Consider the following 57671-nt stretch of genomic DNA (forward strand, 5'->3'; position numbering starts at 1 on the left):
AGCTATTCTGATTGCAAAGATTTAATAAACTTATAAAGTACATACTATTGTAGAAATGCGTAAAAAAACACCCTTATTTTCAATTAAGAAAATAAGGGTGCAAATTACTCAGAAAGACGATTCGAAATCATCTTCCCAGCGGTAATTATAGAATCGCTCTTTTGTGAGCCAATTTTCAGTTTCGGTATCACCTTGCGCCAGTTTGTGTTCCATCTCTTCCAACATCCAGGCAGTTTGTGAAATGTGCGCTTTCATGGACGCCATCTTCTGGTCTCTGACAGGTGTAATATCGTAAACGATGTCCGGATTGCCAAGAACTTCAAGTGTGTTATTGGCAAATGCCACGCAATGGAGTTTCGGACGGTCTTTCATCCGGCGAACAGCCCTTACTACCGCACGTGCAGTCGCTTCATGATCCGGATGGACGGCGAATTTCGGATAGAAGGTGATGATCAGGGAAGGATTCAATTCTTCAATCAGCTCCGTCATCATGCCAACCATTTTTTCGTCGTCTTCGAATTCAATCGTTTTATCACGCAGCCCCATCATCCGCAAATCGGTCAGACCGATGGCTTCAGCAGAAGCTTTCAATTCTTTTTTGCGTATTTCAGGAAGTGACTCCCGAGTCGCAAACGGCGGGTTTCCTAAGTTCCGGCCCATTTCACCAAGTGTGAGGCAGGCATATGTAACCGGCGTACCCTGTTTGATATGTGTAGTCATTGTTCCGGACACACCGAACGCTTCATCATCCGGGTGAGGGAACACCACCAATACGTGTCGCTCTTTTGGTATTGTCATTTCGAGTCCCCCTTAATAACTGAACGGTGTTTCGCTGATCTGCAGCGCAACCGCCAATTTCCCTGTTCCGTCATGCCCTGCAAGCAGCAGCCGTCCCTGATCATCCATTTCATAATGGGTGATGCCTTGCGCGTAAACCCAGCCATGCGGCAGTTTCAAGCCGACACGGTGCGGGCTGTCCCCGACTACTTTGCCTAACTCATAATTAATGACAACATTGCGGATGAAAGCTCCGGCATTGAAAAATGCTTCATTAAAATGGCTGGCGTAAGATCCGTTCGTGGTCTCCAGGTGAAGATATACATCTTTCCCGGCGAACGCGTCCAATTGGACCTGCAATTTCTTCACTTCGACTAATTCCACGATAAAATCCTCCTCAAACAATCCGTATCTTTTAAGTATATGGAAAAAATACTGAGATTGCGATTAGTTAGCTCTACGGATTCCGAAATAATGGTAGAATAATGAAAGAGAGAATTTTCCAACAAAAGAGGATGGGGCATATGAAATTATTGCTGAAGTTTTTTATTGCTGTCGGAGGAATTATCCTTGCCAGCAGTTTGCCGGTTCTGATAGCCGGCTGGCTACAAAAGGAATGGAGATGGAAGATATATTTCGAATCCATTCAGACTACTTTGCAGGAACTGTGGCCGATCAATGAAATCGCTTTTTTCAATTACCGTGCACAAAGGCCGATGTCATTATTTCCAAATGTTTTTGAATACATAACTTACTCGCTGCAGATTCTGTTTTTGGCTTTGCTGGTGGCAGTGATAGTTTCTTTAGGGTTAACGATCATTACGATGCTGCTTTCAGAAAAAGCTCGGGAAAGAGTGAAGATGGCTCTCTATTTTCTGGAGTCGGTTCCAGACCTTTTGATCATCATGCTGGCTCAACTGGCGGTTGTCCTGTTTTTCAAGCAGACAGGAATTCTGATTTCCAAAATAGCCGCAGTAGGGGACGACCGGATTTACTGGCTTCCGGTACTGTGCCTGGCAATTCTGCCGACCATCCAATTGTACCGGTTGGCGATGCTGACGTTTCAGGAAGAAGAACGCCAGATGTATGTGGACCTTGCCCGTGCACTTGGCTTTTCAAAAGTCTACATCGTCCTGGTCCACATGTTCCGCAATGCCATCATCAGCATCTTTTTCCAATCCAAGAAAACGATGTGGTTCATGCTGTCGAATCTCTTCATCCTGGAACTGATGTTCAATTTGCCTGGCATCATGCTGTTTCTTCGCGATAATATGTATCCAGCCGGTTTCCTGGTTACTGTATTCAGTTTTTTCCTGCCGATGTTCTTTTTGTATAGCTTCGGCGAATGGTATTTTGTGCGCCGGATGCGCGGAAAGGGGGAGGTATAAATGTGGAAACAGCCTTATTTCGTCATTGGGTTCAGCATTATCGCCTTCTTCCTTGCAGGCAGTTTCGTCTATGAATGGATTTGGGGGAATGTTCCACGCCAGATTTATTACATCATGGAAGGCGGGCGTGCGGTGGAAGGCGCGCCAATCTCGCCGAATTGGCAATTCCCGCTTGGCTCCGATGAATTCGGATATGACCTTGTCGGCAAGCTGATGCTTGGGGCAAAATATACGATCCTTGCCGCTTTGGCGGTAGCAGCATTGCGTATGCTGATCGCTGTTCCGCTTGGTTATATTTTGGGTACCTATCTGGATAAGCACCGTAAATGGATTTCAAGCCTTGCCGACTCGATGCACTATATTCCGCTGACGCTGTTCGCAGCATTTGTTTTGACGCCAGTCCTATGGATGCCGCAGGAAGGTTTTACAAATACCATCTGGGAACGGATCGGTATTCAAGTTGTTATTATGGCGTTGTTGACGGTCCCGATTGTTGCTATATTGATTGCCAATGAAGCCGCGTTGCTGCGTGATAAGGAATTCATCCTGGCGGCGAAAACGCTCGGAGCCGGACGGTTGCGTATCATCCGTAAGCATCTCTATCCGCAGATGCGGGAAAAAATCGCCGTATTGTATGGACAGCAGGTCATGGAGACATTCATCGTTTTTGCCCATCTGGGTCTTCTGAAACTATTCCTGGGAGGCACAAAGGTCAGCTATGATCCGCTGTTCGGCGATCCGCCAATGTCCATTTCCTATGAGTGGGCAGGGTTGTTCGGATCAACTTTCCGCTATCTCCAGAGTGCACCGTGGCTGCCGCTTGCGCCTGTGCTGTTTATCGGCCTGACGATTTTCGCCGTGTCGATGATGATGGAAGGCTATCTGCGTTCCAAAAATCCGAAAGTTAAAAAATTGCGCAAAGCGAAAGTCGAAGAACCGGCAGTCGAATGGAACCGGGAGCAGCTACGCAATAATATGGTGAGGATCAAAGAGCAGGAAATGATAAAAGCTGAAAAATAAGATGAAAATTAGGCAGAACAAAACCCTCACGAATAGCGAGGGTTTTGTTTTTTATTTTGGATCAGCAAGTACAGCATAAAGAGGACGAAACCGCCAACGAAAGTTCCCATACTTACATACAAAGCAGTCATTTCATCAATGTCCATAAAACTCATGACAAAATCAGGGCCGAACAAGAACAGGGGAAGAATGACTGTAATCCAAGTTTTGGACCAGATGGCTCCGATAATGAAAATAAGGACTCCCAGGGCAGCAATGATCCACATCATTTCTCTGGATGGGATATAGAACGGCTCGAAATAGAAGATATCAAGAAACAGTACAGCAGACATCAATCCGACCGTAATCAATTGAATGCTGATGAAGATGATAAATTCCTTTTTCTTGGACCATTTTTTCACTGCCATCTTTCGGAAAGTGACGATATATGCTGCGATGCTTGCCACTCCGATCAGAGGAAAAGCGGCCAGTTTCAATAACGAGAAGCTCAGTTCCCCTCTGATGGCTGAACCGGTGATGAAATAGGCGATTAACAGAAGGATGAACATCGGCATGAATTTGATGAGCCCGTAAAAATCTGTGATCATCTCGCTGCTGACATTTTTCATATATGCTTCTGGGGACCCGCCTGTAACACTGTCCAAATTTTTGCCGCGGCTTTCAGCTTCTTCAAGATGTGCACGCAATTCCTCTGCAATTTCTTTGATCTCTGAATCTTTTTTTCCTGAAGTCATTAAATACAACCTCAAGTTGGCGATGAATTCTTCACTTTCTTTTGATAACCTCATTTAAATTTCCTCCTTTACCAGTCGGTTGACAGATTCAGATAGACTTTCCCAGCGCTCTTTAAATTCATGAAATTCATTTTCACCGCTTGGAGTGAGTGTGTAATATTTCCGCTTTGGCCCGCTGGGGGATTCTTTCATGACCGATTTCACGAACCCTTCTTTTTGCAGCCTCAGGAGTACGGGATAAATACTGCCTTCACTGACCATCCTGAAGCCGTAAAGCTCCAGTTTCTCAATCATCTCATAACCATATGTTTCGCCTTTGCTGATAATGGCCAGCAGGCAGCCATCGAGAATTCCTTTAAGCATCTGGCTTGATGACATTCCTTCACCTCTTTCACTATGTTGTTTAGCAAGATACTCAGCTGTGATGTTACTACTTTGTAATACAATATAGCATAACGTTGAATTTAGAGTCAACTACTTTGTAAAACAAGATAGTGTTTTGGAAGAAGGAACTTTTAAAGATCACAGCGAATTTATTTAAAATGAAAAGAATCGAAACAAGGGGATATGAACGTGGTAGAAATCAGAAGGTTGTCAGAATGCACGATTGAACAAGGGGTGGAAGCATGGAATAAAGGGTTTGAAGGCTATCATTTTGATATGACGACAACACCCGAAGCTTTTAAAAAGAGAATCGATCAGGAGGGCCTTTCAGGAGACTTGTCCGTCGTGGCGTTCGACGGCGAGGAACCTGTGGGCCTTGTGCTTAACGGAACACGGGAATCGGCAGGCAGAAAAATTGGCTGGAACGGCGGCACGGGGGTCGCAATGTCCTGGCGCAAAAAAGGCGTTGGCAAGCTGTTAATGGAAAAGACGCTTCAAATCCTGAACGAACAGGATGTTGAAGTGGCGACTCTTGAAGCGATCTCAGGCAATGAAAAAGCAATCGAATTATATAAAAAACTGGGTTATGAAATTGTGGATGAACTTCATTTCATGAAGCTGGACGGCGCGGTTGAAAGGAAAGTACCAAGTGACACAAGAGAATATAATATCCGAAAAGCGGATCCGGAAGAAATCGGGCGGCTGCCATTTTACCGTGGTGATTTTCCGTGGCAGACCCAGTGGCAAAGCGTTCGGGACGGTGAAGGGATGATCGCCTTCAATGATGAAGGGAGAGCCGCCGGTTATGCGTTTTTCAGGAAACTGACCGATGAGCAGGGGAATCATACCCGAACAATTCTGTATCAATGCGAAACGGCGCCTGATAAGAAGGAGCGGGAAGAAATTACAAATGCACTTTTAAACAGCGTCTTTGAAAATTTCGCAGATCCAATCAGCCGGACAGCGGTCAATGTTCCGGTAACCGCAAATGCTGCAACTTATAAGGTCCTTCGGGACAGAGGGTTTGAAAAGAATTTTTCACAGGTGTTTATGAAAAAAGAGTTGCAGGAATAAAAAAAGGAGGACGCATTTTTCAGCGTCCTCCTTTTTCATGTGTGAAATCAGGAAATTACAATTCCACTACTTCCACTTCTGTTTTCGGGAATTTATTGGCAGCGCCGTGCATGACGGGGCCAACGTATTCGTTCAGCTTCCAGCCGTGTTCGATAGCAGCCGAGACGAAAATTTTAGCGTTCAATACGGCATCCTTCACAGATTGCCCGTTAGCGATATTGGCTGTGATGGCAGCGGCGAATGTACAGCCTGCGCCGTGGTTGTAGTTCGTATCTGTCTTCGGTGCAGTCAGCAAATAATGCTTCTCACCGTCGTACAGCAAATCTGCCGCTTTTTCATGCTTCAATTGTTTGCCGCCTTTGACGACAACGAATTTAGCGCCGTTTTCATGGATTTTTTCAGCGGCCGCCTGCATTTCTTCGACCGTACTTATACGGCCAAGGCGTGATAATTCGCCAGCTTCGACAAGGTTTGGTGTAACGACTTTAGCGTATGGCAATAAATACTTGATCATGGCATCGACATTTTCCGGGAACATGACTTCGGCTTCGCCTTTGCATGCCATAACCGGGTCGATGACAACATCTTTTATGCCGGAAGCGGCAATCGCTTCTCCCGCTGCCTGGATGATTTCGGCAGTCGGCAGCATGCCGGTTTTCAACGCGTCAATGCCTGTGGAAAAAGCGGTAGTCATTTGCGTTTTTAAAGTATCAACCGGTATCGGGTGGACACCGTGGCTCCAATTATTATTCGGGTCCATGGTGACGATGACCGTCAAAGCGTTCATACCGTATGTTCCATGCTCCTGGAAAGTTTTGAGGTCAGCCTGGATGCCGGCACCGCCGGATGTATCGGATCCTGCAATTGTTAAAGTCTTTTTGAGTGACATGTATATAACCCCTTTAATAGATAGAATGTTTGCTATGTTCATTTTAACAAAAAGCTCTGCTTTTACAATCTATTGGGCTTTTGAGGCCATAGCAGCAGCACTGAAGTGAGAGCGCCGATTGCCGCAAACAATAAAGCGAAGCTTCCCATGATCCAGTGGCCGCTTTTGAAAAGACCAAATGCTATCAGGAATGTTAAAATGGTAGCAATTGCAATAACGGCAGCAAGACAGCCGACACCCGCGCTTTTTGCGCTTTCAGGCGCAGATTCGCCTTTGGTTGAGGAAACGGTTTTGATTTTATTTAGCCAGTCAGCCATGGGCAACGCTCCTTTTATAGAAATATCGTAACACGACAATCAGCTGAAAAAAATAGAAAGAGGGATGTCAATTGGCTAAGGATCCGAAAATCACGGAAATGGAACGCTTGCTCGAAGAGATGAAAGGCAAAAAAGGGACAGAGGAATCGGGATTCTGGAAATCGATGAAAGTGATGATGGGCGTTTTCCGTAATTCGTTTCTCGTATTACTTCTGATAGCTCTGCTTTTATTGGTCGCATTGCCGCTCGGCACCTGGTGGATGATCTCACAGGGCAGCACAGCAACTGAAAGCAAAAGCGCTTTTCTTGAAAGAATGCAGGATCTCAACGAACTATCGACCGCCGAAGCCTACTCAAAAGTCATCATCAAACGGGAAGACAACCAGATATTCGGGCAGGATATCGGATTGGATATTCCAGGGACGAAACGCGAGCTGCTTGTCGTAATCCCTGGCTCCGTCCGCGCGGGAATCGATTTCTCGCAAATTACGGAAGATGATATCGAAGTGGATGAAGAAGCGAAAATCGCGACGCTGACATTGCCGAACGCAGATTTCCTGGGCGGTCCTGAATTGTTCATGGATAAAGTGGAGATTTATACGAATGAAGGTCTGTTAAGCGGAGGGAGAGATTTCCCCGAAGCCTACGAACTCGCTGAAGAGGCAAAACAGATGATGCTCGAAGAAACCCGCGGCCAGGGCGTGCTGGAGCTGGCGGAAACGAATGCAGCGCGGTCGGTTGAAGAAATGTTCCAATTGGTGGGCTATGATGTAACGGTAGAGTTTGAAAACTAAGGAGTGATGGTCATGGCAAAAAAAATCTTATCCAACGATTGGCAGGATGTAGTCGGGGAGGAATTTGATAAACCTTATTACAAAGAACTCCGTGAGTTTCTGAAAGAACAGTATGCCAATGAAACCGTTTATCCACCGCAAGATGAAATCTGGTCGGCATTTGAACATACGGCTTTCAAGGATGTCAAAGTCGTCATTCTCGGGCAGGATCCCTACCACGGGGCGGGACAGGCGCATGGCCTGAGCTTTTCGGTCAAGCCCGGCGTCAGAATTCCGCCAAGCCTCCGAAATATATTCAAGGAATTGAATGAGGATATCGGCTGTGAACAGCCTGCCGATGGCACTTTGACCAAATGGGCGGACCAAGGTGTCATGATGTTGAACACCGTTTTAACGGTTCGGAAAGGTGATGCCAATTCGCACCGGGGCAAAGGCTGGGAAGAATTCACGGATGAAGTGATCCGGAAATTATCAGCTCGCAAGGAACCGGTGATTTTCGTTTTATGGGGCAAGCCGGCACAGACGAAAAAAGGGCTGATCGACTTGGATCGCCATGATGTCATCGAAGCACCGCATCCGAGTCCGTTCAGTGCTAGCCGAGGCTTTTTCGGCAGCAAGCCTTTTTCAAAAGTGAACAGCCTGTTACAAAAGCGCGGCGAAGAGGCGATAGATTTCTGTTTGGACTGACTTGCTCGAGGCGAGCATGTTAAAATAAGGGACGATATGAAAAAAGGAAGGGGGATTTAAAATGGCGATTGGACAAGAACGTGTCATCACTGAAATTGAAAAGCATGCGCGGCTGGCCCGCTCGGGTGATTCTGCAAAGATGCGCGAGTCGGTTGCCGCGATCCGCGCACTGTGCGACTTATTGCTTGAAAGTGATGAGCAGCAGCCCGCTTCACCGGCGCCACGAGCGGTTCCGTTGGCTGCATCCCCCTCGCCGCAGCCTGTACTGTCTGAAAAGAAACTGGAAGAAGACGGGGCGAACGGCGACTCGCTTTTTGAATTTTAAGGGAATGAGGAATAAGGTATGAAATTTTTCTTGATTGCCGGAGCTGTCAACGCTTTACTGAGCGTAGCTTTCGGTGCGTTCGGCGCGCATATGCTGGAAGGCCGCGTCGCTGATAAATATTTGGATACGTGGCAAACCGCGGTCCAATATCAGATGTTCCATTCGATCGGTTTGATCGTCGTAGCCGTTTTGATGAGCACAACTCTAATCGGTCCACTGGGATCGCTGAACTGGGCAGGATATTTGATGCTTGCCGGCATCATCATCTTCTCGGGCAGCCTGTACATTTTAAGCTTGACCGGCATCAGCATTCTGGGTGCCATCACGCCAATCGGCGGCGTAGCATTCATCGCCGGCTGGGTCATGCTCATCATTGCTGCAATGAAAGCACTATAAGAATTGGAAAAGCTGTCCGCGGGTTAGATGCGGACAGCTTTTTTGATGGAGGATTGGAATGGTGACTAGATGAAAGTGAGCGGCACAGCGCTCACGGACCCAGCAGTTTGCTGCGGCAAACTGTAGGTAATTAAGGGGTTGGAAGTAGTGCGGATAGTAAATGTGACGTTCCGGATAGTATTTCATCGGTTGCGGATGGTATATCCAGAAAACTGGAAATAGAGAAGGTGGAATTTGGTGTTTGAGTGGAAACAGTCTTGAAAAGTCCGAGATTCAAGCGCTAATTTAACCAATAAAATCCATAATTTTTAGCCACACAAATTGAGGTGCGGAAATTTGCTTCTGAGGTGCGGAAAAAGACATTTGAGGTGCGGAAAATCGGCTAGAAGGTGCGGAAATCTCATTATGAGGTGCGGTCAGAAAATTTCTGTTTAATTTTCACAAAAAAATCTCCGCCGCCCTCTCCAAAATAAATCCCCACGAAAAAAGCCGCCAAAAAAGGCGGCTTGCTTCATCGAACAATTTAAACTTCCAAAAACTTAACGATTCTTTCTTTATCAAGGCGCGTGCCGACGTAGAACGAACCGAATTCAGCGTAACGCGCGCTGACTTCGTCAAAACGCATTTCGTAGATCAGTTTCTTGAACTGGAGAACGTCATCGGCGAACAAAGTTACTCCCCATTCGTAATCATCGAAGCCGACAGAGCCGGAGATGATCTGTTTTACTTTGCCTGCGTAGCTGCGGCCGATTTTGCCGTGTGACAGCATCAAATCTTTGCGCTCGTCCATCGGCAGCATGTACCAATTGTCATCGCCATCGCGGCGTTTGTCCATCGGGTAGAAGCAGATGTACTGCGAACGCTGAAGCTCCGGATACAAACGCGCACGGACATGCGGGTTCTGGTATGGATCTTCATCTGATTTGCCAGCAAGGTAATTCGAAAGTTCCACAACAGATACGTAAGAGTATGTCGGGACCGTGTAAGCGACCAATGTCAGCTTGTTGTATTCCGTTTCAAGCTCACGCAATTCGTCCATCGTTTCGCGCAGAAGCATCAGCATCAGGTCAGCCTTTTGGCCAACAATTGAATACAATGCGTGTGCGCCGGTTTTATTGTCATCGGCCTGGTTTACTTTGTCCATGAACGCCTGGTATTCGTCGATCGCGAATTGGCGTTCGCCTTCCTCAAGCATTTTCCATGATACCCAATCCATCGAACGGAAATCGTGGAGGACGTACCAGCCGTCTAAAGTGATTGCTGCTTCATTCATCTGTAAACACTCCTTCTAATCTAAAATCTCTCAAAACCAGTTTATCATACCCATCCTGCAAGTTCCTTCAAAAGAAATGGCTGTCACCAATTTGACATGACCATCGTTCCTTTTCACAGGACAGGCTGTAATGTAAAATGAAACCAAGCAACAGCTTTGAAGAGGAGAAAAATCATGCGGTCATTTACAGATCAAAAAGAATGGCGTTTCTGGGACCAGTCCTTGAGCGCAAAAAACAGATCCGCGCTCGAATCATTTGCGGCGGACGATTTATTATGTGAATTGGTCGGCTCCGGTGCAAGCGTCCCGGCGATCCGTACATGGGTCCATGACAATACCGTCGTACTCGGTATCCAGGACCACCGGCTGCCGCATATCAATGAAGGACTCGAATTGCTGAAAGAGCGGGGCTACAACCCGATTGTCCGAAATTCTGGCGGACTCGCGGTGGTTCTCGACGAAGGTGTATTGAATATTTCTGTCGTGTTGTCTGAAAAGGAAAGCGCCATCGACATTCCGGAAGGCTATGAAATGATGCTCGATCTTGTCCGGCTGCTGTTCCCGGAAGCGGAAATCGATGCCTATGAAATCGTGGGCTCCTATTGCCCGGGCTCATATGACCTCAGCATCGGCGGCCGGAAATTTGCAGGAATCTCCCAGCGCCGCATCCGCAAAGGCATCGCCGTTCAAGTCTATCTTTGTGTCGAAGGCAGCGGTTCCGAACGTGCGGAACTGATTCGCGATTTCTATGAAAACGGATTAAAAGGAGAAGAAACGAAATTCGCTTATCCTTCCATACAGCCTGAAACCATGGCTTCACTCAGTGAGTTGCTCGGACGCAATATCACCGTAGCAGAAGTGGTAGTCGATCTGTATAACTTGCTCGAAAAACCGGAGATGAAACCGCTCCAGCCGGAAGAAACCGAGCGCTACGGCTATTACCTTGAGCGTGTAGTTGAGCGCAATGCGAAAATGCTGAGCACGAGTTGAATGGTTGAAGCAGAGTGATGTAAACTGAAGAATAAACAGAAAAATCTGGAGGTGCGTGTGTGGATTATGCAAATCAGAAATTAGCGGAAGAGAAAGTGTTTAAAGATCCGGTTCACCGGTATATCCACGTACGCGACCAAGTCATCTGGGATTTGATCAACGCCAGGGAATTCCAGCGCATGCGCCGCATCAAACAGCTTGGCACATCCTACCTCGTATTTCACGGGGCGGAGCACAGCCGTTTCAGCCATTCGCTCGGCGTCTATGAAATTGTGCGCCGGATCCTCGACGACATATTCCACGGCCGTCCGGAATGGGATGAAAGTGAACGCCTCGTCGTCCTTTGTGCAGCTTTATTGCACGACCTGGGCCACGGCCCGTTTTCGCATTCATTCGAGAAAGTATTCAATGTCGACCACGAGGATTTCACCCGTGAAATCCTGCAGGGCGATACGGAAGTCAACAGCATCCTGAAAAAAGTCGCGCCGGACTTTCCGAAGAAAGTGGCGGAAGTAATCGGCAAAACCTATGCCAATAAACAAGTGGTTTCCCTGATATCCAGCCAGATCGATGCAGACCGGATGGATTATTTGCAACGCGATGCCTATTACACCGGTGTTTCTTACGGCCATTTTGATATGGAACGGATTCTCCGCGTCATGCGCCCGTTCGAAGATCAGGTCGTCATCAAATCGAGCGGCATGCATGCGGTTGAAGATTACATCATGAGCCGCTACCAGATGTACTGGCAGGTTTATTTCCATCCGGTCGCGCGCAGTGCCGAAGTGATTCTTCGGAAAATCCTGCAGCGCGCGAAGTATCTGAGTGGCCACGGCTATAAATTCGAACAGCCGCCGACGCATTTTCTCGCCTTTTTCGATAGATCTTTCACGCTGAAAGATTATCTGGCGCTTGATGAAGGTGTGCTGATGACGTATTTCCAGCTGTGGATTACAGAACGCGACCCGATTCTTTCAGATCTTTGCGACCGTTTCGTCAACCGCCGTCTGTTCCAGTACGTCGATTTCGATCCTGGCAAGGATTATAAGAAACTGGGCGAACTGGCGCAATTATTCCAAAAAGCCGGCATCGATCCGGAATACTATTTAATAGATGATTCGACGTCGGATCTGCCCTATGATTTCTACCGGCCGGGCGAGGAAGAGGAACGCCTGCCGATCCATCTTTTGATGCCGAATGGCGATATCAAGGAATTGTCGCGGTTGTCCCAAATCGTTGACGGCATTTCAGGCAAACGCCGCACAGACTATAAATTATATTTCCCAGCGGAATTATTGATTGATGGCAAGAAGAAGGAAATAAAACAGCAAATACTTGAGTTATTAAGAGAAGGAGGGGTTTGATTGCTCCAGGAACACGCAAAAATAGTGGATTTCATCTCCACGGCGGAAGGTGTAACCGGACGCAAGAAATTGCAGAAGATGATATACATATTGAAGAAAATCGGCGTGCCGTTTCAGGAAAAATACGAATTCCATATCTATGGACCGTATTCAGAGGAATTGACTGCGCGCATCGAAGAATTGTGTGATATGGGTTTTATTCTCGAACAAAAAGAAGATAAAAGTTCATATGTCCAATATCGCTACGAAGTAACGGCGGAAGGGCTTGAATTCCGCAATGCCCTCGGCAAGCCGGTGCTTGAAAACAGTGAACACGCTGTGCAGCTGAACGGCAAAAGCGCCAGATTCCTTGAGCTGACGGCGACCTTATTGTTTTTTGATGATTTGGGGCAGGAGGAGCAGATTGCCAAACTCCACAGCGTCAAAGGGAAGCTCAATTTTACAGCGGAAGAAATTGCGGAAGCATTTGCTTTTATAGAAGAATTGAAGAATTAATTCCAGAAAATAAAAAAGCTTCCGTGAAGGAAGCTGGGGTGGAGTCGCTTTTCTTAGTGTCCAGACTCCGGCGACCCAGCTCTTCGGGTCATAAGCCGGTCTAGCTATGCGGCCAAGAGCGCCGCGCCGCTATTCCGTCTTATGCCTTTCAGAGCTAGGCGGGTGCCGTCGCTTTTCGTTTATTGATCTGAAAAAAGTTTGCCTTTTGTGCCGTAGTCGGTTTTCTTCATGTCTTCGATGAAAACGACAACGTTCTCGACTGGTGCACCGGTTGTTTCGGAAACAGCTTCCGTGACTTTCTCAACAAGCGCGCGTTTCTGGTCTTCCGTTCTTCCTTCGAGCATTTTAACAGTTACGTATGGCATAATGGACACAGCTCCTTTTCTTTGGGTTAGCCTTATCATAGCAGAATGGAGGGAATGTACACATGTCGAACAATGAAAAACCAAAACAAAAAGTAGGATTCACCATTATAAAAGACGATCCAACCGACGGCCATAAAGGCTACGGTATCGGATCACTGTCGCTGGAAAACGTCTCGCCGCTGTTTATCGATGTTGCCGAGCAGGAAGCGTTCATCGATATTGGTGCGATGCATGCGCGCAGTGAAGTGGAACGCGGGATAAAATTCACCACTAACCGTGAAGATTCAGCAGGCGGCAAGGATTACTGGCTGATCTGGATCACCATCGATTTCAATCCGGAAGGTCCTTATTATGCGGGTGTCACTGCTTGTGAAATGGTAGTGAACAGGGAAAAACGCCGCGGCTATAAAATCCTGGCCGACCATGTCAACCGCATGGACAAATCGATGAAACGCAGAATTTTAGTCGATAACATGGATGCACCGTCTAAACGAGTGCTCGCGGAATACTTGCGCAGCCACAACGCTGAAATGTGGCAGCGGAGTTCTGAACAGCTGCACACCGAACTGGACGTATAAATAGAGTGGGAAAGAGCTTTGGCCGTTCCGGGCTGGAGCTCTTTTTTTCATAAAGCTCTTTAAAGAATCCGCATGGACAAATGCAACATATCATTTGACTGATATAATATCCGGGCGCGCATCCAAGTCACAGATTTGCTGAAATGAAAAGTCATTTATTTGCTGTCGACCATATTTTTTTATTATTTTTGAACAAAATATGACTTTTCAAAATGGGTATAACAGGCAGTTGAAGTTGCAGGAAAAAGGAAGTACACTAGGGATACAGCTTTTAAATAGAAAGCTAGGACACCTGTCGGCAAGCAAGTGCCGTGAGCGATTGGATCAAACCCAAGCCCAATGCCTCATGTCACTTTCTTCGCCAATCAGGATTAAAAAGGTTTTCTGTGCAGGGAAAAATTCTCTGTGCAGAAAGCCTTTTTAACTGGATAATGAGTATAACTTTACTAATGTGAAGGTTCTTATAAACCAGTGTTTAGCTGTCCAGACTTCAGCGCCCAGATTCTCGGGATCATAAGCCGCTCTGGCTATACGGCTGAAAACACGCCGCTTCGCCAGAGCGGCTTATGCCTGTCGAATCTACATGGGCGCTTTCGCTTTTCTTATTTTCCTGAATAATATTGTGACAGTCGGGTAAAGGAGATTGTGTGAAAAATTGTATTGCACTTTTGACCAAAACACTTATACTTTTTTAAGTGATTACTATATAAGATAAAGGAGTTTGATTATAGATGGCAGGATTCTGGTATACAGAAAAGCAGACGGAGAATTTCGGTATTACAATGAAGATCAACAAAACGCTTCACACGGAGCAGACGGATTTTCAATATTTGGAGATGGCTGAAACCGCGGAATGGGGCAATATGCTGTTCCTTGACGGCATGGTCATGACTTCTGAGAAAGACGAATTCGTTTACCATGAAATGGTGGCGCACGTGCCATTGTTCACGCACCCGAACCCGGAAAATGTTTTGGTTGTCGGCGGCGGCGACGGCGGTGTCATCCGTGAAATCCTGAAGCATCCTTCTGTTAAGAAAGCGACGCTGGTCGATATCGACGGCAAAGTGATCGAGTACTCGAAGAAATTCCTGCCATCGATTGCATCCGGCCTTGAAGATGCACGCGTGGAAGTGATTGTAGGAGACGGCTTTATGCACATCGCGGAATCGGAAAACGAATACGACGTGATCATGGTCGATTCGACTGAACCGGTCGGCCCGGCTGTGAATTTATTCTCTAAAGGCTTTTATGCCGGTATTTCGAAAGCGCTCAAAGAAGACGGCATTTTTGTCGCGCAATCGGACAACCCTTGGTTCAAAGGTGATTTGATCCAGCAGGTGCAGAGTGACGTTCGGGAAATTTTCCCGATTACGAAATTGTATTTGGCAAACATTCCAACTTACCCAAGCGGCCTTTGGGCATTCACGATCGGTTCGAAAAAATACGACCCGCTTGCTGTTCCGGCTGAGCGTTTCCATGAAATCGATACAAAATACTACACGAAGGAGCTGCACAACGCGGCATTTGCGCTCCCTAAATTCGTGAAAGATTTGGCAGGCGAATAAAATATGAGATTCGACGAAACTTATTCAGGCAAAGTGTTTATTGGCAGCCATCCGAATTACGACGAGTCGAAAGCGGTGCTGTACGGCATGCCGATGGACTGGACCGTCAGCTACCGTCCGGGATCCCGTTTCGGCCCGAATAAAATCCGTGAAGTGTCGATCGGTCTGGAAGAATACAGCCCGTATCTTGACCGCGAACTGCACGAAGTGAAGTTCTTCGATGCAGGCGATATTCCGTTGCCGTTCGGCAATCCGGAAAAATCATTGCTCGAAATCGAGACGTATGTCCGCACGCTTTTAGCCGATGACAAAATTCCTGTTGGCATGGGCGGCGAGCATCTGGTGTCATTGCCGGTGATGAAAGCTGTTGCCAGCAAATACGACGACCTGGCCATCATCCATTTCGACGCGCACACCGACCTTCGTGAAAACTACGAAGGCGAAGAATATTCCCATTCGACGCCGATCCGTAAAATCGCAGACCATATCGGACCGACGAATGTTTATTCATTCGGCATCCGTTCCGGAATGAAAGAAGAATTTGAATGGGCGAAAGAGCAGGGCATGCACATTTCAAAATTCGAAGTTCTCGAGCCGCTGAAAAGAGTATTGCCGACGCTTGAAGGACGCAATGTCTACGTGACGATCGATATGGACGTATTGGATCCGGCGCACGCGCCAGGCACAGGAACTGTAGACGCTGGCGGCATCACATCGCGCGAGTTGTTGGCATCCATCCACGCCATCGCTGCGTCCGGCGTCAATGTTGTCGGCTTCGACCTGGTCGAGCTGGCACCCGTCTACGACCATTCCGACCAGACAGCGAACACAGCGAGCAAGCTGATTCGTGAAATGATCTTGGGTTGGGTGAAATAAAGAAAAGCGAAACTATAAAAAGTCGGTCCGGGAAATTTTCCCGGACCGGCTTTTTTGCACGCAATTTCAGGCTGCCGCGGATAAAAGCCAGCTAGGCGCGGATAAACAGTCATTTGCCGCGGATAAAACCATTCCAGCCGCGGATAAACTGCCTCCAGCCGCGGATAAACCCAAAAACCCTCCCCATTCATCCGTAAAAGAGGACATATTTATGTTTACTCCCGTCTGTTTAGAGAAATGGTTACCTAACGAGTTAAAAGGGGGGAGCCGAATGCATGATTTCAACGAAGTTTTTATTCAAATCCTCATATTATTGGCGATTGCCATCGCAGTCGTCGGTATAGCCAAAAAAATCAATCAGCCTGATACAATTGCGCTGGTGCTGGTGGGCCTATTGCTGGGTGTGGTCAATCTGCCATTCCCGCTCATTGACCATGCGGAAGAATTCATCACACAATCGGAAGTGTTTCAGGTCATAATCATTTCTTTGTTCCTGCCGATTCTGTTGGGGGATGCGACGCTCAAGTTGCCATTCCATCACCTCTATCAGCAGAAAAACACAGTGATCGGCATGGCGCTCGGGGGAACTTTCCTGTCATTCATCATCATCGGCTTTTCAGCGCATTACCTGATTGGCATGCCGATTGGCGTAGCCTTCACGTTTGCGGCATTGATGAGCGCGACGGATCCGATCAGTGTCCTTTCCATTTTTAAGTCTGCCGGTGTTTCGCAGAAACTCTCGACGATCATGGAAGGCGAGTCGCTCTTTAATGATGGAATTGCCATTGTCCTGTTCCAGATTTCATCCATTTATCTTCTGACTTATATTGAAATGGGTTGGGCAGGCGTCGGAAGCGGCGTGTGGCTGTTTCTGCGGTTTGCCGTAGGCGGTGTCCTGGTCGGTGTCATTCTCGGCTTCATCTTTTCGCAGGTCATCCGCTTCTACGATGATTATCCATTTGAGATAGCTGTTTCGGCTCTGCTGTTCTTCGGCAGTTATTTTATTGCAGAGCATCTTCATGTCTCCGGTGTCATCGCGGTTGTGGCGGGTGGATTCGTATTCGGCGACTACGGCGGGAAAATCGGGATGTCTGCGACGACTGAAAGGAATATCAATTCATTCTGGGACGTCATTACATTGATTGCCAATTCACTGATTTTCCTGATTGTCGGACTGGAGATCCGCAATATCGACTTTATGGGGCAATGGAATATCATCGTATTCGCCATTCTGATTGTCATCGGTGCACGGATCATTGCTCTGTTCATCTCGACGATGCCGGCGAAAAGCCTGAACCGGAAAGAACGGATCCTGCTGAACTGGGGCGGTCTGAAAGGGAGCTTATCAATTGCGCTGGCGCTCAGTCTGCCGCTTAGTTTCGAAGGCAGGGAGACGATTTTGCTGCTGACATTCTCGGTCGTCCTGTTTTCCTTGATCGTTCAGGGGCTGACAATAAAACCGCTGATCGCGAAACTCGGACTTAACCAAAAAGAGCAGGAAAACGACGTACATTAACTTACTGATCACTTCTGCCGGACAGCTGGCTGAACCGTACTTCATGCAGCGGTCAGCGGTCCGGCTTTTTTTCTGTTTATTTCGGAATAGAAACTTAATTGAAAAATCCAGTGGACTCGGGCTATAATATAAAGGTTATTATTGAACGGGGAGGCGGCAATTGTGGAAAAATCAGTGGATATCAGACTGACGACGACCATCCGCCAGCCGGATATGGAAGAACAAGTGATGAAACTGCAATCCCACGGGACATTGACGGTAAAGAACAACCGCCAGTATCTCCAGTACCGGGAGCAGCAGGACGAGCTTGAGATTCGGACCATTGTGAAATTCAATGAAGAAGAAGCGGTAATTATGAGAAGCGGCGGCCTTCAGATGAGGCTACCGTTTTTATTGCATAAAGAGCAGACGGGGAACCTGACGAATGCGCAAGGTTCTTTTATGCTGACGACGACCGCGCATGAATTATCGGTGAGCGGGACTCACTTTAAAGTCCGCTATGATTTGGCGCTCGGCGCTGAACATGTCGGCGAGTATGAGATGGAAATTCAATTTATGGAGGCTACAGAATGAATGCAGTTGAAAAAGTTCAGCACGCCATTAAACAGGCGATAGCGGAAGCAGTGGAGAAAGCGGAATTGACGACAGAAGTGGTGGATGTCCACCTGGAAGCGCCAAAAGATAAAGCTAACGGCGATTACGCGACGAATATCGCGATGCAATTGACGCGTATCGCACGTAAAGCGCCGAAAGTGATTGCGGAAGCGATTGTTTCGAACGTCGACAAAGATTCTGCGAACATCGAGAAAATCGAAATTGCAGGACCAGGATTCATCAACATCACGATCAAAAAAGATTATCTTCTGGACGTTGTGAAAACGGTGCTGGACCAGCAGGAAAATTATGGCCGTACCAATTCCGGCGCAGGCGAAAAAATCCAGGTCGAATTCGTATCAGCGAATCCGACGGGAGATCTTCACCTCGGCCACGCGCGTGGTTCGTCTGTCGGTGATTCACTGTGCAACGTGCTGGACTTTGCAGGCTATGATGTATCCCGTGAATACTATATCAATGACGCCGGCAATCAGATCAATAACCTGGCGCTGTCCATTGAAGGACGTTATTTCGAAGAGCTGGGCAAAGGCGACAGTATGCCTGAAGACGGCTACCACGGCCAGGACATCATCGACATCGCCAAAGGCCTCGTTGCTGAACACGGCGATAAATTCCTGAACATGACACACGAAGAGCGCTATGCTGAATTCCGCAAGCACGGACTTGAAGTGGAACTGGCGAAGCTTCAGAAAGATTTGGCTGATTTCCGCGTCGAGTTCGACGTCTGGTTCTCGGAAACTTCACTATATGAAAATGGCAAGATTGACTTGGCATTGCAAAAACTGCGCGACAATGGCCATATCTATGAAGAAGGCGGCGCAACCTGGTTCCGTTCGACGACTTTCGGCGACGACAAAGACCGTGTGCTCATCAAGAACGATGGATCATACACATATCTGATGCCGGATATCGCTTACCACGAAGATAAGATTTCCCGTGGCTTCGGCAAATTGATCAACATTTGGGGAGCGGACCACCACGGATATATTCCGCGGATGAAAGCAGCAATCGAAGCGCTTGGCTACGACCGTGACACGCTTGAAGTAAGCATCATCCAAATGGTTCAATTGTATAAAGACGGCGAGAAGATGAAGATGAGCAAGCGTACCGGTAAAGCAGTAACGATGCGCGAATTGGTCGAACTTGTCGGACTGGATGCTGTGCGTTATTTCTTCGCAATGCGTTCAGGCGATTCGCATATGGACTTCGATTTGGATCTGGCAGTTTCGCAGTCCAATGAAAACCCGGTCTACTATGCGCAATATGGCCATGCCCGCATTTCGTCGATTTTGCGCCAGGCTGAAGAGCAAGGGTATACACCTTCGACCGACAATCTGGATTTATTGGCAGATGAAAAGGAAATTGATGTACTGAAGAAAATCGGTGATTTCCCGCAAGTGATCGCGGACGCTGCAAAACAGCGCGCGCCACACCGTGTAACGACTTACATCCAGGAATTGGCGTCACAATTCCACAGTTTCTATAACGCCAATAAAGTTCTGGATACGTCGAACGAAGACATGACCCGTGCGCGTCTTGCGTTGATTACAGCGGTTAAAACGACGCTTGCAAACGCATTGAAAACAGTCGGTGTATCTGCACCGGAAAAAATGTAAGCGACATTTCTGAATTTTTCTGTATAATGAAATGGAAAAGTAAATTTCATATCAATCATAAAGGTGCTTATGTCTAAGAACATGAGTTAAAAGGGAAGCCGGTTCGATTCCGGCGCGGTCCCGCCACTGTAAGTGTGAGCTATCTGTAATATGCCACTGGAACATGATTCCGGGAAGGTGCAGAATGCGATGATCATGAGCCAGGAGACCTGCCTTTATGGAACACCCATAAGCTTGCGAGGACAGGCTGGATGCGCATGTCTTTTTATGGCGTCCTTTCAATCCCTCGCATAGCTGCGGGGGATTTTTTTTCGAAAAGCGGAAACGGCCGCTCAGCTCCGACAAGCGTAAGACGCACTGGCGTAGCGGCATGTTTTCAGCCGCTTAGGCAGTGAGGCTTACGACTCGAGGAGTTGGCCGTTGGAGTCTGGACACTCGAAAAGCGGAAGCGCCCGCTTAGCTCTGAAAGGCATAAGACGATCTGGCGAAGTGGCGTCTTTCCAGCCGCACAGCCAGAGTGGCTTATGACCCGAAGAGCTGGGCCGTTGGAGTCTGGACACCGGACGCTTGGAGAAAGTGCAATACTTGAATGAAATATTCATGGTTCAACTTCGAATCAGCGGTACCCCCTCCGCTGATTCGGAGTTGAACCGCAAACAAACACATTGGAGGAAAACAACATGAAGAAATTTTGGAAATTCGGTATGAGTGCAGGATTCGCAGCAATGCTGCTCGCAGGTTGCGGCGGAGAAGACGCGGCGAATGAAGAACAGGAAATCGAAACACCGGCCGAACCGCCTGAGGAAGTTGCGGAAGCGGAATTTCCGGTGACCCTCGTGGATGCCATGGGTGAAGAAGTCGTCATTGAAGAAGAGCCGCAGGCAATCGTTTCTATGATTCCTTCCAACACTGAAATTGCCTATGAACTGGGATTGGGCGAAAAAATTGTGGGTGTATCCGATTTTGATAACTACCCGGAAGAAACGGCGGACGTGGAAAAAATAGGCGGTCAGGAATTTAACGTTGAAAAAATCATCAGCCTTGAACCGGATCTTGTACTGGCTCACGAGTCTGGTCTGGGTATGGGAACAGAAGGTCTTCAGCAATTGACTGATGCAGGCCTCACTGTATTTGTTGTTGATAACGCTGAAAGCTTTGAAGAAGTTTATGATACGATCACAGTTATTGGCCAGGCTACCGGATCTACAGAAGAAGCCAATGCACTTGTAGAAGAAATGGAAGTGCAGGTTGAAGAAATTTCAGAGCAGGCAAGCAATGTAGAAGAAAGCAAATCTGTGTTTGTGGAAGTGGGCAGTGATCCGGAAATCTATACAACCGGTTCCGGTACATTCATGCACGAAATGCTTGAACTTATCAATGCCGAGAATGTAGCCGGCGATCAAGAAGGCTGGGTCAGCATGGATCCGGAAGCTATAGTAGCAGCCGATCCGGATGTCATCGTGACGACAGAAGGCGGTTATATTGAAAATGCAGAAGAAGCCATCAAATCGCGGAGCGGTTTTGCTGAAGTGACAGCAGTTGAGGAAGATGCGGTTTACAGTATCGATTCAGATGCAGTGACACGTTCAGGTCCACGCTTGACTGAAGGTCTGCTGGAGCTCGCACGCTCAGTTTATCCGGAGGTTTTCAGTGAGTAAAAATTTACTGGCATATATCGTTTCCCTGCTGCTGTTGGGCGGAGCGATCGTGCTGGGTGTAACGATCGGCACTGTGACGATTTCACCTGTCGTATTATGGAATCCGGCATCGGATGCGGCGGCAGCCAATATCCTTTGGAATATCCGTATGCCACGTGTGGTTCTGGCAGGACTTGTAGGAGCAGCACTTGCCATTGCCGGTGCGGCATTCCAGGGTCTCCTGAAAAATCCGTTGGCTGATCCTTACACTTTGGGAGTGTCTTCCGGTGCCTCTGTTGGCGCCGTGATGACACTTTTTTTCGGCATTTCGCTCCCTTTTCTCGGGTCGTTCACTTTGCCGGTCATGAGCATGGCTGGTGCATTAATGACAATGTTTCTGGTGATGGGTTTTGCAAAATTGGTCGATCGGTCGATGAAAATGGAAACTGTGATCTTAACAGGCATCATCTTCAGTTCTTTTCTTGGATCGCTCATTTCTCTCATGATCGCTTTGACAGGAGAGGAACTTCGGCAAATTATCGGTTGGCTTCTCGGCAGTGTATCGATGCGCGGCTGGCCGTATGTCCAGATGGCGCTGCCTTTCATTATCATCGGTTCTTTTGTGCTCTGGTTGAACCGGCGGGAATTGAACGCAATGCTTTTTGGTGAAGAAAGAGCCCAACACTTGGGTGTGGATGTGAAAAAAAGGAAACTGGCTATATTGATTGGTGGGTCGGTCTTAACGGGTGCAGCTGTTGCAGTGTCCGGCACCATCGGGTTCGTGGGACTGGTGGTTCCGCATATGACCCGGCTGGTATGGGGTTCGGACTATCGTCATCTTCTGCCATTGTCGTTCATGAATGGTGCAGCTTTATTGATCGTTTGTGATCTTGCAGCAAGAACGATCATTTCGCCGACAGAGTTGCCGATCGGCGTTATAACAGCTTTTATCGGGGCTCCAGTATTTGCTTTCATTTTTTTCCGCCAGCGTAAAGGAGGAACTTCAAATGCTTGAAATTACTAACCTGTCAGGTGGCTACGGAGAAAAAAATATTATTTCTGATGTCAGCTTTAGAGTTGAGAAGGGGGCTATGCTCGGAATTCTCGGTCCTAATGGAAGCGGTAAATCGACGTTGATGAAGCTAATCAGCGGAGTATTGCCAGCTAACGTTGGATCAGTGAAGATAAGCGGCAGAAAAATAGGTGATTATCCTGCCAAAGAACTGGCAAGGGAGATGGCCGTGCTCCCCCAGCTCCACGTGCATGCATTTTCACATACAGTCCGTGAAACCGTATCGCTTGGCAGATATCCACATCAACAAGGCTGGTTCTCGTCATGGTCAACTGAAGATGAAGATGCAGTGGTCGAAGCTATGCGCCTGATGGATATCTTGCATTACGAAAAAACACAGATTGATCAATTATCAGGTGGGGAACAGCAACGGGTCTTCGTTGCGCAGGCATTAGCCCAAAATGCTTCGATCCTCTTGCTGGATGAACCGACCAACCATCTGGATATCAATCATCAGAAGGAATTGCTCGATACAATAAAAAAACAGGCAATCGAGAAAGATCTGACCGTCGTGTCGATTTTTCACGACATCAATTTAGCGGCTATGTATTGCGACCAACTCCTGCTTTTGGACAAAGGGGAAGTTTTCCAGATCGGTGAGCCTCACGAGGTGATCCGGGAACAGGACATAGAAGCAGTTTATCAGACAAGGGTCATTAATCATCCGCATCCTGAGTTGCCGAAACCGCAAATCACTTTATTGCCGAATGTAAAAAGAAAGACAGAAATTAATAATATAAAGGCTGAAGATTTTTCCATTACTGCTGAAAGAGTCTTATATAGAAGCAAAGTTCCATTGAAAACAGTGTCTTCTGCGGTTGTCAATCCAGGTTCCGGCTGGTATCGGAATTTCATGAATCGCCATGTTGACGCCAATTATAATGTTGATGACAGTGTGGAAGAGATGAAATCATATATTGAACAGAAGGGCATCAAGTCGACGGATACTATCGGGATGATGACGGCTGTGCAGACCGAGCATGCGATCGTAAAAGAATATGAAGGGCCGTTCGGGACCATAATCATTGCGGTTACAGCAGGTGTCGGCAATGGTGTCGACGTTTCAAAAGCAGTGGAGCGGACAATGCAAGTCGGCACGATCAATACGTGGATCATGGTCAATGGCATATTATCCGAAGAAGCCTTTATCCAGGCTATGATCACTGCGACTGAAGCAAAGACGAAGGCGCTGCAGCATGAACAAGTATTAGATCCGCTGACAGGCACGATTGCAACCGGAACTTCAACGGACAGCTGCTTAGTGGCCGCAACGCAGCAAGGGGAACAGCTGCCTTATGCCGGTCCTGTCACAGAAGTCGGAAAATTGATCGGACTGGGTGTTTTCGAATGCACTGTTGAAGGCATCAAACTATATCGGGAGGCTAAAAGGAGATGACTTTCCATATTTTAGCGATCGGCATCGGTTTGTTGCTGGATCGGCTGATAGGTGATCCGCCTGGATGGCCACATCCTGTGAGGTGGATCGGCCGATACATTATGCTGATGGAAAAGAAATTGAACAAAGGGCGGCAGGCTTTCCGGAATGGCTTCATTTTGACCGGTTCTTTGATGTCCCTTGTTTTTTTGGTAGTTTTCGGCATTGTGGCATGTGCGTATTCTGTCCACCCATTCAGTGGGATAGCGGTGGAAGCGTTGCTGATTGCTTCCGGTTTGGCGCAAAAAAGCTTGAAAGTCGCTGCTGAAGAAGTTTATCAACCGCTGATCAACAAGGATTTAGAAATAGCACGTGAGAAATTGTCCTGGATTGTTGGCCGGGATACTGACCATCTCGAGGAAAGCGAAATTACCCGTGGAGTGGTGGAAACTGTTTCTGAAAATACCAGTGACGGTATTACTGCTCCTCTTTTCTGGGCTTTTTTGCTCGGGGCGCCCGGCTTGTGGCTATATAAAGCAGTCAATACATGTGATTCCATGGTGGGATACAAAAATGAAAAATTTGAGCACTTCGGTTTTGCTTCTGCAAAGCTGGATGATCTGCTGAACTTTATTCCCAGCAGGATAACGGGATTGTTAATCTTGTTGGTGACGAAGAACAGGCAAACTATGACATTAGGAGAGCGTTTGAAGCTCTGGTTCACCGACGCCCCCAAACATCCCAGTCCGAACAGCGGGTGGCTTGAAGCAGCGACAGCCGTTCAAATGGGTATCCAGCTTGGCGGCGTGAATTCCTATAATGGAGTTTCATCATATAGGGCAGTAATGGGTGAACCGATACATAAACTGGAAGCATTGCATATCAAAGAAGCGGTCACCCATATGCAAATTGCAACATGGGCCTTTTTCATATTATTTTCTCTGGGAGGAATCTTGCTTGGCCTTACCTAATCATGGAGCGAATCCAATCCGTCTTTATCAGCAGGCTGGTGTAGAACCACCCGCAGCATTTATCGATTTCAGTGAGAATATTCATCCCTTGGGACCGCCAGCCTTCATCCAAAATAATTGGCAGAATTATTTTTCGCTGATAGATCAGTATCCGGATCCAGAAGCTGAACCGTTCCGGACAGCAGCTGCAGCATTTCATCAGGTGGAAAAGAGCCAAGTCGCTGTTGCCAATGGTGCAGCGGAAATTTTCACATGGCTTGCCAGACGCTATCGAGGAAAGCAGGTGGCATTAGTGGAACCGGCGTTCTCCGAATATCGGCAAACACTGGAAGCAGAAAATGCCAGCATAAAAGAGATTCAATTGACTGAGGCGAATAATTGGCAGCTGGATGTCGAATTCCTTAATGGCAAATTGACTGACTGCGCCGCATTGTACATATGCAATCCGCATAACCCGACTGGAAATTTATTGTCAGCGGAGAAAATGAAGGAGATAGCCAGGCTTAGTTCCGAAGCCGGCTGCGAATTGGTTGTGGATGAAGCTTTTATCGACTTCATCGGGGAAGAGGCATCTTTCGTTGACCATCTTTCCGCCTATCCACATGTCATCATTGTTCGTTCGATGACTAAGATGTATGCCATTGCAGGCTTAAGGCTTGGGTACGTTTTAGCAATGCCTGAATTGATCAAACAGCTTGCCGCGGGGGCAGCCCATTGGAACGTGAATGCGCTGTCTGCCACAATCGGTTCTTCCTGTTTGCAGGAAGAGAAGTACCGTAAGGAAGTAATTCGGTCAGTAAACAAAGAGCGGCAGAAAATGACGTCATTCCTAAAAGAGCAAGGCTGCCATTTTACGGATGCAGCGGTGAATTTTCTCACATTCAAGTTGCCGAGCGGCAAAAATCCTGATCATTTTTTTCGGGATATGCTGAAAAAAGGCATGGTTTTACGCCACACCTATTCGTTTAAAGGGATGGATGGGCAATGGTTCAGGGTTGGCATGAAATCAGAAAAAGCTATGGAAAATCTTCGAAAGGAGATGGTTTTATGGCTAAGGGAAAACTGATCTTCATCAGCGGCGGCGTGCGCAGCGGAAAAAGTTCCTATGCAGAAATGCTGGTCCGAAATTCCGCCTGTGGCCGCAAAGTATATCTTGCAAGCGGACGGGCAAATGACAGTGAGATGGCAGAACGCATAGAACGCCACCGTGAAGACCGGAAGCTGGATGGCTGGCACACAATCGAGCAGCCGATTCGTTTTGAGGAGGCACTTTTGAATATAGGCGAAGGTGATGCGGTCCTATGGGACTGTGTGACAACCTGGCTGGCGAATGAGCTGTATAATGGTTGGGAACAGAACGATATGTGCGCGGATCAGCCGGGATGTATGGAGGCGAAGTGGACGCATCTTCAGCGGACTTTAACTGAGTTGAATGATAAAGCAGAGTTGCTGGTTGTTGTTTCAAACGAAGTATTGGATGATTTTATCCGGGATGAGCTTTATATGAAGTGGCTGGGAACGATTCACTTATGGCTGGTGCAACACTCTGATCATGCTTTTGAGATGGAGAATGGTCTGGCATTCAAGCGGAAATGAGGAGGGAGAGACAATGGCAAAGCATATTGGGATAGGGTTATTGCTGACTTTGCAGTTTTTCTCGACTTTTCCAGTGAAAAAGAATTTACCGATGAAAAAAGCGCAGCTCAACGCCATGTATATCCTTTTGCCGATGCTCGGACTTTTGTTTGGCGGCATTTTGGCGATGACAGCTCTTTTGATCAGGGAAACGACTTCAAGCGGATCTTTGCTGCTGGCTTTAATACTGGTGGTTTTAAGTCTGGCATTGAGTGGTGGACTTCATATGGATGGGCTGGCTGATGTGGCAGATGCCTTTTTCTCCTATAAGGAAAAAGAGAAGCGCCTGGAAATCATGGGCGATCCCCGCATTGGCGCTTTCGGTGCTATGGCACTCATCGTAATGATTGCCGGGAAACTGATCATCGTTTCAGAAACTGCACTGACAGTCTCACTATGGATGATTTTGTTCATCCCCGCAATTTCCCGGATCGGTCTCCTGTTGATTTTCAGTTCGACACAATCGGCCAAAAGTTCTGGACTCGCCGCTTTTTTCCAAAGTAAAACCGACTACCGGAAGATTGCACGCTGGGGCTTCTTGTGGTTCGTTCTGATTATGGCAGCCGCAGCAATGCTGGTGGGCTGGCAATTGACACTTGTGATAATACTGTCATTTACAGTTGCTTCTTTATGGTATCGGAATTGGTGCATGAAACATTTTGGAGGCGTCACAGGTGATTTGTTCGGCACCTATATCGAAGGGATGGAACTGCTCCTATGGATACTCCTTTTGTTCTTCATTTAATTCGGCATGCGCCGACGGCTGGAAATTTGGAAAAAAAGTATATCGGCTGGACAGACGAAGCGGTTTTACCGTTTGAAACTGAGGCACAGCTGAAAAACGGAGAAATATGGGGAAGTGATTTGCTGCGTTGCCGCCAAACCGCTTCCATCCTTTTTCCGAACGCTGCCTACCGGCCAGACCCGGGCTTTCGCGAATGCAATTTCGGGGAATGGGAAATGAAAACCTATGAAGAATTAAAAAGTGAACCGCTTTACCGGAAGTGGATTGATGATCCTTATTCAGTGACACCTCCGGACGGCGAAAGCCTTCACCAGGTTGAGCTGCGGATTTCTCAGGCTTTGAGCAAACTTCCGGCAGGCAATGAATTTACAATCATCATGCATGGCGGCCCGATCCGTTATTTATTGGCGCGTGCCAAAAAAGAAACTTTTCGTGAGCAACAAGCATTCCACGGAGACTGTCATTCAATTTCCTGGCAAAGCAGGCAAGCATTCGAGGAGGAAAGAATATGCAAATCATATTCGGTGGTGCCTTTAACGGCAAAAGGCAATATGTAAAAGAAAATCTGACAGTAGGCGATTACTGCTGGTGTGAAGGAACGCTGCCGGATACTTCAGCAGAGTCTGCAGTCATTGCAGGCTTGGAAAAATGGGTGGAGCAGCAATTGCTTTTAAAGAAATCGGAAGTGCAGATCATGCAGCAAATCAATGAAATCTGTCTTCGGAGCACAAGTTCAAACTATATATGGATTCTCACGGATATGAATAGGGGAATTGTACCGATGGATGCATTGGAGCGCCAAATGCGCGATGTAATTGGCAGGATCTATCAATTCCTTTTCAAAGAAGCAAAAGGTGTCATCCGCATTTGGTATGGCATTCCACAAACAATCAAAGGGGCGGATCAAGATGAAAATTTATACGAAAACAGGGGATAAGGGACAAACCAGTCTGATCGGGGCAAGAGCAGATAAAGATGCTCCGCGCATCGAAGCGTATGGAACCATCGATGAAGTGAATTCGTTTATCGGGAAAGCCATGACTGAATTGGACAAATCATTATTCGAAGACCTGCTGACAGATCTCGAAGCCATCCAGAATGAACTTTTTGACTGTGGCGGTGATTTGGCCGACGTTCGACCGAATCCTCAATTTAAAATGACAGAAGCACCGGTTGAAGTTCTGGAACAAAGAATCGATGATTTGATGGATGAGCCACCCTTACTGGAACGATTTATCCTGCCAGGAGGTTCTCCGGCAGCTGCCACTCTTCATATAGCACGTACCATCACGCGTCGTGCAGAGAGGCAGACGGTTACGTTGATGAAATCCGGCGAAGAATTCCCGACAGTGGTGCAGCGCTATTTGAACCGCTTATCGGATTATCTGTTTGCGGCAGCGCGTGTAGTCAATTCACGCAACGGTGTACCGGATAATGAATATGTCAGAAGTGCAAAAGTTTTCAAAGGCGGCGGTCGCGCCAAAAAGCAGGGGGAATAAAAATGGGTGTTAGAAAATTGGCATTGGCAGCTTTATTCATCAGTCTATCTGCAGTAGGCGGCATGATTAAGATACCGCTCGGCATTGCATCGATTGCGCTGGATTCGTTGCCTGCATTGCTGGCGGTGCTGTTTTTTTCAGCACCGCTTGCAGCGTTGATTGCGATTTTCGGACATATGATGTCAGCATTTCTGGGAGGCATGCCACTCGGCCCATTCCATCTCATGATAGCTGCTGAAATGGGCATGATCGTCTGGCTGTTTGCAAAATTGCATGCAGCAGAAATGGATCGGATAAAATGGTTAGCCTTCATCTTTTTCAATGGCGTCATAGCAGCTGTGCCATTCTATTTTTTGATGTCGCCCGCTTTCTTCTACGCGACGGTACCGGCACTTCTTTTGGCAGCAACAGTGAATGCTGCTGCCGCAGCGGCTGCTATGCCCTATTTATTGCGCATAAAAGCCGGGAGAACGAACCATGCGTCATGAAATCATTTTGAACGGAATGGTCATTACCACAGATAATTCAGCAGCAATTGGTCAAAAACGTCTGGATGCAGTTAAAGCACCCGATCCTATTACAGCGAAATTCGCAGCGCGGGTGGCTCTTTTGGAACAATGGGCAGCCGGCAGCGAACCACAGGCCGTTTTACTGCATAATTTCAGTGGAGCGGAACACTGGGAACCATACGTTGCCGGCATTGAAGAACTGTTTTATGAAGCCGGTTTGCCCAAGCCATCAATTTCCGGCAGTTCTGAAACGAATATGCAAACCTTGCAATCGGCTCTTGCTGTGACCATGATTGGCAGGCAGGAAGGTGAAAGAGAGGAATCGAATCTTGAATGGGTCGTCTATGGTGAGCCGCTAACCGGAAAAGATGTGCTGGAAAATCCCGCTAAAATAGCAGATCTGAAAAAGCTGAATGATTTGATGAAGCGGAAACTCATCCATCGGATTTGGCCGGTGGGTTCAAAAGGTATTGCTGCTGAAGTGGATCTGATGCTCAACAGGACAATTAAAGTGCTTGAAAAGGGGCCCGATTTACTCGCATCTGGTGGACCGGCCACATCGGTGCTGTTGGGCACTATGCCTCAAAACACTAAAACGGTGATGGATTTTCTGGAGTCACCGGTCTACCCGGTATATTTCGATAAGATATGAAACGAGACATGAACATATAAACTGTACCCGTGGTGTAAGGTGGAATTCTTGCCTTGCTCCACGGGTTTTATTTTATTAGATTAAGAAGAAAATAGTGAAATTAAATATGTATAGAATGAAAACCCTTTCAATAGAACTATTGACTGAATGCTCATTCATATTTTAATATAGAACTAAGCATCGACATTCGATGGGAGTTCACGTAAACTTTGAATAAGGATTTTTTGGAATATATTTTTTAAGGGGGAGTACCAATGGAGCCATTGCTCATTGCAAACTGGATTTTGTTCCTGGCTGTGACGATATACGCGGTTTACCTATTCGTTTATTTGCTGAAGTCACGCTATGACTATATCCAATTGGGGAAAAAAGTGGAGTTTGAGGACAATTTCAACGAACGTGTCCGCAAAGTCATGGTCAATGTATTTGGTCAAAAGAAATTATTGAAGGATAAGAAAAGTGGAGCAATTCACGTCATGTTCTTCTACGGATTCCTATTAGTTCAGGCAAGTGCTATCGATTTTATTATCAAAGGCTTATCGCCAGGATCACATTTACCGTTGGGCCCGCTATACCCAGCATTTACGTTTTTCCAGGAGATTGTGACTTTGACAATTCTGGTTGCCGTCGTGTGGGCGTTCTACAGACGTTATATTGAAAAATTGGTTCGCTTGAAACGCGGCTGGAAATCCGGTCTTGTGCTGATTTTCATCGGCGGTTTGATGGTTACAGTCCTAGTCGGCAATGGCGCCGGAATGGTTTGGCAAGATCACCCGACAGCTTGGACCGAGCCTGTAGCATCTGTATTCGCTATGGTTTTCGCAGGCCTTCCTGAAACAGCTGCTGCAACAATCTTCTATATTATGTGGTGGGCACATCTATTGTTCCTGCTAACATTCCTTGTTTATGTACCACAATCAAAACACGCTCACTTGATCTTCGGACCGGTCAACACCTGGTTCCACCGCGTTGATCACGTCGGCCGCTTGAAGCCGATCAACTTTGAAGAGATGGAAGAAGCGGATGAAGATGATCCTGACGCCATGCCTTCATTCGGTGTCGGAAAGATCACAGACTTCAACCAGGGGCAGATGATCGACTTCTACGCATGTGTGGAATGTGGTCGATGCACGAATATGTGTCCAGCAACAGGTACAGGGAAAATGCTGTCGCCGATGGACCTGATTACAAAACTTCGTGATAATTTGACGAACACGGGTGCAGTGATGACCCAGAAAAAACCTTGGGTGCCGGCAATGGCATTCAGCAACACGCAAGGAAACCAGCTGGCAATGGCTGCTGGTGCTGAAGGCGTAAGCATCGATGATCTTTACAGCCCAAGCCTTATCGGAGACGTTATCACAGAAGAAGAAATCTGGGCATGTACAACTTGCCGTAACTGTGAAGACCAATGTCCGGTTATGAACGAGCACGTCGACAAAATCATCGACCTTCGCCGTTACCTTGTCATGACTGAAGGGAAAATGGATAAAGACGCTCAGCGCGCGATGACAAACATCGAGAAGCAGGGTAATCCATGGGGCCTTAACCGTAAAGATAAAGAAAACTGGAGAGATGCGCGTGAAGACGTTCATATCCCGACTGTAAAAGAAATGAACAAAGCCGGCGAAGAATTCGAATTCCTGTTCTGGGTTGGTTCAATGGGTTCATTCGACAGCCGTTCTCAAAAAATTGCGTTGTCATTCGCCCGTCTGATGAATCAAGCAGGAGTGAAATTCGCGATTCTTGGCAATAAAGAAAAGAACTCCGGAGATACACCGCGTCGTCTCGGCAACGAATTCCTGTTCCAGGAACTTGCGACAGCGAACATCAAAGAGTTCGAGAAAGCGGACATCAAGAAAATCGTTACAATCGATCCGCACGCATACAACATCTTCAAAAACGAATATCCTGATTTCGGCTTCCAGGCTGAAGTCTACCACCATACCGAAATGCTGTTTGAACTATTGCAGCAAGGCAAGCTGAAACCGCAATACCCGGTACATGAAAAAATCACGTTCCATGATTCCTGCTATCTTGGCCGCTACAACGATGTCTACGACGCACCGCGTGAGATCTTGAAATCGATCGAAGGCGTCGAACTGGTTGAAATGGTCCGTAACCGCCAGGACGGAATGTGCTGTGGCGCCGGCGGCGGATTGATGTGGATGGAAGAAGACGCTGGACACCGCGTCAACGTTGCCCGCACCGAACAGGCACTCGAAGTGAATCCAACAATGATTTCTTCCGGCTGTCCGTACTGCCTGACAATGCTGTCAGATGGAACGAAAGCGAAAGAAGTTGAAGAAACAGTAGGCACTTATGACGTGTCCGAACTGCTTGAAATGTCCATCTTCGGCAAAGAAACTGAAATGCCGGAAGAACAGCTTGTTCAATAAAGATTGCTAAAAGCGGAAAAATTCTATAATATGAAAGACAAGAGGAGGGAGTGTAAAAGCTCCCTTTTTTCACGAGAACTTGTCGAGCGAGCGTTCAGTCAACCAAACGGCCGAACATCATTCGGCGATTTGATTTGCGACAAAGCAACGGAGCGTAGCACAGTGATGCAGGAGCAAGTATTAGCGGTCTCTAGTTCTAGAAACGGTAATAAACTGATAATGGGCGAACTGCATTCGCCCGAAATGTTTGCGACGAAGCAACGGAGCGTAGCGCAGTGATGCAGGAGCAAGTATTATGGGTCTCAAATTCTAGAAACGGTAACTCTCTGAAGCTAGTGAAGCGAAGCTGAACGATGCAGGAGCAAGTATTATCGGTCACTAGTTCTAGAAACGGTAACCCTCTGAAGCTAGTGAGGCATTTAAAAATTTATCAGCGATTTTTTTGGGTTTATCAGCGGTTTTTAACCGTTTATCAGCGATTCGGATATTTATCGTCGATTTTCAGAGGTTTATCGTCGATTTTTCACCATTTATCGTCGCTTTTCAAAGGTTTATCGTCGATTCCAGGAAATAAGCTACATCCATTATTTTTTTATTTCAATTGAAAACGTTTACAACATGGGAGGAGAATTTATCATGGCAAAAACAGTTATCATTGATGGTGCAAGAACAGCATTCGGGAAATTCGGAGGCGGGCTGAGCTCGTTGACAGCAAGTGACCTCGGAGCTGCAGCAATCAAGGAAGCGATGAACCGTGCAAATATCCAGCCGGAAGATGTCCAGGAAGTGATCATGGGCAATGTGCTACAGGCTGGCCAGGGCCAGATTCCTTCAAGACAAGCCGCTTATAAAGCAGGCATTCCATATAACGTTAAATCAGAAACTATCAATAAAGTGTGTGCATCAGGTCTTCGTTCAGTAACGATGGCTGATCAGATCATCCGCCTTGGTGACGAAGAAGTGATCGTTGCGGGCGGAATGGAATCCATGTCGAACGCGCCTTATTATTTGCCGAAAGCGCGTTGGGGCTTACGCATGGGCGATGCGCAAATGATCGACGGAATGGTTCATGACGGGTTGTCGTGTTCATTCCATCCGGATAAAGTCCACATGGGCACATACGGAAACTCGACTGCTGAAGAACACGGCTTGACGCGTGAGAAACAGGATGAATGGTCTGTCCGTTCTCATGAACGCGCCATCAAAGCGAAAGATATGTTCGCTGAAGAAATTACACCGATCGAAGTGAAGCAGCGTAAAGGCGATCCGATTAAAGTGGAAGTCGATGAAGCGCCGCGTGAAGGCACGACAGCAGAATCTTTATCCAAATTAAAACCGGCATTCGGCAAAGACGGCACGATCACTGCGGGAAATGCTCCAGGAATCAATGATGGTGCGGCTGCACTTATCCTAATGAGTGAAGAACGCGCGCAGAAAGATGGCAAAAAGCCACTTGCTTATGTGCTTTCCCACACGGAAGTAGCTGTTGAACCGCATCGTTTCCCGGAAACACCGGGTCTTGTCATCAACGAATTATTGAAGAAAACTGGCAAATCTTTGGATGACATCGATATATTCGAAATCAACGAAGCATTCGCAGCTGTAGCACTGGCGAGTTCGAAAATCGCTGGATTGGACGCTGAAAAAGTGAACGTCAACGGTGGCTCTGTAGCACTTGGACACCCGATCGGCGCAAGCGGTACACGCATCATCCTGACACTAGCGTATGAGCTGAAACGCCGCGGCGGCGGAATCGGTATTGCAGCAATCTGTTCAGGCGGCGGGCAAGGCGATGCAATCATGATCGAAGTACCTAAGGAGGCAAAATAAGAATGGCAATTCAAAACGTAATGGTGATCGGAGCCGGCCAAATGGGCTCAGGCATCGCGCAAGTCTGCGCACAGGCAGGATTTAATGTGAAACTGAATGATATGAAGCAGGAAGCGTATGATCGCGGAATCGCGAATATCACGAAGAACCTTTCCCGCAATGTGGAAAAGGGCCGTATGACAGAAGATGAAAAATCAGCAACTCTTGGCCGCATCAAGTCTTCGCTTGATTTGAAAGATGCACATGACGTCGATATCGTCATCGAAGCGGCTGTTGAAAATATGGAAATCAAACACAGCATATTCAAGACACTTGATGAAGTGGCGCCGAAACATGCGATTCTGGCGACAAACACTTCTTCACTTCCGATTACGGAAATTGCTGCCGTGACGAACCGTCCGGAGCAGGTGATCGGTATGCATTTCATGAACCCAGTGCCTGTCATGAAGCTGGTTGAAATCATCCGTGGCCTCGCAACAACTGACGAAGTTTATAAAACAATCGAAGAAATGACATTGAAACTATCGAAAACACCGGTGGAATGCAATGATTTCCCAGGCTTCGTGTCCAACCGCATCCTGATGCCGATGATCAATGAAGCCGTGTTTACGCTTCAAGAAGGTGTGGCAACGAAAGAAGCGATCGACAGCATCATGAAAATGGGCATGAACCATCCGATGGGGCCGCTTGAGCTGGCTGATTTCATCGGACTCGATACTTGCCTCTACATTATGGAAGTTCTTCATGAAGGCTTTGGCGACAGCAAGTACCGCCCGAGCCCATTACTGCGCCAGTACGTGAAAGCCGGTTGGCTTGGCAAGAAAACAGGACGCGGATTCTACGAATACAATTAACCGGGGGGGGAACCCGCAATGGATTTACACTTCACAGACGAACAAATTATGATGCGCAATATGGTGCGTGATTTTGCAAAAGAAGAAATTACACCTTTTATCGAAAAGATGGAAGAAGGCGAATTTCCTCGTGAAATTATAAAAAAAATGGCCGAACTTGGCCTGATGGGCATTACAGCTCCCGAAAAATACGGCGGCTCGGAAATGGACTTCACTTCCTATATCACGGCTATCCATGAATTATCGAAAGCAAGCGGCGTCATCGGCGTCATTCTTTCCGTCCATACTTCGGTCGGAACAAATCCGATTCTGCATTTCGGGACGGAAGAGCAGATTGCTAAATATGTGCCGAAACTTGCCAGCGGCGAGTATCTCGGCGCATTCTGCCTGACGGAGCCGGCTGCCGGTTCCGACGCAGGAAGCTTGAAGACAAGAGCTGTCCGTGACGGCGACGATTATGTATTGAACGGTTCAAAAGTGTTCATTACGAATGGCGGCGAGGCGGATACCTATATCGTCTTCGCGTCAACAAAACCCGAAGCCGGTTCACGCGGCATCTCCGCGTTGATTGTAGAAAAAGATTATCCTGGCCTCATCATCGGCAAGGACGAAAAGAAAATGGGCATGCACGGTTCGCGGACTGTACAGCTTACGTTCGACAATATGCGTGTCCCGGCTGAAAACTTGTTGGGCCAGGAAAATAAAGGCTTCAGCATCGCCATGGCCAACTTGAATGTCGGCCGCATCGGCATCGCCGCTCAGGCGCTGGGCATTGCGGAAGCAGCTTATGAATATTCAGTTGCCTATGCCAAAGAGCGTGAGCAATTCGGCAAGCCGATTGCCCAGCAGCAAGGCATTGCGTTCAAGCTCGCGGATATGGCGACACAAGTTGAAGCGGCGAAACTGCTCGTTTACAATGCTGCCAGCCTTTATTCCGAAGGCAAGGATTGCAATAAAGAGGCGTCGATGGCGAAGTTGTTCGCATCGAAAGCTGCCATGGATGTTGCGATCGAAGCAATCCAGGTTTACGGCGGCTACGGCTACACAGAAGATTATCCGGTAGAGCGTTTGTTCCGCGACGCCAAAGTGACGGAAATCTATGAAGGCACAAGTGAAATTCAACGAATCGTTATCAGCAAGCAACTATTAAAATAGCAGGGGGAAAATGAAAATGAATTTTAAATTAAGCGAAGAACATGAAATGATCCGTAAAATGGTACGCGATTTTGCAAACAAAGAAGTGGCGCCGACAGCTGAAGAGCGCGACGAAGAAGAACGCTTTGACCGCGAAATATTCGACAAGATGGCTGAACTTGGTTTGACAGGGATTCCTTGGCCGGAAGAATACGGCGGAATCGGATCCGACTATTTGGCGTATTGCATCGCCGTTGAAGAATTGTCGCGCGTTTGCGCATCTACAGGCGTAACGCTTTCTGCACATACTTCACTGGCAGGGTGGCCGGTATACACATTCGGAACGGAAGAACAGAAGCAGAAATATCTTCGTCCGATGGCGGAAGGGTCGAAAATCGGCGCTTACGGCTTGACTGAACCAGCTTCAGGATCTGACGCAGGCGGCATGAAAACAAACGCCAAAGAAGACGGCGACCACTGGATCCTTAACGGTTCTAAAATCTTCATTACAAACGGCGGCATCGCGGATATCTATATCGTATTCGCAGTGACGGACCCGACTTCTAAACATAAAGGGACGACTGCGTTCATCGTAGAAAAAGACTTCGAAGGATTCTCTGTCGGCAAGAAAGAGAAGAAGCTCGGCATCCGTTCAAGCCCTACAACTGAAATCATTTTCGATAACTGCCGTGTGCCAAAAGAAAACGTACTCGGTGAACTTGGTCAAGGATTCAAAATCGCAATGCAGACGCTTGACGGCGGACGCAACGGCATCGCTGCTCAGGCAGTCGGAATCGCGCAAGGCGCTATGGACGCTGCAATCGATTATGCGAAAGAGCGCGAGCAATTCGGCAAGCCGATCGCTGCAAACCAGGGAATTTCATTCAAGTTGGCGGATATGGCGACTTCAATCGAGGCTTCACGCTTATTGACTTACCAGGCTGCTTGGCTTGAGTCGAATAAATACTCTTACAGCAAAGAATCAGCTATGGCTAAATTGATGGCCGGCGATACAGCGATGAAAGTCACTGTTGAAGCGGTGCAAGTATTCGGCGGCTACGGCTATACGAAAGATTATCCGGTTGAACGCTTCATGCGCGACGCTAAAATCACTCAAATCTATGAAGGCACACAGGAAATCCAGCGTCTGGTCATTTCCCGTATGGTCACTAAATAATCGGAGGCAGGCCTATGAATGAAAAGCGTGCAATACAGTCTTCCGTGAAAGATGAAACCCTGATCGAAAAGCGCCGAGCGCAGATGATCCGCGGCGCTGTCACGCTTTTTAAAGAAAAGGGCTTTCACCGCACGACTACCAGAGAAATCGCCAAAGCAGCGGGCTTCAGCATCGGCACTTTATATGAATACATCCGGACAAAAGAAGATGTGCTCTATTTGGTCTGTGACTCGATTTATGATGAAGTGCATTCACGCCTGGCGACAATCGACATGGAAAACGGTTCATTGGAAGTGCTGATTACGGCACTTGAACATTATTATGGGCTGATCGACGATATGCAGGATGAATTCGTCGTCATGTACCAGGAGTCGAAGTCATTGCCAATGGACGCGCTTCAATACGTGCTGAAAAAGGAAACGGAAATGGTTTCCCTTTTCGAGCGCTTATTGACCGAGTGCGCAGAACGCGGGCAAGTAGATCTGACACCGAAGGAAATCGTTTTGGCGTCCCATCATTTATTCGTCCAAGGCCAGATGTGGGCATTCCGCCGCTGGGCCTTGCGCGATTTCACCATCCAGGAATTCATCGCAATGCAAACGAAGTTCCTTCTGCAGGGGATGGCAGGAGAAAAAATCTCGATATCAGGGGGCTAAACATACATGGCTACAATCCAGGAAACAAAAACGTACCAGCCGAAAAACCATATCCGTTTTGTTACGGCTTCAGCGTTGTTCGACGGACACGACGCATCGATCAACATCATGCGCCGTATCCTCCAGTCGAGCGGCGTGGAAGTAATCCACCTCGGACATAACCGTTCGGTTGAAGAAGTGGTGAACGCGGCAATTCAGGAAGATGTGCAAGGAATCGCGATTTCGTCCTATCAGGGCGGACACGTCGAATATTTCAAATATATGTACGATCTATTGCAGGAAAAAGGCGCTCCCCATATCCGCATTTACGGCGGAGGAGGCGGTGTTATCCTTCCGCGCGAAATCATGGAGCTTCACGAGTACGGCATTGCCCGCATATTCTCGCCGGAAGACGGCCGCAAAAAAGGCCTTCAGGGAATGATCACGGAAATCGTGGAAGAATGTGATTTTTCGACGGTCAAAGAGGACCTTTCTGTCGAAAACCTGTCACCGGAAAATCCGGTAACTGTCGCGAACTTGATTACAGCCGCTGAAGAAGCGCATACACGCGGCGGCGATACAAGCGAATTGATGGATGCTGTGAAAAACCAGTCTAAAAATACACCTGTCCTGGGCATCACCGGAACGGGTGGAGCAGGGAAAAGTTCTTTGACGGATGAATTGATCCGCCGTTTCCTTACTGAATTGCCGGGTAAAAACATTGCAATCCTTTCAATCGACCCGACTAAACAGAAAACAGGCGGAGCATTGCTTGGCGACCGGATCCGCATGAACGCCATCTTCAATAAACGCGTTTTCATGAGAAGTCTGGCAACCCGCGGCTCACGCACGGAATTGTCCGCAGCTTTGGGAGACGTGCTTGACGTCATCAAAGCGGCCGGTTTTGATCTGATTGTGGTGGAAACCAGCGGTATCGGACAAGGTGATGCTGAAATTGCCAACTTCTCGGACGTTTCAATGTACGTCATGACAAGTGAATTTGGAGCGCCTTCTCAGTTGGAAAAAATTGACATGATTGACTACGCAGATTTGATTGTCATCAATAAATTCGAGCGTAAAGGCTCTGAAGATGCGTTGCGCCAGGTTCAAAAGCAGTTCCAGCGCAGCCACATGCGTTTTGATGATGAATTGGACAAAATGCCGGTATATGGCACGATCGCCAGCCAGTTCAATGATAAAGGGACAAACTCTTTGTTCGCAGCTTTGGTTGCGACCGTCAATGAAAAATGCGGCACCGACTGGGAAACGGATTATGAAAAATTTGCGAAAACCCAAAAAGAGAATCTCATCATTCCGAATGACCGCCGCTATTACTTGCGTGAGTTGACGGATACTGTCCGCGGCTACCATGCCAAGTCCAAAGAGCAGGCAGGATTCGCCCGCCGCCTCTTCCAATTGGAAGGCGCCATCGACGAAGTGAAGAAGAAATCACCGGACGATGCTCTGGTCAACTCACTCCAATCTCTTGCTGACGGCATTCGCGATGAACTGACGAATGAATCAAAACGCATTCTTGAAAACTGGTCAGCATTGAAAGAAGCCTATACAGGCGACGAATTCGTGACCACTGTCCGCGACAAGGAAATCCGTACGATTTTACGCACGGAAAGTCTGTCCGGACTGAAGATTCCAAGAGTCGTGTTGCCTAAATTCGTCGATTACGGAGAAATCCTCAGCTGGGTTTACGCTGAAAACGTACCGGGTTCATTCCCTTATACAGCTGGCGTATTCCCGTTCAAACGCGCTGGAGAAGATCCAAAACGCCAATTCGCGGGTGAAGGGACGCCGGAACGCACGAACCGCCGCTTCCATTACCTGTCGAAAGACGACGACGCAAAACGTCTGTCCACGGCATTCGACTCCGTAACACTTTACGGGGAAGATCCGGACCACCGTCCCGACATTTACGGTAAAGTCGGCGAGTCGGGTGTATCCATCTGTACGCTGGACGATATGAAAAAATTGTATGACGGCTTCGATCTCTGTGCACCGTCCACTTCCGTTTCCATGACAATCAACGGGCCGGCACCGATCATCCTTGCGATGTTCATGAATACGGCAATCGATCAGCAAGTCAAGAAACGTGAAGAAGAACTCGGCCGCACATTGACAGTCGAAGAATTCACCGAAGTACGTGAAGGAACGCTGCAAGTGGTGCGCGGAACGGTTCAGGCGGATATCCTGAAGGAAGACCAAGGACAGAACACATGCATCTTCTCGACTGAATTCGCATTGCGTATGATGGGCGATATCCAGCAATACTTCATCGACCATAAAGTGCGCAATTATTATTCTGTATCGATTTCGGGCTATCACATCGCGGAAGCTGGCGCAAACCCGATTTCACAATTGGCCTTCACGCTGTCGAACGGCTTCACTTATGTGGAATATTATTTGAGCCGCGGCATGAACATCGATGACTTCGCGCCGAACTTGTCGTTCTTCTTCTCGAACGGCCTGGATCCGGAATATACGGTTATCGGACGTGTCGCAAGACGCATCTGGGCTATCGTTATGCGCGATAAATACGGCGCCAATGAACGCAGCCAGAAACTGAAATACCACGTTCAGACTTCAGGCCGCAGCCTGCACGCACAGGAAATCGACTTCAACGATATCCGCACGACGCTTCAGGCATTGATGGCGCTGCAGGACAATACGAACTCGCTTCATACCAACGCTTACGATGAAGCCATCACGACTCCGACTGAGGAATCTGTGCGCCGCGCAATGGCGATCCAGATGATCATCACGAAAGAGCATGGCTTGTCGAAAAACGAAAACCCGCTGCAGGGAGCATTTATTGTCGAAGAATTGACGCAGCTGGTGGAAGAAGCTGTATTGCAGGAATTCGACCGTATCAACGACCGCGGAGGCGTACTTGGCGCTATGGAAACACAATATCAGCGCGGCAAGATCCAGGAAGAATCGATGCATTACGAAATGAAGAAACACACAGGCGAATTGCCGATTATCGGAGTCAATACCTACCTGAACCCGAATCCGCAATCGGACGACGACATCAACGCGATGGAAATCGCCCGCGCTACAAAAGAAGAAAAAGAAACACAGATTAACAACCTGCGTGCCTTCCAGGAGCGCAACGATTCGGACGAAGCGCTTGACCGCTTGAAACACGTCGCGAAAACTGGCGGCAACATCTTTGAAGAGTTGATGGAAACTGTAAAAGTGGCAAGTCTTGGCCAAATTACGACTGCATTATACGAAGTCGGCGGCCAATATCGCCGGAATATGTAAAATTTCATGTGAGAACCCGTTTGCATTCTTTGCAGGCGGGTTTTTCATGATTGGATTCGCTGATTTTTGGAAGTTATGGACGATAAAAAAATTTGCGTGCGATTAAAACAGGATGCGTGCGATTAGCATCCACTTGCGTGCGATTAAACGAATTTGCGTGCGTTCAGCAAAAATCTGCATGGAGCTGACTTTGCTGGAAACGATATCATCTGTTCAGCCTATTGATCACATTCAGCTATTCGATATATTCAGGAAACTCAGTTATAATAGAAGAAATTGCACGCGGGCTATAAAGGATGATTGACTATGCCGAAGTACGTAAATTATTTGATAATCATTGTCTGTATCATATTGATCGTTTTCCTGTACAATAGAGCACTGGGCTCCGTTCCATTGATCATCCTGTCGCTGTACCTGTTTTATTATGGGTGGAAGGAATTGGGGAAAAGAAAAAACAAGTCACGGTAGCGGACTGAAGAGACTTTGTATATAATGAATTAAGTTAAGAGAGAAGAAGGGACGTGCGGTAATTGAAATTACGTGAATTATCCAAAGAAGAACTAATCGAAGAGTCGTTTGTAGACTTAACATACGCATTATTGGCTGAAACCCATGAAACAAAAACATATCCTGAAATCGTCGAGGACATTGAGAACTTGCTGGGCCTTTCAAAAGAAGACATGAAAGCGCGTCTTGTGCAATTCTATACGGACATGAACATTGATGGACGTTTCCTGATCCTCGGGGAAAACCGTTGGGGCCTTCGTGAATGGTATCCGGTGGAACAGATTGAAGAAGAATCTGCGCCGACTGTCAAAGCACGCAAGAAGAAAGCGAAAGTTGCGGACGATGAAGAATTCGAAGACATGGATCTTGAAATGGAAGATGAACTCGACTTCGATGACTTTGACGACGAAGATGAAGAAGACGATGAAGACGTAACGCCTAAACTCGGCGACGAAGTGGAAGTGATCGATTTCGATGCGGAAACGGACGAAGACGAGGATGAGGAGGATGTTGACGTACTGGTCGAAGACATCGATGGCAACATCATTGATGATGAAGACGAAGAAGATGAAGAAGAAGAAGACGAAGAGTTGAAGTAATCAGAACATTTTTTTACCTTGACTTTAATCGTAGGACTGGATAAGATTTTACTGGGCTCCTTAAAAACAGGAGAAATGATTCGTACAGTTTATGCGCTCCCTCTGCACGCAGCAGAAGGGGCGCTTTTTATTTTTTCCCGGGCTATAGTTTAATAATAAAATACTTCAACAAGTCGCTTCGGCGCTTAGGACAAAGCTCCCGCAATAAGCCGAGAAGACCACTCGTCTTATTGCTCCGCTCAGTCCATAGGCGCGCCGGCGCTAGAAGGAACTCTAGAGATATGGAGCAAAACAGCGCAGACGCCCAGGTGACCAAGCGAAGTGCTGAGATCCACTCGGGCGAAGGGTACTGAGCACGAGTTAGCTCAGCGCAAGCCACCAGGCAAGCGCAGCTGTTTTGCGGAATATCGGGTAGCAAAGCATGTGCTATCTGTCATTACACACCTATGCAAACCACAAAGCACGTCTTCAAAAATCGAGGAGGAAACAAGCATGACAAAGTATATTTTCGTAACCGGCGGCGTAGTATCATCGCTTGGTAAAGGGATCACAGCGGCTTCACTTGGGCGTTTATTGAAAAACAGAGGATTGAACGTCACAATCCAGAAATTCGATCCATACATCAACATTGACCCGGGCACGATGAGCCCGTACCAGCACGGAGAAGTTTTCGTAACCGATGACGGTGCGGAAACGGATTTGGACTTGGGCCATTACGAGCGTTTCATCGATATCAACCTGAACAAATATTCGAATGTGACAACGGGGAAAGTCTATTCGACGGTTATTCAAAAAGAGCGCCGCGGCGATTATCTTGGCGGAACGGTCCAAGTCATCCCACACATCACCAATGAAATCAAAGATCGCCTTTTGCGGGCAGCGAAAACGGCGAAAGCGGATGTTGTCATCACTGAAATCGGCGGAACAGTAGGGGATATCGAGTCCTTGCCATTCCTGGAAGCGATTCGCCAGATGAAATCCGACCTGGGCCGCGAAGAAGTCATGTACATCCACTGTACGCTGATTCCGTACCTCGGTGCAGCAAAAGAAATGAAAACAAAACCGACTCAGCACAGCGTCAAGGAATTGCGCAGCTTGGGTATCCAGCCAAACCTGATCGTCGTCCGTACGGAGCATCCGGTACCGCAGGATATGAAAGATAAAATTGCGTTATTCTGTGACATTAAAGCGGAAGAAGTCATCGAATCGCGTGATGTTGATGTGATCTATGAAATGCCGCTCCGTTTGCAGGAGCAGCACATGGACCAGATCGTTCTGGATCACTTCGGCATCGAAGCGCCAGAAGCGGACATGAGGGAATGGACGGGGCTTGTGGAACAAGTGAAATCACTTAAGAACACAGTCCGCATCGGTCTTGTCGGGAAATACGTCGAGTTGCAGGATGCTTACATTTCAGTAGTGGAATCTTTGAAACACGCCGGTTTTGCCTTCGATTCGGATATTGAAGTAGACTGGATCAACGCGGAAAACGTCAACGCCGATAATGTTGAAGAGAAATTGAGCAATTGCGACGGCATCCTGGTTCCGGGCGGTTTCGGTGACCGCGGTGTGGAAGGGAAAATCGCCGCTACGAAATATGCCCGTGAGAACAAAGTGCCATTCTTCGGGATCTGCTTGGGAATGCAGCTGGCATCCGTTGAATTCGCGCGCAATTTGATGGGAATGGAAGATGCCCATTCATCCGAATTGAATCCGAAGACTTCTTATCCGGTCATCGATTTATTGCCGGAGCAAAAAGACATCGAAGATCTGGGCGGCACGCTGCGTCTCGGACTTCAGCCTGCGAAATTGAAAGAAGGTTCGAAAGCGCATGAAGCGTACGGCGAAAGTTTAGTATACGAACGCCATCGTCACCGCTACGAATTCAATAACGAATTCCGTGAACAGTTCGAAGCAGCCGGCTTCATCTTCTCTGGAACTAGCCCGGATGGCCGACTGGTTGAAATCATTGAAGTCGCTGACCATCCATGGTTCGTGGCTTGCCAATTCCACCCGGAATTCATCTCGCGTCCGAACCGGCCGCAGCCGTTGTTCCGTGAATTTGTCAGAGCTTCAATCGACAATAAATAATAAAACAAAGGCCATCCCGGCAATTTCAATTGGGATGGCCTTTCTATTTAATAGTTTTCTTCATCCAGCATCTCGCCCATCATCAACTTGATGTTGTAGTAGGCGTATAAAGCTGCCAATGGATGGGGAATAACAGTGCGGCCACCTGCAGAAATACCTTCGTCGATGCCGAGCGACAGGAATACCTCCGGAAGATCCGTGCTATGGGATTCTGCAGATATCATGGCAAATGGGATGGCGGCATCGGATAATCTGCCTGCCAGTTCATCCCCTTCATCTTTTTTTGCTAAAATGAAGACACGGTCGGCGCTTGTTAGAATGCTGTCCGGTTTCCATTCGCTTGCCGAAGGCAGCGGCTCCGTACTTTCAAGTGCGGCAGCGGCCACAGCTTTCATTTCACCGAAGGCAGCTATAAAAATGGTTCCTTCACCAATGGCAGCCTGTGCAAGAAGGCGGGCAATTTCTTCGAGTGTCGGTTCGTGGACAGCGATGCGCTCGAGTATTTCGGATAATTGTGCAGACAATATTTTCAATTCTCTCACCTCAAGCAAAAGTATAGCAGAAGCAGGGCTTGAAAAATGCTGAAGGCAGAATGTAGGAGGAATCTTATTGAAAACGATTTTGATTGTGGACGATCAGCCGGGTATACGGATGTTATTGCAAGAAGTATTTTCGAAAGAAGGATTTGAGACCTTATCGGCCGGCAACGGGCGTGAGGCGTTGGACATTTTCGAAAAGATGCGTCCTGAGCTGGTCCTGCTGGATATGAAAATCCCGGGAATGGATGGCATTGAAATCCTGAAACACATGAAAAAGGAATGTGATGGCGTCCAAGTCGTCATGATGACCGCCTATGGTGAATTGAATCTGATTGAAGAAGCAAAGACCTGGGGAGCGGTGCGCCATTTCACAAAACCGTTCGATGTATTTGAATTGCGCGAGACTGTAAAGAAATTGTTAGAGGACTGATACACTAGGAAGTGGCGGATAGATACAGATTTTGTTATGATAGGGAAGGTATTTGCTTTATTTAGCCGCTGAGGAGGAAGTTTGTCATGGCATTGGTTTCAATGAAAGAAATGATGATAAAAGGTAAAGAAGAAGGATATGCAATCGGTCAGTTCAACTTGAACAACCTGGAGTTCACTCAGGCGATCCTTCAAGCTGCACAAGAGGAGAATTCTCCGGTCATTTGTGGAGTATCAGAAGGTGCAGCCCGTTATATGGGTGGATTCACAACAGTTGTGAATATGGTGAAAGGCCTAATGCATGATTATAAGATCACAGTGCCAGTGGCAATCCACTTGGACCATGGTTCGAGCTTTGAAAAATGCAAGGAAGCAATCGATGCTGGTTTCACTTCAGTAATGATCGACGCGTCCCACCATCCTTTCGAAGAAAACATCGAGATAACAAAACAAGTTGTCGAGTATGCACATAAACATAATGTATCTGTGGAAGCGGAACTTGGCACAGTCGGCGGACAGGAAGACGATATCATCGCTGACGGCGTCATTTATGCCGATCCTCAGGAATGTAAGCAATTGGTTGAGAAGACTGGAATCGATTGCCTGGCTCCTGCCCTTGGTTCAGTACACGGACCATATAAAGGTGAGCCGAATCTTGGATTCAAAGAGATGGAAGAAATTTCACAGCTTTGCGATCTTCCGCTTGTCCTGCACGGCGGTACTGGAATCCCTGTAAAGGATATTCAGCGTTCTGTATCGCTTGGAACTGCGAAGATCAACGTAAATACAGAAAGCCAGATTGCTTCAGCGAAAGCGGTCCGTGAAGTTCTGGACAACGATAAAGTCGTATACGATCCACGTAAATACATGGGCCCGGCACGCGAAGCCATCAAAAATACTGTAATCGGTAAAATGCGTGAATTCGGAAGCTCAGGCAAAGCGTAATCAGACAGAATGCAAATAGATGGAAGAGAGAAGAAGCGACAAAAGGCGCCTTCTCTTTTTTCCGTACTACAGGAGGAAAAAAATATGAAATTTTTTATTGATACTGCAAACTTTGACGAAATTAAAGAAGCACATTCGTGGGGCATCTTATCGGGTGTTACAACAAACCCATCGCTGGTGGCAAAAGAGAAAAACGTTTCTTTCCACGATCGCTTGAAAGAAATCGCTGAATTGGTTGATGGTTCAATCAGCGGCGAAGTTATTGCTCTTGATGCTGAAGGCATGATCAAAGAAGGCCGTGAACTGGCTGCACTTGCACCAAACATCACAGTTAAATTGCCAATGACTCCAGACGGTTTGAAAGCATGTGCCGTTCTTGCGGGCGAAGGCAAAAAAGTCAACGTTACATTGATCTTCAGCGCAAACCAGGCTTTGCTTGCGGCACGTGCGGGAGCAGCGTATGTATCGCCTTTCCTTGGCCGTCTTGACGACATTGGCCATAACGGAATGGATCTGATTGCGACGATTGCAGAAATTTTTGCGATCCACGATATTGATTCTGAAATTATCGCGGCTTCAATCCGCCATCCTCAACACGTGACAGATGCGGCTTTGAACGGCGCCCACATTGGTACAATGCCGATTAAAGTAATGGAGCAAATGTTCAAGCACCCGTTGACGGATAAAGGAATCGAAGCATTTTTGGCTGACTGGGAAAAACGGACTGAAAAATAATATAATTAGGAAACCGAGTCCGGAATGTTTAAGGCAAACTGGGCCAATCGGACTTTTATGGTATTCGGGAAAAGCGTCAGCTGACGCGCCATATAGCCATGAAAGTGGGATAAAGGAGAATACTGATGGACGTTTATAAAATTACAGGCGGAAAACGCCTGTCTGGGACGATAAAAGTCAATGGAGCAAAAAACAGCGCGGTGGCATTGATCCCCGCATCGATTTTGGCGAATTCACCTGTTCAGATTGAAGGTTTGCCTGGCATTTCTGATGTATGGACATTAAAGAACATTTTGGAAGAAATCGGCGGCGAAGTCAGCTTTGAAGATGGCACGATGAGCATCGACCCGACCAACATGATCGACATGCCGCTGCCGAATGGAAATGTCAAAAAATTGCGGGCTTCCTACTATATGATGGGAGCAATGCTCGGACGTTTCAAACACGCAGCCATCGGTTTGCCTGGCGGCTGTTTCCTGGGACCACGTCCTATCGATCAGCATATCAAGGGCTTCGAAGCGCTGGGTGCTAAAGTGACGAACGAACACGGTGCCATCTACCTGCGCGCTGATGAACTTCGCGGAGCTAAAATCTATCTGGATGTCGTTTCAGTCGGAGCGACCATCAATATTATGCTGGCAGCTGTTTTGGCAAAAGGCCAGACGACAATCGAGAATGCGGCAAAAGAACCTGAAATCATCGATGTTGCCACCCTGTTGACAAACATGGGCGCGAAAATCAAAGGTGCGGGCACAAATGTAATCCGCATCGACGGTGTTGAAGAATTGCATGGCACAAACCATACAATCATTCCTGACCGCATCGAAGCAGGCACATTCATGATTCTTGCTGCTGCAGCTGGTGACGGCATTACGATTGACAACGTCATCCCTTTCCATATGGAAGCTTTGACGGCCAAATTGCGTGAAATGGGTGTCGATGTACAGGAAGGCGAAGAATCGATCCATATTCCGAAACCTGAGAAATTGCAGGCGATTGACGTGAAAACACTGGTTTATCCAGGATTTGCGACGGATCTTCAGCAACCATTCTCAGTGCTGATGACCCAGGCTGAAGGTTCATCGATGATTACCGATACAATCTATTCCGCCAGATTCAAGCATATCGACGAATTGCGCCGCATGAATGCAAGCGGAAGAGTCGAAGGCAGAGCGGCCATCATCACTGGCCCGACACCATTGACTTCTGCAACAGTTGTGGCTTCCGATCTTCGCGCAGGCGCAGCTTTGGTGATTGCCGGCTTGCTCGCAGAAGGCGAAACGGAAATCCGCGAAATCTATCATATCGAGCGCGGGTATGCTGAAATCATTGAAAAATTGCGCGGACTAGGTGCTGACATCCGCAGAGAGACAATCGACCCGGTAACAAGTTCGAGGTCAGACCTTAGCTCAGACGCCAATTAACTCGGGTTTGGCTTAACAATATATGTTACAATCATAGGGACATATATATACTTTGGTTATATTTAAATCTTTACTCTTATGAATAGTCTTTTATTAAGAGGGGTCCAAGATATGCAGCAAAACAACGTAGACTCCCAAGGGAAAAGAAACGCAGTTGGAAAGCCAACTGCGTTTCGAGCGAAGTGCTGAGATCCACTCGGGCGAAGTGGAACGAGCACGAGTTAGCTCAGTGCAAGCCCCTAGGAAAGCGGAGTTGTTTTGCGGAATATCGATTTTAAAGATTTATTTTAATCAACTATCAAAGTTAGCCGAACAGGAGGAACGATGAATATGGAACGCAGTTTATCAATGGAATTAGTGCGTGTAACAGAGGCGGCAGCAATCGCTTCCGCGAAATGGATGGGCCGCGGCCTCAAAAACGAAGCGGACGATGCGGCAACGACTGCCATGCGGACAGTATTCGATACCATTCCCATGCAGGGAGTCGTCGTAATTGGCGAAGGCGAGATGGATGAAGCACCGATGCTTTATATCGGTGAAGAACTTGGGACTGGCAACGGTCCGGAAGTGGACGTTGCAGTCGATCCGCTTGAAGGAACGAATATTGTAGCGGCAGGCGGCTGGAATGCACTTGCCGTGTTGGCGATTGCCGACCGCGGCAATCTGCTCAACGCACCCGATATGTACATGGATAAAATTGCTGTCGGCCCTGAATCAGTGGGGAAAATTGATATCAATGCGCCGATCATCGACAATCTTCGTGCTGTGGCAAAAGCCAAGAACAAGGATATCGAAGACGTGGTTGCGACAGTCCTGAACCGTGAACGCCACGCTGAAATCATCCAACAGATCCGTGATGCCGGTGCCCGCATCAAACTCATCAATGATGGGGATGTGGCTGGCGCCATCAACACAGCTTTTGATGAAACAGGCGTCGATATTCTATTCGGCTCAGGCGGAGCTCCGGAAGGCGTCATCGCTGCTGTGGGCTTGAAATGCCTTGGCGGTGAGCTTCAAGGAAGGCTTATGCCGCAAAACGATGAAGAGAGAAAACGATGCATCGATATGGGCATCGATGTAGACAAGGTCCTTATGATGGACGACCTTGTAAAAGGTGACGACGCAATTTTTGCAGCTACCGGTGTCACTGATGGCGAATTATTGCGCGGAATCCAGTTAAAGGGCGGCTTTGCAGAAAGCCACACACTGGTCATGCGCGCGAAGTCAGGCACGGTCCGCTTTGTGGAAGGGCGCCACAGTCTGAAGAAAAAACCGAATCTCGTGATGAACGATTAATGAATGAACTTCAAAATGGGTCCGGCTTAAAAGCCGGGCTCCTTCTTTAAAATCTTCCAATTGTTAACCTCAATTTATTTCCTAAAAAAATCAGAATAAGAGTGGTGTCCTCATACATGTCAACGATTACAATTTCCGCATTGGAAAATATGACCTTAAAAGAACTTTACAATTTAGCGAAAGAATACAAGCTCGTCAATTACAGCAAGCTCACGAAAAAAGAGCTGATTTTTGCAATCCTGAAAACCCGTGCTGAACAGGAAGGCTTCTTCTTCATGGAAGGCGTCCTTGAAATTATTCAATCCGAAGGGTTCGGGTTCCTCCGTCCGATCAATTATTCACCGAGCTCACAGGATATCTACATTTCAGCATCGCAAATCCGCCGCTTTGATTTGCGGAACGGAGACAAAGTGTCAGGCAAAGTGCGTCCGCCAAAAGAAAACGAACGGTATTTCGGTTTGCTTCAGGTAGAAGCGGTGAACGGGGAAGATCCGGAAGTAGCGAAAGAACGCGTCCATTTCCCTGGATTGACACCATTATATCCAGATCGCCACATCCGTCTTGAAACTAGCCATGACCACCTTTCGACACGCATCATGGATCTGGTGTCGCCTGTCGGATTTGGTCAGCGCGGACTGATTGTTGCACCCCCGAAAGCCGGTAAGACAATGTTGTTGAAAGAAATTGCGAACTCGATCACGACGAATCATCCCGAGGCTGAGCTCATTGTCCTGCTTATTGATGAGCGTCCTGAAGAAGTGACTGATATCGAACGTTCAGTCAATGCGGACGTCGTATCTTCAACTTTTGATGAGATTCCTGAAAACCATGTAAAAGTGGCGGAACTTGTTCTTGAGCGCGCGATGCGCCTGGTAGAGCATAAGCGGGATGTTGTCATTTTGATGGATTCGATTACACGCCTTGCACGTGCTTATAATCTGGTGATCCCACCGAGTGGACGTACACTTTCCGGTGGTATTGACCCAGCGGCTTTCCATCGTCCGAAAAGGTTTTTCGGAGCTGCCCGCAATATTGAAGAAGGCGGCAGCTTGACGATATTGGCGACAGCACTGGTGGAAACAGGTTCACGCATGGATGAAGTGATCTATGAAGAATTTAAAGGGACAGGCAATATGGAGCTTCATTTGGACAGAAGCCTGGCAGAGCGCCGCATATTCCCGGCACTCGACATTCGCCGTTCTGGAACGCGGAAGGAAGAATTGTTGATTGGCAAAGAAGAACTTGATAAACTATGGAAAATCCGTAAAACATTCTCGGATACCCACGATTTTGCGGAACGTTTCCTGAAAAAATTAAACCAGACACAAACTAATGAAGACTTTTTCGCGCAATTGACAGCAGAAATGAAAGCTCATCGCGCATCAAAAAAGACGATTTAATTTCTTGCAATAGAGATTAAATCTTGTTAAGATAGTATCAATGAGTCAAAAGCAAAGCTATTGCATATACGGCCTAAAGAGCCGTGTAAGGCAATAGTAAAATAGATTAAACTCTGTTCCGGATGGTTCAGGGCGAGAGGAGAAAAACACATGAAAACAGGAATTCACCCAGAATACAAACAAGCTACAGTAACTTGCTCTTGCGGTAACTCTTTCACTACAGGATCTGTAAAAGAAGATATTAACGTAGAGCTTTGCTCGGAATGTCATCCATTCTACACTGGACGTCAAAAATTCGCAGCAGCTGATGGCCGCGTTGACCGTTTCAACAAAAAATACGGTCTTAAAGAAGAAAACCCGAACTCTGAAGAGTAAGAGTGAAAAAAAATACCTGCCTTGCGCGAAATCGCCGGGCAGGATTTTTTTTTGCTTTTTTATCGATGAATCCAAAAATAAGAGTTGAATTAAAGATATTAATCAGTCGATATTCCGAAAAACAGCGCCGCTAAACTTGTGTTTCTTTTTCTGCATCGCATCGCTGGCTTCGAGATATGAAATGGCGTTACTCACTTAGGAGCCTTCGCTATTTAGTTGCATATCTCTAGAAGACTATCCAGCGAAGGCGCGTCGCCGGACTGGCCGAAGCAATAAGACGAGTGCTCTTCTCGGCTTATTGCGGGAGGCTTGTCCTAAGCGCCGAAGCGATATATTTATACTGATTCTTTAGGTCGACTTATTTACATAATTAAAAGAAAATGCGGTAATGCATGCCGGAATTAGGTATTATTAATACTAACCAAGTGTTTGAAAGGGGTCCCTAAAATGTATGTAATGAAACAGACAGGCTGGGTCGAATTGATTTGCGGCAGTATGTTTTCCGGAAAATCGGAAGAACTGATCCGCCGTGTAAGACGCTCACAATTCGCTAAACAGAAAATCGCGGTATTTAAACCGAAACTCGACAATCGCTACAGTGAAGAAGCGGTCGTCTCCCATAACGGCACTACAGTCATTGCGCTGCCGATCTCACATTCCGAAGAAATGTGGGAATACATTACAGATGAATTCGATGTTATTGCGATTGATGAAGCGCAATTCTTTGACGACGGCATCATCGAGAACGTACAAAAACTTGCCAACCACGGATTCCGTGTGATTGTTGCCGGGTTGGACCAGGATTTCAGAGGGCTGCCTTTTGGTCCGATGCCGTCCTTACTGGCGATTGCCGAACAAGTGACCAAATTGCAGGCTGTCTGCACGGTTTGCGGTTCACCTGCCAGCCGTACACAGCGTTTAATCGACGGCAAACCGGCCGGGTCTGATGATCCAACCATACTGGTTGGCGCATCAGAAGCATACGAACCAAGATGCCGCCACCATCACGAAGTGCCGACAGGCGTTACCGTTTCAGAATGAAAAAGGTATCGTATATAATATAAATAAGTAGTACTTAGAATCTATAGTAACCGATATTCCGCAAAACAGCTCCGAAGACATTAGCCGACGCGTGCGAGGCTATGTCTTTGCGACGAAGCTAGCGTAGCGATGCAGGAGCACGATTATTTACCTCTGCACCCTGGGAGTCTTCGCTGTTTTGCTACGTATCTCTAGAGATTTTTCTAGCGCCGGCGCGGCTATGGACTGGCCGGAGCAATAAGACGAGTGTTCTTCTCGGCTTATTGTGGGAGGCTTGTCCTAAGCGTCGAAGCGGTATTTAAGTATTTTAATATTTTACTTATATAATAGAAGAAAACCAAAATAGTAAGAGGAAATTGAGGTGACGGCGATGTTTGATCGCTTGCAAGCTGTTGAAGATCGATACGACCGTTTGAATGAATTATTAAGTGACCCGGAAATTGTCAGCGACACCAATAAGCTTCGTGAATATTCGAAAGAGCAGTCAGACTTGCAGGAAACGGTGGAAGCATACCGTGAATACAAGGATTTGAAAGCACAATTGGCTGACGCCAAAGCGATGTTCGACGACAAGATGGATGCTGATATGCGGGAAATGGTCAAAGAAGAAGTGAACGAATTGGAAGAGAAAGTGGAAGCGATTGAAGAGCGTCTCCATATTTTATTGATACCAAAAGACCCGAACGACGATAAAAACGTTATCATGGAAGTTCGCGGAGCAGCCGGTGGAGACGAAGCCGCGCTGTTTGCCGGCGACCTTTACCGCATGTACAGCCGCTTTGCCGAGTCGAAAGGCTGGAAAGTGACCATAATGGATTCGTCTGCTACCGGACTTGGCGGTTTCAAGGAAATCGTGTTCATGATTTCGGGAAAAGGCGCATATTCCAAGATGAAATTCGAAAACGGTGCTCACCGAGTGCAGCGTGTTCCGGAAACGGAATCAGGCGGACGCATCCATACTTCGACGGCGACAGTAGCCTGTCTGCCGGAAGTGGAAGAAGTGGAAGTCGAAATCCATGACAACGATATTCGCGTGGATACCTATGCGTCTTCAGGTGCCGGCGGACAATCGGTCAACACGACGATGTCAGCGGTGCGTCTGACACACATTCCGACGAATACGGTCGTGACGTGTCAGGATGAAAAATCGCAGATCAAGAACAAAGCGAGTGCCATGAAGGTTTTGCGCGCGCGTGTCTATGATAAATTCCAGCAGGAAGCGCAGGCTGAATATGACGCTGTGCGTAAATCCGCTGTTGGAACCGGCGACCGTTCTGAACGGATCCGCACGTATAATTACCCGCAGAACCGTGTAACAGACCATCGGATCGGTTTGACAATCCAGAAACTGGACCAGATTCTTCAAGGTAAAATGGACGAATTGATCGATGCATTGATCGTTGAAGAGCAGTCTGCACGAATGGAAAGCTTGAACAATGCATAAACCGCATAAAATTTTTGAGGCCCTTAACCGGGCTTCTTCTTATTTATTGGATAATGGGCGGGAAGAAGCCGCAGCGGGCATATTGCTGCAGCATACGCTTGGGCTCAGCCGTGCCGGCCTGTTGGCTTCGCTGCGCGATGAAATGGATGATGGCAGCTTCGTAAAATTTTGGGATCTTATTGAACAGCATGCCAACGGGACGCCTGTGCAGCACCTGACAGGATATGAAATGTTCTATGGGCGAAAATTCCTCGTTAATTCTGATGTGCTTATTCCCCGTCCTGAAACGGAAGAACTGGTCGAAGAAGCCTTGGAACTGATTCAGAAGCACATTCCTGAACCTTCCCCGACGATTGCCGACATCGGCACCGGAAGCGGAATCATTGCCATTACAATGAAACAGGAAATGCCTTCTTCAAAAGTTACGGCTACTGATATTTCGCAAAAGGCGTTGGATACCGCCCAGAAGAATGCAGTTGAGCTTGGAGCGGATATCGAATTTATGCTGGGGGATCTGCTGGCTCCATTAGCAGGGCGGAAGTGGGACGTTATCTTGTCGAATCCGCCGTATATCGCCTACTCTGAAGCCGAAGCCATGTCCGAGAGTGTGAAGGATTTCGAGCCGCACTCGGCTTTATTCGCGGAGCAGGAAGGTCTGGCACTCTATCAGCATATGATGGAAGACTTGCCTGACCGGCTGAATAAACCCGGGATTATCGGTCTCGAAATCGGACATTTCCAGGGAGAAGCTGTGGAAAACATGCTGAAAAAGGCTTTTCCACAGGCGAAAATCTATTGTAAAAAAGATATCAACAAAAATGACCGGATGGTTTTCTGTATTAATACCTGACTTGTGCACAAATTGGGTATAATAATGATATAGTTATACACAGTTTGTGGACTAAGTAGCAGAAACCTGAGGGAATGGGAGTTGCTGAAATGAGTACAGAAGTAATTCTTGTGGATAAACATGTGAATAAAGAAACGAATTATGCACAAGCTGTGGATATCATCCGTCAGGGCGGGATTGTGGCGTTTCCGACCGAGACAGTTTACGGGCTTGGAGCAGATGCTACCAACGCGGAAGCGGTCAGCAAAATATTCGAGGCCAAAGGGCGTCCGGCTGACAATCCATTGATAGTGCATGTCGATTCGAAAGAGACGGCCGTTACTTATGTGGATGAAGTTTCAGAAAAGGCTTTGAAGTTGATGGATGCGTTTTGGCCAGGCGCTCTGACCCTCATCATGAAATCGAAGCCGCATATTTTCGCGCGGAATGTGACCGCTGATCTTGAAACAGTCGGAATCCGTGTGCCGAACCATCCGGTGGCATTGAATCTATTGAAGCGGCTGCAATTGCCGGTCGCAGCGCCGAGTGCAAATACCAGCGGCAAGCCGAGCCCGACGCTTGCTGAACATGTTTATCACGATATGGAAAATAAAATACCGTTGATTCTGGACGGGGGCCCGACAAAAATAGGCATTGAATCGACAGTGCTGGACATGACCAGCGAACCTCCAGTGATTCTCCGGCCTGGAAATGTAACGAAAGCACAGATTGAAAGCGTCATCGGAACCATCAGGTTATCAGCTGAACTTCATGGCAACGCACCAAAATCGCCGGGTATGAAGTACGCGCACTATGCGCCGGATGCACCTGTTTATCTGATTGAAGATGACAGCAAATTAATCCATAAAGCGATTGAACACGTGCAGGGCAAAGGGAAGAAAATTGCTGTTCTCAGCAGCACCGAATACCCGGAAGCCGATTTTCATTTTCCGTTGAGTCCCGAGACTTTGTACAGCAGTTTGCGCAAATGTGATATGACCGACGCGGATCTGATATTGGCCGGCGTGCCGGCTGAGCGGAATGACAGTGATTTCATGATGAACCGCCTGGAAAAAGCGGCAGATCATAAATGGTTCAGTTGAAAATTCTCGAAAGCAGGTGACATGATGAAAATTGTATTTGTTTGCACAGGAAATACTTGCAGGAGCCCGATGGCTGAAGCGATTTTGGAATCCAAAAGAATCGCCGGCATTGAAGTCCGTTCCGCAGGGGTTTTTGCCGGCAGTTCACCGATTTCACAAAATGCCGGAGCTGTTCTTGCGGAGCAGGGAATTGAATTCGATCATACGTCACGGCCGCTTTCTCCGGAAGATTTGGAATGGGCCGATGTCATTTTGACCATGACCCTTTCCCATAAGCAATTGATCCATCAGCAGCATCCGTATATGTCCGGGAAATTATATACATTGAAAGAATATGTGACCGGCTCGGCTGATGATGTAAGTGACCCATACGGCGGCTCAGTCTCAGTGTATCAACAGACTTTCGACGAATTGCGTGAACTGATCGGCAGGCTGGAAACTAAACTTTTGCAGGAAAAATAAAAATTTTGCCACCCGTCATTTTGGGTGGTTTTTATTATGCGCTGATTTTCCCAACCTCAAAAAAGCCATAACACTAACCGTTTATATGTTTTTTCGCATAAAGGTGTTAAAATGGAACCAAAGTGTAAAAGTAAATGATTGCTTTTAGCGCTAACAGAATAGAAAAGAGGGTTATACATGAAAATCGCTATTTCTTCTGATCACGGCGGCAACAATCTTCGCAAGGAAATGGTCAATCTCTTAAACGAGATGGGCATTGAATATAAGGACTTCGGCCCGCACACCGATGACTCTGTCGATTACCCCGATTACGCGACTCCGGTTGCGGAAGCTGTAGTAAACGGTGAAGCGGATCGCGGTATCCTGATCTGCGGAACCGGGATCGGCATGTCGATCGCAGCAAATAAAGTAAAAGGGATCCGCTGCGCTCTAGTGCATGATGTTTTCAGCGCCAAAGCGACTAGAGGACATAACGATTCCAATATCCTTGCAATGGGTGAACGTGTTGTCGGAGCAGGACTTGCGCGTGAAATCGCGAAAACTTGGCTGACAGAGGAATTTGAAGGCGGACGCCACGAAAAACGGATACAAAAAATCACAGACTTAGAAAAATAAGGAGTGGTCAGCATGCAAAGTTTATGGCAATTGCAGCTAGAAGAAACGTTGGGTGAACTGGAACAGGCAATTGATTTCAGGAAAGGCCAGGTTTTTGTGGTCGGCTGTTCAACTTCCGAAGTGCTCGGACAGCATATCGGCACTGGAGGCGGGTTGGATATTGCGGAAAGCTTGTATGAACCATTACAGAAATTCGCGGAACGCCATAAAATTTTTCTGGCGTTCCAGGGTTGTGAACATATTAACCGTGCTTTGACGATTGAACGGCATGCCGCTGAGAAATACGGCTGGGAGCCGGTATCCGTCATTCCGGTAGCCAAAGCCGGCGGGTCGATGAGTGCTTATGCTTACAGTGCTATGAACGATCCGGTCGTAGTCGAGGAAATCAAAGCGCAC

Annotated in this window: 61 protein-coding genes and 1 riboswitch (1 of these 62 running past the window's edge); of the genes, 52 read left to right on the forward strand and 9 right to left on the reverse strand. The window is 47.5% G+C overall.

Annotated features, from left to right (window positions below):
• Positions 1-108: 108 nt before the first annotated feature.
• Both bshB2 and CXF70_RS02355 read right to left on the reverse strand, forming a co-directional pair.
• Entirely contained in the window at positions 109-798 is a 690-nt protein-coding gene (gene bshB2, locus CXF70_RS02350; RefSeq protein ID WP_101801383.1) for a bacillithiol biosynthesis deacetylase BshB2, read from the reverse strand.
• A gap of 12 nt (positions 799-810) precedes the next feature.
• The gene (locus CXF70_RS02355; protein ID WP_084244136.1) at positions 811-1161 is read right to left on the reverse strand and encodes a YojF family protein; all 351 of its coding nucleotides are present in this window, start codon (positions 1159-1161) and stop codon (positions 811-813) included.
• Between the two features lie 140 nt (positions 1162-1301).
• Between CXF70_RS02355 and CXF70_RS02360 the strand changes: the two genes are divergently transcribed.
• Positions 1302-2165, forward strand: coding sequence for an ABC transporter permease subunit (locus tag CXF70_RS02360; RefSeq protein WP_233208522.1), 864 nt, complete (start codon positions 1302-1304; stop codon positions 2163-2165).
• Positions 2166-3185 carry an ABC transporter permease gene (locus tag CXF70_RS02365; protein ID WP_101801385.1) on the forward strand — a complete coding sequence of 340 codons (1020 nt, stop codon included), beginning with the start codon at positions 2166-2168 and terminating at the stop codon, positions 3183-3185.
• 26 nt (positions 3186-3211) lie between these two features.
• On the opposite strand, the gene CXF70_RS02370 is transcribed toward CXF70_RS02365, so the two are convergent.
• A complete protein-coding gene (locus CXF70_RS02370) occupies positions 3212-3973 on the reverse strand; it encodes an HAAS domain-containing protein (RefSeq protein WP_101801386.1) in 762 nt (253 codons plus the stop codon).
• Entirely contained in the window at positions 3974-4297 is a 324-nt protein-coding gene (locus CXF70_RS02375; RefSeq protein ID WP_084244142.1) for a PadR family transcriptional regulator, read from the reverse strand. It lies immediately after the preceding gene.
• 195 nt (positions 4298-4492) lie between these two features.
• Between CXF70_RS02375 and CXF70_RS02380 the strand changes: the two genes are divergently transcribed.
• Complete coding sequence (locus tag CXF70_RS02380; protein WP_158241147.1) at positions 4493-5377, forward strand: GNAT family N-acetyltransferase; 885 nt, start codon at positions 4493-4495, stop codon at positions 5375-5377.
• Positions 5378-5432: 55 nt separating this feature from the next.
• Here CXF70_RS02380 and thiD read toward each other — a convergent pair whose 3' ends face one another.
• Positions 5433-6266: a bifunctional hydroxymethylpyrimidine kinase/phosphomethylpyrimidine kinase gene (gene thiD / locus CXF70_RS02385; protein WP_101801388.1), complete on the reverse strand. Its 834-nt coding sequence runs from the start codon at positions 6264-6266 to the stop codon at positions 5433-5435.
• 62 nt (positions 6267-6328) lie between these two features.
• Positions 6329-6583: a hypothetical protein gene (locus CXF70_RS02390; RefSeq protein WP_101801389.1), complete on the reverse strand. Its 255-nt coding sequence runs from the start codon at positions 6581-6583 to the stop codon at positions 6329-6331.
• A 71-nt stretch (positions 6584-6654) separates the two neighbouring features.
• On the opposite strand from CXF70_RS02390, the gene CXF70_RS02395 reads away from it, so the two are divergent.
• The 4 genes from CXF70_RS02395 to CXF70_RS02410 all read left to right on the forward strand — a co-directional run bounded on the left by CXF70_RS02395 (position 6655) and on the right by CXF70_RS02410 (position 8785).
• Positions 6655-7377 carry a DUF4230 domain-containing protein gene (locus tag CXF70_RS02395; protein ID WP_101801390.1) on the forward strand — a complete coding sequence of 241 codons (723 nt, stop codon included), beginning with the start codon at positions 6655-6657 and terminating at the stop codon, positions 7375-7377.
• Positions 7378-7389: 12 nt separating this feature from the next.
• Entirely contained in the window at positions 7390-8064 is a 675-nt protein-coding gene (locus tag CXF70_RS02400; protein ID WP_101801391.1) for a uracil-DNA glycosylase, read from the forward strand.
• A gap of 61 nt (positions 8065-8125) precedes the next feature.
• Positions 8126-8389 carry a YwdI family protein gene (locus CXF70_RS02405; RefSeq protein WP_101801392.1) on the forward strand — a complete coding sequence of 88 codons (264 nt, stop codon included), beginning with the start codon at positions 8126-8128 and terminating at the stop codon, positions 8387-8389.
• A gap of 18 nt (positions 8390-8407) precedes the next feature.
• Positions 8408-8785 (forward strand): DUF423 domain-containing protein, encoded by a 378-nt coding sequence (locus tag CXF70_RS02410; protein ID WP_101801393.1) that lies wholly within the window; start codon positions 8408-8410, stop codon positions 8783-8785.
• Positions 8786-9308: 523 nt separating this feature from the next.
• Here CXF70_RS02410 and hemQ read toward each other — a convergent pair.
• Positions 9309-10058, reverse strand: a complete 750-nt coding sequence (hemQ, locus tag CXF70_RS02415) for a hydrogen peroxide-dependent heme synthase (RefSeq protein WP_101801394.1) — start codon at positions 10056-10058, stop codon at positions 9309-9311.
• A 174-nt stretch (positions 10059-10232) separates the two neighbouring features.
• Here hemQ and lipL point away from each other — a divergent pair, with 174 nt between their 5' ends.
• The 3 genes from lipL to CXF70_RS02430 are packed head-to-tail and all read left to right on the forward strand — an operon-like array spanning position 10233 to position 12907.
• Positions 10233-11048: an octanoyl-[GcvH]:protein N-octanoyltransferase gene (gene lipL, locus CXF70_RS02420; RefSeq protein ID WP_101801395.1), complete on the forward strand. Its 816-nt coding sequence runs from the start codon at positions 10233-10235 to the stop codon at positions 11046-11048.
• Between the two features lie 59 nt (positions 11049-11107).
• A complete protein-coding gene (locus tag CXF70_RS02425; RefSeq protein ID WP_084244164.1) occupies positions 11108-12412 on the forward strand; it encodes an HD domain-containing protein in 1305 nt (434 codons plus the stop codon).
• A complete protein-coding gene (locus CXF70_RS02430) occupies positions 12413-12907 on the forward strand; it encodes a YwgA family protein (RefSeq protein ID WP_101801396.1) in 495 nt (164 codons plus the stop codon).
• 179 nt (positions 12908-13086) lie between these two features.
• On the opposite strand, the gene CXF70_RS02435 is transcribed toward CXF70_RS02430, so the two are convergent.
• Positions 13087-13272 (reverse strand): 2-hydroxymuconate tautomerase, encoded by a 186-nt coding sequence (locus tag CXF70_RS02435; RefSeq protein WP_033542009.1) that lies wholly within the window; start codon positions 13270-13272, stop codon positions 13087-13089.
• A gap of 62 nt (positions 13273-13334) precedes the next feature.
• Here CXF70_RS02435 and CXF70_RS02440 point away from each other — a divergent pair, with 62 nt between their 5' ends.
• The 28 genes from CXF70_RS02440 to CXF70_RS02570 all read left to right on the forward strand — a co-directional run bounded on the left by CXF70_RS02440 (position 13335) and on the right by CXF70_RS02570 (position 44638).
• Positions 13335-13850, forward strand: a complete 516-nt coding sequence (locus tag CXF70_RS02440) for a YwhD family protein (protein ID WP_101801397.1) — start codon at positions 13335-13337, stop codon at positions 13848-13850.
• Between the two features lie 731 nt (positions 13851-14581).
• A complete protein-coding gene (gene speE, locus CXF70_RS02445) occupies positions 14582-15415 on the forward strand; it encodes a spermidine synthase (RefSeq protein ID WP_101801398.1) in 834 nt (277 codons plus the stop codon).
• 3 nt (positions 15416-15418) lie between these two features.
• Positions 15419-16291 carry an agmatinase gene (gene speB, locus CXF70_RS02450; protein WP_101801399.1) on the forward strand — a complete coding sequence of 291 codons (873 nt, stop codon included), beginning with the start codon at positions 15419-15421 and terminating at the stop codon, positions 16289-16291.
• Between the two features lie 271 nt (positions 16292-16562).
• Positions 16563-17807, forward strand: a complete 1245-nt coding sequence (locus CXF70_RS02455; RefSeq protein WP_101801400.1) for a cation:proton antiporter — start codon at positions 16563-16565, stop codon at positions 17805-17807.
• Between the two features lie 162 nt (positions 17808-17969).
• A complete protein-coding gene (locus CXF70_RS02460) occupies positions 17970-18380 on the forward strand; it encodes a YwiB family protein (RefSeq protein ID WP_084244176.1) in 411 nt (136 codons plus the stop codon).
• Positions 18377-20038: an arginine--tRNA ligase gene (argS, locus tag CXF70_RS02465; RefSeq protein WP_101801401.1), complete on the forward strand. Its 1662-nt coding sequence runs from the start codon at positions 18377-18379 to the stop codon at positions 20036-20038. Before CXF70_RS02460 ends, argS begins: the two co-directional genes overlap by 4 nt.
• A 44-nt stretch (positions 20039-20082) precedes the next feature.
• Positions 20083-20269: riboswitch (cobalamin riboswitch) on the forward strand.
• A gap of 449 nt (positions 20270-20718) precedes the next feature.
• Complete coding sequence (locus CXF70_RS02470) at positions 20719-21696, forward strand: ABC transporter substrate-binding protein (protein WP_101801402.1); 978 nt, start codon at positions 20719-20721, stop codon at positions 21694-21696.
• Entirely contained in the window at positions 21689-22690 is a 1002-nt protein-coding gene (locus tag CXF70_RS02475; RefSeq protein ID WP_101801403.1) for a FecCD family ABC transporter permease, read from the forward strand. The genes CXF70_RS02470 and CXF70_RS02475 overlap by 8 nt, the downstream gene beginning before the upstream one ends.
• Positions 22683-24143, forward strand: a complete 1461-nt coding sequence (locus CXF70_RS02480; protein ID WP_101801404.1) for an adenosylcobinamide amidohydrolase — start codon at positions 22683-22685, stop codon at positions 24141-24143. The genes CXF70_RS02475 and CXF70_RS02480 overlap by 8 nt, the downstream gene beginning before the upstream one ends.
• Positions 24140-25093, forward strand: a complete 954-nt coding sequence (gene cbiB, locus CXF70_RS02485) for an adenosylcobinamide-phosphate synthase CbiB (RefSeq protein ID WP_101801405.1) — start codon at positions 24140-24142, stop codon at positions 25091-25093. Before CXF70_RS02480 ends, cbiB begins: the two co-directional genes overlap by 4 nt.
• Positions 25080-26159 carry a pyridoxal phosphate-dependent aminotransferase gene (locus tag CXF70_RS02490; RefSeq protein WP_101801406.1) on the forward strand — a complete coding sequence of 360 codons (1080 nt, stop codon included), beginning with the start codon at positions 25080-25082 and terminating at the stop codon, positions 26157-26159. Before cbiB ends, CXF70_RS02490 begins: the two co-directional genes overlap by 14 nt.
• Complete coding sequence (locus tag CXF70_RS02495; protein ID WP_101801407.1) at positions 26141-26689, forward strand: bifunctional adenosylcobinamide kinase/adenosylcobinamide-phosphate guanylyltransferase; 549 nt, start codon at positions 26141-26143, stop codon at positions 26687-26689. The genes CXF70_RS02490 and CXF70_RS02495 overlap by 19 nt, the downstream gene beginning before the upstream one ends.
• A gap of 13 nt (positions 26690-26702) precedes the next feature.
• Positions 26703-27473 carry an adenosylcobinamide-GDP ribazoletransferase gene (cobS, locus tag CXF70_RS02500; protein ID WP_101801408.1) on the forward strand — a complete coding sequence of 257 codons (771 nt, stop codon included), beginning with the start codon at positions 26703-26705 and terminating at the stop codon, positions 27471-27473.
• Between the two features lie 26 nt (positions 27474-27499).
• Positions 27500-28030, forward strand: coding sequence for a histidine phosphatase family protein (locus CXF70_RS02505; protein WP_233208523.1), 531 nt, complete (start codon positions 27500-27502; stop codon positions 28028-28030).
• Complete coding sequence (locus CXF70_RS02510; RefSeq protein WP_101801442.1) at positions 27982-28410, forward strand: bifunctional adenosylcobinamide kinase/adenosylcobinamide-phosphate guanylyltransferase; 429 nt, start codon at positions 27982-27984, stop codon at positions 28408-28410. Before CXF70_RS02505 ends, CXF70_RS02510 begins: the two co-directional genes overlap by 49 nt.
• On the forward strand, positions 28382-28972 hold the full coding sequence (locus CXF70_RS02515; RefSeq protein ID WP_101801410.1) for a cob(I)yrinic acid a,c-diamide adenosyltransferase: 591 nt from the start codon (positions 28382-28384) through the stop codon (positions 28970-28972). The genes CXF70_RS02510 and CXF70_RS02515 overlap by 29 nt, the downstream gene beginning before the upstream one ends.
• A gap of 2 nt (positions 28973-28974) precedes the next feature.
• Positions 28975-29460 (forward strand): ECF transporter S component, encoded by a 486-nt coding sequence (locus CXF70_RS02520; RefSeq protein ID WP_101801411.1) that lies wholly within the window; start codon positions 28975-28977, stop codon positions 29458-29460.
• Positions 29450-30133 carry an alpha-ribazole-5-phosphate synthase gene (locus CXF70_RS02525; RefSeq protein WP_199172777.1) on the forward strand — a complete coding sequence of 228 codons (684 nt, stop codon included), beginning with the start codon at positions 29450-29452 and terminating at the stop codon, positions 30131-30133. Before CXF70_RS02520 ends, CXF70_RS02525 begins: the two co-directional genes overlap by 11 nt.
• A 254-nt stretch (positions 30134-30387) precedes the next feature.
• Positions 30388-32532, forward strand: coding sequence for a (Fe-S)-binding protein (locus tag CXF70_RS02530; protein WP_101801412.1), 2145 nt, complete (start codon positions 30388-30390; stop codon positions 32530-32532).
• Positions 32533-33168: 636 nt separating this feature from the next.
• Positions 33169-34362, forward strand: a complete 1194-nt coding sequence (locus CXF70_RS02535) for an acetyl-CoA C-acetyltransferase (protein WP_101801413.1) — start codon at positions 33169-33171, stop codon at positions 34360-34362.
• A gap of 2 nt (positions 34363-34364) precedes the next feature.
• Positions 34365-35216, forward strand: a complete 852-nt coding sequence (locus CXF70_RS02540; protein WP_101801414.1) for a 3-hydroxybutyryl-CoA dehydrogenase — start codon at positions 34365-34367, stop codon at positions 35214-35216.
• An 18-nt stretch (positions 35217-35234) separates the two neighbouring features.
• A complete protein-coding gene (locus tag CXF70_RS02545) occupies positions 35235-36371 on the forward strand; it encodes an acyl-CoA dehydrogenase (protein WP_101801415.1) in 1137 nt (378 codons plus the stop codon).
• 16 nt (positions 36372-36387) lie between these two features.
• Positions 36388-37527 carry an acyl-CoA dehydrogenase gene (locus CXF70_RS02550; RefSeq protein ID WP_101801416.1) on the forward strand — a complete coding sequence of 380 codons (1140 nt, stop codon included), beginning with the start codon at positions 36388-36390 and terminating at the stop codon, positions 37525-37527.
• Between the two features lie 14 nt (positions 37528-37541).
• Entirely contained in the window at positions 37542-38183 is a 642-nt protein-coding gene (locus CXF70_RS02555; RefSeq protein ID WP_101801417.1) for a TetR/AcrR family transcriptional regulator, read from the forward strand.
• A gap of 6 nt (positions 38184-38189) precedes the next feature.
• Positions 38190-41441: a fused isobutyryl-CoA mutase/GTPase IcmF gene (gene icmF, locus CXF70_RS02560; protein ID WP_101801418.1), complete on the forward strand. Its 3252-nt coding sequence runs from the start codon at positions 38190-38192 to the stop codon at positions 41439-41441.
• Between the two features lie 306 nt (positions 41442-41747).
• A complete protein-coding gene (locus tag CXF70_RS18300; RefSeq protein WP_165850182.1) occupies positions 41748-41909 on the forward strand; it encodes a hypothetical protein in 162 nt (53 codons plus the stop codon).
• 62 nt (positions 41910-41971) lie between these two features.
• Positions 41972-42547, forward strand: a complete 576-nt coding sequence (gene rpoE, locus CXF70_RS02565; RefSeq protein WP_101801419.1) for a DNA-directed RNA polymerase subunit delta — start codon at positions 41972-41974, stop codon at positions 42545-42547.
• 492 nt (positions 42548-43039) lie between these two features.
• On the forward strand, positions 43040-44638 hold the full coding sequence (locus CXF70_RS02570; protein ID WP_101801420.1) for a CTP synthase: 1599 nt from the start codon (positions 43040-43042) through the stop codon (positions 44636-44638).
• Positions 44639-44685: 47 nt separating this feature from the next.
• Here CXF70_RS02570 and CXF70_RS02575 read toward each other — a convergent pair whose 3' ends face one another.
• On the reverse strand, positions 44686-45171 hold the full coding sequence (locus CXF70_RS02575; protein WP_101801421.1) for a DUF2529 family protein: 486 nt from the start codon (positions 45169-45171) through the stop codon (positions 44686-44688).
• 70 nt (positions 45172-45241) lie between these two features.
• Here CXF70_RS02575 and CXF70_RS02580 point away from each other — a divergent pair, with 70 nt between their 5' ends.
• The 14 genes from CXF70_RS02580 to CXF70_RS02645 form a co-directional block, all read left to right on the forward strand.
• Positions 45242-45607, forward strand: a complete 366-nt coding sequence (locus CXF70_RS02580; protein WP_101801422.1) for a response regulator — start codon at positions 45242-45244, stop codon at positions 45605-45607.
• An 86-nt stretch (positions 45608-45693) separates the two neighbouring features.
• Positions 45694-46551, forward strand: a complete 858-nt coding sequence (locus CXF70_RS02585) for a class II fructose-bisphosphate aldolase (protein ID WP_084244220.1) — start codon at positions 45694-45696, stop codon at positions 46549-46551.
• Positions 46552-46635: 84 nt separating this feature from the next.
• Positions 46636-47286, forward strand: a complete 651-nt coding sequence (gene fsa / locus CXF70_RS02590) for a fructose-6-phosphate aldolase (RefSeq protein ID WP_101801423.1) — start codon at positions 46636-46638, stop codon at positions 47284-47286.
• Between the two features lie 125 nt (positions 47287-47411).
• Positions 47412-48710, forward strand: coding sequence for a UDP-N-acetylglucosamine 1-carboxyvinyltransferase (locus CXF70_RS02595; RefSeq protein ID WP_084244224.1), 1299 nt, complete (start codon positions 47412-47414; stop codon positions 48708-48710).
• Positions 48711-49040: 330 nt separating this feature from the next.
• Positions 49041-50006 (forward strand): class II fructose-bisphosphatase, encoded by a 966-nt coding sequence (gene glpX, locus CXF70_RS02600; RefSeq protein ID WP_101801424.1) that lies wholly within the window; start codon positions 49041-49043, stop codon positions 50004-50006.
• A gap of 116 nt (positions 50007-50122) precedes the next feature.
• Positions 50123-51406: a transcription termination factor Rho gene (gene rho / locus CXF70_RS02605; protein ID WP_084244228.1), complete on the forward strand. Its 1284-nt coding sequence runs from the start codon at positions 50123-50125 to the stop codon at positions 51404-51406.
• A gap of 150 nt (positions 51407-51556) precedes the next feature.
• On the forward strand, positions 51557-51781 hold the full coding sequence (rpmE, locus tag CXF70_RS02610; RefSeq protein WP_101801425.1) for a 50S ribosomal protein L31: 225 nt from the start codon (positions 51557-51559) through the stop codon (positions 51779-51781).
• A gap of 447 nt (positions 51782-52228) precedes the next feature.
• Entirely contained in the window at positions 52229-52822 is a 594-nt protein-coding gene (locus tag CXF70_RS02615; protein WP_084244232.1) for a thymidine kinase, read from the forward strand.
• 370 nt (positions 52823-53192) lie between these two features.
• Positions 53193-54266, forward strand: coding sequence for a peptide chain release factor 1 (gene prfA / locus CXF70_RS02620; RefSeq protein ID WP_084246761.1), 1074 nt, complete (start codon positions 53193-53195; stop codon positions 54264-54266).
• Entirely contained in the window at positions 54259-55116 is an 858-nt protein-coding gene (gene prmC, locus CXF70_RS02625) for a peptide chain release factor N(5)-glutamine methyltransferase (RefSeq protein ID WP_101801426.1), read from the forward strand. The genes prfA and prmC overlap by 8 nt, the downstream gene beginning before the upstream one ends.
• A gap of 89 nt (positions 55117-55205) precedes the next feature.
• The gene (locus CXF70_RS02630) at positions 55206-56198 is read left to right on the forward strand and encodes an L-threonylcarbamoyladenylate synthase (RefSeq protein ID WP_101801427.1); all 993 of its coding nucleotides are present in this window, start codon (positions 55206-55208) and stop codon (positions 56196-56198) included.
• Between the two features lie 24 nt (positions 56199-56222).
• The gene (locus CXF70_RS02635; RefSeq protein ID WP_101801428.1) at positions 56223-56660 is read left to right on the forward strand and encodes a low molecular weight protein arginine phosphatase; all 438 of its coding nucleotides are present in this window, start codon (positions 56223-56225) and stop codon (positions 56658-56660) included.
• 177 nt (positions 56661-56837) lie between these two features.
• The gene (gene rpiB / locus CXF70_RS02640) at positions 56838-57275 is read left to right on the forward strand and encodes a ribose 5-phosphate isomerase B (protein ID WP_101801429.1); all 438 of its coding nucleotides are present in this window, start codon (positions 56838-56840) and stop codon (positions 57273-57275) included.
• 12 nt (positions 57276-57287) lie between these two features.
• Positions 57288-57671, forward strand: partial view of a TIGR01440 family protein gene (locus CXF70_RS02645; protein WP_101801430.1) — the 5' portion only. The gene runs 201 nt beyond the window's last position; 384 of the gene's 585 nt are visible here — the first part of the coding sequence; its start codon is at positions 57288-57290; the stop codon falls past the right edge of the window.

This window comes from Planomicrobium sp. MB-3u-38 (assembly GCF_002836425.1).
Classification (GTDB): domain Bacteria; phylum Bacillota; class Bacilli; order Bacillales_A; family Planococcaceae; genus Planococcus; species Planococcus okeanokoites.

What these genes read in the sequence shown, in the direction of transcription:
- bshB2 (WP_101801383.1), bottom strand. Translation starts at nt 798, where the DNA reads ATGACAATACCAAAAGAGCGACACGTATTGGTGGTGTTCCCTCACCCG.
- CXF70_RS02360 (WP_233208522.1), top strand. Translation starts at nt 1,302, where the DNA reads ATGAAATTATTGCTGAAGTTTTTTATTGCTGTCGGAGGAATTATCCTT.
- CXF70_RS02365 (WP_101801385.1), top strand. Translation starts at nt 2,166, where the DNA reads ATGTGGAAACAGCCTTATTTCGTCATTGGGTTCAGCATTATCGCCTTC.
- CXF70_RS02370 (WP_101801386.1), bottom strand. Translation starts at nt 3,973, where the DNA reads ATGAGGTTATCAAAAGAAAGTGAAGAATTCATCGCCAACTTGAGGTTG.
- CXF70_RS02375 (WP_084244142.1), bottom strand. Translation starts at nt 4,297, where the DNA reads ATGTCATCAAGCCAGATGCTTAAAGGAATTCTCGATGGCTGCCTGCTG.
- thiD (WP_101801388.1), bottom strand. Translation starts at nt 6,266, where the DNA reads ATGTCACTCAAAAAGACTTTAACAATTGCAGGATCCGATACATCCGGC.
- CXF70_RS02390 (WP_101801389.1), bottom strand. Translation starts at nt 6,583, where the DNA reads ATGGCTGACTGGCTAAATAAAATCAAAACCGTTTCCTCAACCAAAGGC.
- CXF70_RS02400 (WP_101801391.1), top strand. Translation starts at nt 7,390, where the DNA reads ATGGCAAAAAAAATCTTATCCAACGATTGGCAGGATGTAGTCGGGGAG.
- CXF70_RS02405 (WP_101801392.1), top strand. Translation starts at nt 8,126, where the DNA reads ATGGCGATTGGACAAGAACGTGTCATCACTGAAATTGAAAAGCATGCG.
- CXF70_RS02410 (WP_101801393.1), top strand. Translation starts at nt 8,408, where the DNA reads ATGAAATTTTTCTTGATTGCCGGAGCTGTCAACGCTTTACTGAGCGTA.
- hemQ (WP_101801394.1), bottom strand. Translation starts at nt 10,058, where the DNA reads ATGAATGAAGCAGCAATCACTTTAGACGGCTGGTACGTCCTCCACGAT.
- lipL (WP_101801395.1), top strand. Translation starts at nt 10,233, where the DNA reads ATGCGGTCATTTACAGATCAAAAAGAATGGCGTTTCTGGGACCAGTCC.
- CXF70_RS02435 (WP_033542009.1), bottom strand. Translation starts at nt 13,272, where the DNA reads ATGCCATACGTAACTGTTAAAATGCTCGAAGGAAGAACGGAAGACCAG.
- CXF70_RS02440 (WP_101801397.1), top strand. Translation starts at nt 13,335, where the DNA reads ATGTCGAACAATGAAAAACCAAAACAAAAAGTAGGATTCACCATTATA.
- speE (WP_101801398.1), top strand. Translation starts at nt 14,582, where the DNA reads ATGGCAGGATTCTGGTATACAGAAAAGCAGACGGAGAATTTCGGTATT.
- speB (WP_101801399.1), top strand. Translation starts at nt 15,419, where the DNA reads ATGAGATTCGACGAAACTTATTCAGGCAAAGTGTTTATTGGCAGCCAT.
- CXF70_RS02455 (WP_101801400.1), top strand. Translation starts at nt 16,563, where the DNA reads ATGCATGATTTCAACGAAGTTTTTATTCAAATCCTCATATTATTGGCG.
- argS (WP_101801401.1), top strand. Translation starts at nt 18,377, where the DNA reads ATGAATGCAGTTGAAAAAGTTCAGCACGCCATTAAACAGGCGATAGCG.
- CXF70_RS02470 (WP_101801402.1), top strand. Translation starts at nt 20,719, where the DNA reads ATGAAGAAATTTTGGAAATTCGGTATGAGTGCAGGATTCGCAGCAATG.
- CXF70_RS02480 (WP_101801404.1), top strand. Translation starts at nt 22,683, where the DNA reads ATGCTTGAAATTACTAACCTGTCAGGTGGCTACGGAGAAAAAAATATT.
- cbiB (WP_101801405.1), top strand. Translation starts at nt 24,140, where the DNA reads ATGACTTTCCATATTTTAGCGATCGGCATCGGTTTGTTGCTGGATCGG.
- CXF70_RS02495 (WP_101801407.1), top strand. Translation starts at nt 26,141, where the DNA reads ATGGCTAAGGGAAAACTGATCTTCATCAGCGGCGGCGTGCGCAGCGGA.
- cobS (WP_101801408.1), top strand. Translation starts at nt 26,703, where the DNA reads ATGGCAAAGCATATTGGGATAGGGTTATTGCTGACTTTGCAGTTTTTC.
- CXF70_RS02510 (WP_101801442.1), top strand. Translation starts at nt 27,982, where the DNA reads ATGCAAATCATATTCGGTGGTGCCTTTAACGGCAAAAGGCAATATGTA.
- CXF70_RS02515 (WP_101801410.1), top strand. Translation starts at nt 28,382, where the DNA reads ATGAAAATTTATACGAAAACAGGGGATAAGGGACAAACCAGTCTGATC.
- CXF70_RS02520 (WP_101801411.1), top strand. Translation starts at nt 28,975, where the DNA reads ATGGGTGTTAGAAAATTGGCATTGGCAGCTTTATTCATCAGTCTATCT.
- CXF70_RS02525 (WP_199172777.1), top strand. Translation starts at nt 29,450, where the DNA reads ATGCGTCATGAAATCATTTTGAACGGAATGGTCATTACCACAGATAAT.
- CXF70_RS02530 (WP_101801412.1), top strand. Translation starts at nt 30,388, where the DNA reads ATGGAGCCATTGCTCATTGCAAACTGGATTTTGTTCCTGGCTGTGACG.
- CXF70_RS02535 (WP_101801413.1), top strand. Translation starts at nt 33,169, where the DNA reads ATGGCAAAAACAGTTATCATTGATGGTGCAAGAACAGCATTCGGGAAA.
- CXF70_RS02540 (WP_101801414.1), top strand. Translation starts at nt 34,365, where the DNA reads ATGGCAATTCAAAACGTAATGGTGATCGGAGCCGGCCAAATGGGCTCA.
- CXF70_RS02545 (WP_101801415.1), top strand. Translation starts at nt 35,235, where the DNA reads ATGGATTTACACTTCACAGACGAACAAATTATGATGCGCAATATGGTG.
- CXF70_RS02550 (WP_101801416.1), top strand. Translation starts at nt 36,388, where the DNA reads ATGAATTTTAAATTAAGCGAAGAACATGAAATGATCCGTAAAATGGTA.
- CXF70_RS02555 (WP_101801417.1), top strand. Translation starts at nt 37,542, where the DNA reads ATGAATGAAAAGCGTGCAATACAGTCTTCCGTGAAAGATGAAACCCTG.
- icmF (WP_101801418.1), top strand. Translation starts at nt 38,190, where the DNA reads ATGGCTACAATCCAGGAAACAAAAACGTACCAGCCGAAAAACCATATC.
- CXF70_RS18300 (WP_165850182.1), top strand. Translation starts at nt 41,748, where the DNA reads ATGCCGAAGTACGTAAATTATTTGATAATCATTGTCTGTATCATATTG.
- CXF70_RS02570 (WP_101801420.1), top strand. Translation starts at nt 43,040, where the DNA reads ATGACAAAGTATATTTTCGTAACCGGCGGCGTAGTATCATCGCTTGGT.
- CXF70_RS02585 (WP_084244220.1), top strand. Translation starts at nt 45,694, where the DNA reads ATGGCATTGGTTTCAATGAAAGAAATGATGATAAAAGGTAAAGAAGAA.
- fsa (WP_101801423.1), top strand. Translation starts at nt 46,636, where the DNA reads ATGAAATTTTTTATTGATACTGCAAACTTTGACGAAATTAAAGAAGCA.
- CXF70_RS02595 (WP_084244224.1), top strand. Translation starts at nt 47,412, where the DNA reads ATGGACGTTTATAAAATTACAGGCGGAAAACGCCTGTCTGGGACGATA.
- glpX (WP_101801424.1), top strand. Translation starts at nt 49,041, where the DNA reads ATGGAACGCAGTTTATCAATGGAATTAGTGCGTGTAACAGAGGCGGCA.
- rho (WP_084244228.1), top strand. Translation starts at nt 50,123, where the DNA reads ATGTCAACGATTACAATTTCCGCATTGGAAAATATGACCTTAAAAGAA.
- rpmE (WP_101801425.1), top strand. Translation starts at nt 51,557, where the DNA reads ATGAAAACAGGAATTCACCCAGAATACAAACAAGCTACAGTAACTTGC.
- CXF70_RS02615 (WP_084244232.1), top strand. Translation starts at nt 52,229, where the DNA reads ATGTATGTAATGAAACAGACAGGCTGGGTCGAATTGATTTGCGGCAGT.
- prfA (WP_084246761.1), top strand. Translation starts at nt 53,193, where the DNA reads ATGTTTGATCGCTTGCAAGCTGTTGAAGATCGATACGACCGTTTGAAT.
- prmC (WP_101801426.1), top strand. Translation starts at nt 54,259, where the DNA reads ATGCATAAACCGCATAAAATTTTTGAGGCCCTTAACCGGGCTTCTTCT.
- CXF70_RS02630 (WP_101801427.1), top strand. Translation starts at nt 55,206, where the DNA reads ATGAGTACAGAAGTAATTCTTGTGGATAAACATGTGAATAAAGAAACG.
- CXF70_RS02635 (WP_101801428.1), top strand. Translation starts at nt 56,223, where the DNA reads ATGAAAATTGTATTTGTTTGCACAGGAAATACTTGCAGGAGCCCGATG.
- rpiB (WP_101801429.1), top strand. Translation starts at nt 56,838, where the DNA reads ATGAAAATCGCTATTTCTTCTGATCACGGCGGCAACAATCTTCGCAAG.